General features: G+C 60.5%; 59 protein-coding genes and 3 tRNA genes (2 of these 62 running past the window's edge). 21 read left to right on the top strand and 41 right to left on the bottom strand.

What is annotated here, in order from left to right:
- A protein-coding gene (locus tag ACVIN2_RS23840; RefSeq protein ID WP_456767416.1) for a glucan biosynthesis protein G crosses the window boundary here: on the bottom strand, nt 1-913 show its 5' portion. It extends 599 nt beyond the left edge of the window; the window shows 913 of its 1512 coding nt (coding positions 1-913); its start codon is at nt 911-913; its stop codon lies beyond the left edge, outside the window.
- Nucleotides 914-1572: 659 nt separating this feature from the next.
- Nucleotides 1573-1962, bottom strand: coding sequence for a hypothetical protein (locus ACVIN2_RS23835; RefSeq protein WP_456767415.1), 390 nt, complete (start codon nt 1960-1962; stop codon nt 1573-1575).
- Nucleotides 1963-2620: 658 nt separating this feature from the next.
- On the opposite strand from ACVIN2_RS23835, the gene ACVIN2_RS23830 reads away from it, so the two are divergent.
- The 3 genes from ACVIN2_RS23830 (at nt 2621) to ACVIN2_RS23820 (ending at nt 4742) form a co-directional block, all read left to right on the top strand.
- Nucleotides 2621-3316 (top strand): hypothetical protein, encoded by a 696-nt coding sequence (locus ACVIN2_RS23830; protein WP_456767414.1) that lies wholly within the window; start codon nt 2621-2623, stop codon nt 3314-3316.
- Nucleotides 3317-3546: 230 nt separating this feature from the next.
- On the top strand, nt 3547-4419 hold the full coding sequence (locus ACVIN2_RS23825; protein ID WP_456767413.1) for a hypothetical protein: 873 nt from the start codon (nt 3547-3549) through the stop codon (nt 4417-4419).
- A gap of 5 nt (nt 4420-4424) precedes the next feature.
- Entirely contained in the window at nt 4425-4742 is a 318-nt protein-coding gene (locus ACVIN2_RS23820; RefSeq protein WP_456767412.1) for a hypothetical protein, read from the top strand.
- 683 nt (nt 4743-5425) lie between these two features.
- Here the strand turns inward: ACVIN2_RS23820 and ACVIN2_RS23815 are convergent.
- Nucleotides 5426-5662 (bottom strand): helix-turn-helix domain-containing protein, encoded by a 237-nt coding sequence (locus ACVIN2_RS23815; RefSeq protein WP_456767411.1) that lies wholly within the window; start codon nt 5660-5662, stop codon nt 5426-5428.
- 132 nt (nt 5663-5794) lie between these two features.
- On the opposite strand from ACVIN2_RS23815, the gene ACVIN2_RS23810 reads away from it, so the two are divergent.
- The 3 genes from ACVIN2_RS23810 (at nt 5795) to ACVIN2_RS23800 (ending at nt 7120) form a co-directional block, all read left to right on the top strand.
- Nucleotides 5795-5968 (top strand): hypothetical protein, encoded by a 174-nt coding sequence (locus ACVIN2_RS23810; RefSeq protein ID WP_456767410.1) that lies wholly within the window; start codon nt 5795-5797, stop codon nt 5966-5968.
- Nucleotides 5969-6007: 39 nt separating this feature from the next.
- Nucleotides 6008-6379, top strand: coding sequence for a DUF4870 family protein (locus ACVIN2_RS23805; RefSeq protein WP_456767409.1), 372 nt, complete (start codon nt 6008-6010; stop codon nt 6377-6379).
- Nucleotides 6380-6448: 69 nt separating this feature from the next.
- A complete protein-coding gene (locus ACVIN2_RS23800; protein ID WP_456767408.1) occupies nt 6449-7120 on the top strand; it encodes a metallophosphoesterase family protein in 672 nt (223 codons plus the stop codon).
- Between the two features lie 201 nt (nt 7121-7321).
- Here ACVIN2_RS23800 and ACVIN2_RS23795 read toward each other — a convergent pair whose 3' ends face one another.
- Together ACVIN2_RS23795 and ACVIN2_RS23790 are read right to left on the bottom strand one after the other, a co-directional pair.
- Complete coding sequence (locus ACVIN2_RS23795; protein ID WP_456767407.1) at nt 7322-9472, bottom strand: family 16 glycosylhydrolase; 2151 nt, start codon at nt 9470-9472, stop codon at nt 7322-7324.
- A gap of 6 nt (nt 9473-9478) precedes the next feature.
- Nucleotides 9479-10324: a glycosyltransferase family 32 protein gene (locus tag ACVIN2_RS23790; RefSeq protein ID WP_456767406.1), complete on the bottom strand. Its 846-nt coding sequence runs from the start codon at nt 10322-10324 to the stop codon at nt 9479-9481.
- A gap of 149 nt (nt 10325-10473) precedes the next feature.
- Between ACVIN2_RS23790 and ACVIN2_RS23785 the strand changes: the two genes are divergently transcribed.
- Nucleotides 10474-12114 (top strand): carbamoyltransferase C-terminal domain-containing protein, encoded by a 1641-nt coding sequence (locus ACVIN2_RS23785; protein ID WP_456767405.1) that lies wholly within the window; start codon nt 10474-10476, stop codon nt 12112-12114.
- Nucleotides 12115-12364: 250 nt separating this feature from the next.
- Here ACVIN2_RS23785 and ACVIN2_RS23780 read toward each other — a convergent pair whose 3' ends face one another.
- From ACVIN2_RS23780 to ACVIN2_RS23745, 8 genes are all read right to left on the bottom strand, one after another.
- Nucleotides 12365-12901, bottom strand: coding sequence for a hypothetical protein (locus ACVIN2_RS23780; protein ID WP_456767404.1), 537 nt, complete (start codon nt 12899-12901; stop codon nt 12365-12367).
- Nucleotides 12902-12988: 87 nt separating this feature from the next.
- Nucleotides 12989-14353 carry a hypothetical protein gene (locus ACVIN2_RS23775; RefSeq protein WP_456767403.1) on the bottom strand — a complete coding sequence of 455 codons (1365 nt, stop codon included), beginning with the start codon at nt 14351-14353 and terminating at the stop codon, nt 12989-12991.
- A gap of 12 nt (nt 14354-14365) precedes the next feature.
- Complete coding sequence (locus tag ACVIN2_RS23770; protein ID WP_456767402.1) at nt 14366-14887, bottom strand: hypothetical protein; 522 nt, start codon at nt 14885-14887, stop codon at nt 14366-14368.
- Nucleotides 14841-15326 carry a DUF7665 family protein gene (locus ACVIN2_RS23765; RefSeq protein ID WP_456767401.1) on the bottom strand — a complete coding sequence of 162 codons (486 nt, stop codon included), beginning with the start codon at nt 15324-15326 and terminating at the stop codon, nt 14841-14843. The genes ACVIN2_RS23770 and ACVIN2_RS23765 overlap by 47 nt, the downstream gene beginning before the upstream one ends.
- A gap of 2 nt (nt 15327-15328) precedes the next feature.
- The gene (locus tag ACVIN2_RS23760; protein ID WP_456767400.1) at nt 15329-15820 is read right to left on the bottom strand and encodes a hypothetical protein; all 492 of its coding nucleotides are present in this window, start codon (nt 15818-15820) and stop codon (nt 15329-15331) included.
- Between the two features lie 72 nt (nt 15821-15892).
- Entirely contained in the window at nt 15893-19222 is a 3330-nt protein-coding gene (locus tag ACVIN2_RS23755) for a UvrD-helicase domain-containing protein (protein ID WP_456767399.1), read from the bottom strand.
- 2 nt (nt 19223-19224) lie between these two features.
- The gene (locus tag ACVIN2_RS23750; RefSeq protein WP_247773163.1) at nt 19225-19830 is read right to left on the bottom strand and encodes a hypothetical protein; all 606 of its coding nucleotides are present in this window, start codon (nt 19828-19830) and stop codon (nt 19225-19227) included.
- Nucleotides 19827-20651, bottom strand: coding sequence for a hypothetical protein (locus tag ACVIN2_RS23745; RefSeq protein ID WP_456767398.1), 825 nt, complete (start codon nt 20649-20651; stop codon nt 19827-19829). The genes ACVIN2_RS23750 and ACVIN2_RS23745 overlap by 4 nt, the downstream gene beginning before the upstream one ends.
- Before the next feature lie 342 nt (nt 20652-20993).
- On the opposite strand from ACVIN2_RS23745, the gene ACVIN2_RS23740 reads away from it, so the two are divergent.
- Nucleotides 20994-22289, top strand: coding sequence for a DUF2130 domain-containing protein (locus tag ACVIN2_RS23740; RefSeq protein WP_456767397.1), 1296 nt, complete (start codon nt 20994-20996; stop codon nt 22287-22289).
- Between the two features lie 63 nt (nt 22290-22352).
- Here the strand turns inward: ACVIN2_RS23740 and ACVIN2_RS23735 are convergent, their stop codons facing one another.
- From ACVIN2_RS23735 to ACVIN2_RS23690, 10 genes are all read right to left on the bottom strand, one after another.
- On the bottom strand, nt 22353-23924 hold the full coding sequence (locus ACVIN2_RS23735; protein WP_456767396.1) for a DUF6538 domain-containing protein: 1572 nt from the start codon (nt 23922-23924) through the stop codon (nt 22353-22355).
- A gap of 85 nt (nt 23925-24009) precedes the next feature.
- A tRNA-Phe gene (locus ACVIN2_RS23730) sits at nt 24010-24085 on the bottom strand.
- A gap of 185 nt (nt 24086-24270) precedes the next feature.
- Nucleotides 24271-24450 carry a DNA gyrase inhibitor YacG gene (yacG, locus tag ACVIN2_RS23725; protein ID WP_456767395.1) on the bottom strand — a complete coding sequence of 60 codons (180 nt, stop codon included), beginning with the start codon at nt 24448-24450 and terminating at the stop codon, nt 24271-24273.
- Between the two features lie 154 nt (nt 24451-24604).
- Nucleotides 24605-25234, bottom strand: coding sequence for a Maf-like protein (locus ACVIN2_RS23720; protein ID WP_027565713.1), 630 nt, complete (start codon nt 25232-25234; stop codon nt 24605-24607).
- 156 nt (nt 25235-25390) lie between these two features.
- Nucleotides 25391-25858, bottom strand: coding sequence for an arsenate-mycothiol transferase ArsC (locus ACVIN2_RS23715; protein ID WP_219682453.1), 468 nt, complete (start codon nt 25856-25858; stop codon nt 25391-25393).
- Nucleotides 25859-25863: 5 nt separating this feature from the next.
- Nucleotides 25864-26361, bottom strand: a complete 498-nt coding sequence (locus tag ACVIN2_RS23710; RefSeq protein WP_018453111.1) for a UPF0262 family protein — start codon at nt 26359-26361, stop codon at nt 25864-25866.
- Nucleotides 26358-27653 (bottom strand): histidinol dehydrogenase, encoded by a 1296-nt coding sequence (hisD, locus tag ACVIN2_RS23705; protein WP_456767394.1) that lies wholly within the window; start codon nt 27651-27653, stop codon nt 26358-26360. Before hisD ends, ACVIN2_RS23710 begins: the two co-directional genes overlap by 4 nt.
- Nucleotides 27654-27903: 250 nt before the next feature.
- Nucleotides 27904-28341, bottom strand: coding sequence for a DUF2948 family protein (locus ACVIN2_RS23700; protein WP_456767393.1), 438 nt, complete (start codon nt 28339-28341; stop codon nt 27904-27906).
- Nucleotides 28342-28422: 81 nt separating this feature from the next.
- Nucleotides 28423-29082: an NAD(P)H-binding protein gene (locus tag ACVIN2_RS23695; protein WP_456767392.1), complete on the bottom strand. Its 660-nt coding sequence runs from the start codon at nt 29080-29082 to the stop codon at nt 28423-28425.
- A gap of 26 nt (nt 29083-29108) precedes the next feature.
- A complete protein-coding gene (locus tag ACVIN2_RS23690) occupies nt 29109-30047 on the bottom strand; it encodes an SDR family oxidoreductase (RefSeq protein WP_456767391.1) in 939 nt (312 codons plus the stop codon).
- Nucleotides 30048-30130: 83 nt separating this feature from the next.
- Here ACVIN2_RS23690 and ACVIN2_RS23685 point away from each other — a divergent pair, with 83 nt between their 5' ends.
- Complete coding sequence (locus ACVIN2_RS23685) at nt 30131-30784, top strand: TetR/AcrR family transcriptional regulator (RefSeq protein WP_456767390.1); 654 nt, start codon at nt 30131-30133, stop codon at nt 30782-30784.
- A 6-nt stretch (nt 30785-30790) separates the two neighbouring features.
- Here the strand turns inward: ACVIN2_RS23685 and ACVIN2_RS23680 are convergent, their stop codons facing one another.
- The 5 genes from ACVIN2_RS23680 to ACVIN2_RS23660 all read right to left on the bottom strand — a co-directional run bounded on the left by ACVIN2_RS23680 (nt 30791) and on the right by ACVIN2_RS23660 (nt 34898).
- Nucleotides 30791-31615 carry an alpha/beta fold hydrolase gene (locus ACVIN2_RS23680; RefSeq protein WP_456767389.1) on the bottom strand — a complete coding sequence of 275 codons (825 nt, stop codon included), beginning with the start codon at nt 31613-31615 and terminating at the stop codon, nt 30791-30793.
- A 19-nt stretch (nt 31616-31634) separates the two neighbouring features.
- Nucleotides 31635-32144: a hypothetical protein gene (locus ACVIN2_RS23675; RefSeq protein ID WP_456767388.1), complete on the bottom strand. Its 510-nt coding sequence runs from the start codon at nt 32142-32144 to the stop codon at nt 31635-31637.
- A gap of 280 nt (nt 32145-32424) precedes the next feature.
- On the bottom strand, nt 32425-32733 hold the full coding sequence (locus tag ACVIN2_RS23670) for an EthD family reductase (RefSeq protein ID WP_007597575.1): 309 nt from the start codon (nt 32731-32733) through the stop codon (nt 32425-32427).
- A gap of 216 nt (nt 32734-32949) precedes the next feature.
- Nucleotides 32950-34656 carry an FAD-dependent oxidoreductase gene (locus ACVIN2_RS23665; RefSeq protein WP_456767387.1) on the bottom strand — a complete coding sequence of 569 codons (1707 nt, stop codon included), beginning with the start codon at nt 34654-34656 and terminating at the stop codon, nt 32950-32952.
- A 41-nt stretch (nt 34657-34697) separates the two neighbouring features.
- Nucleotides 34698-34898, bottom strand: a complete 201-nt coding sequence (locus ACVIN2_RS23660) for a hypothetical protein (protein ID WP_456767386.1) — start codon at nt 34896-34898, stop codon at nt 34698-34700.
- Nucleotides 34899-35212: 314 nt separating this feature from the next.
- Between ACVIN2_RS23660 and ACVIN2_RS23655 the strand changes: the two genes are divergently transcribed.
- Both ACVIN2_RS23655 and ACVIN2_RS23650 read left to right on the top strand, forming a co-directional pair.
- A tRNA-Thr gene (locus tag ACVIN2_RS23655) sits at nt 35213-35287 on the top strand.
- 70 nt (nt 35288-35357) lie between these two features.
- Complete coding sequence (locus ACVIN2_RS23650; RefSeq protein ID WP_456767385.1) at nt 35358-36617, top strand: DUF6538 domain-containing protein; 1260 nt, start codon at nt 35358-35360, stop codon at nt 36615-36617.
- A 75-nt stretch (nt 36618-36692) separates the two neighbouring features.
- Here ACVIN2_RS23650 and ACVIN2_RS23645 read toward each other — a convergent pair whose 3' ends face one another.
- The gene (locus tag ACVIN2_RS23645; RefSeq protein WP_456767384.1) at nt 36693-37094 is read right to left on the bottom strand and encodes a hypothetical protein; all 402 of its coding nucleotides are present in this window, start codon (nt 37092-37094) and stop codon (nt 36693-36695) included.
- 343 nt (nt 37095-37437) lie between these two features.
- On the opposite strand from ACVIN2_RS23645, the gene ACVIN2_RS23640 reads away from it, so the two are divergent.
- From ACVIN2_RS23640 to ACVIN2_RS23625, 4 genes are all read left to right on the top strand, one after another.
- On the top strand, nt 37438-38076 hold the full coding sequence (locus tag ACVIN2_RS23640; protein ID WP_456767383.1) for a recombinase family protein: 639 nt from the start codon (nt 37438-37440) through the stop codon (nt 38074-38076).
- Nucleotides 38077-38219: 143 nt separating this feature from the next.
- Complete coding sequence (locus tag ACVIN2_RS23635; protein ID WP_456767382.1) at nt 38220-38972, top strand: hypothetical protein; 753 nt, start codon at nt 38220-38222, stop codon at nt 38970-38972.
- On the top strand, nt 38969-39529 hold the full coding sequence (locus tag ACVIN2_RS23630) for a hypothetical protein (protein ID WP_456767381.1): 561 nt from the start codon (nt 38969-38971) through the stop codon (nt 39527-39529). Before ACVIN2_RS23635 ends, ACVIN2_RS23630 begins: the two co-directional genes overlap by 4 nt.
- Nucleotides 39530-39967 (top strand): hypothetical protein, encoded by a 438-nt coding sequence (locus ACVIN2_RS23625; RefSeq protein WP_456767380.1) that lies wholly within the window; start codon nt 39530-39532, stop codon nt 39965-39967.
- A gap of 236 nt (nt 39968-40203) precedes the next feature.
- Here ACVIN2_RS23625 and ACVIN2_RS23620 read toward each other — a convergent pair whose 3' ends face one another.
- The gene (locus ACVIN2_RS23620) at nt 40204-40428 is read right to left on the bottom strand and encodes a hypothetical protein (protein ID WP_456767379.1); all 225 of its coding nucleotides are present in this window, start codon (nt 40426-40428) and stop codon (nt 40204-40206) included.
- Between the two features lie 632 nt (nt 40429-41060).
- Between ACVIN2_RS23620 and ACVIN2_RS23615 the strand changes: the two genes are divergently transcribed.
- Nucleotides 41061-41405, top strand: a complete 345-nt coding sequence (locus ACVIN2_RS23615) for a response regulator (protein WP_456767378.1) — start codon at nt 41061-41063, stop codon at nt 41403-41405.
- Here ACVIN2_RS23615 and ACVIN2_RS23610 read toward each other — a convergent pair.
- Entirely contained in the window at nt 41402-41809 is a 408-nt protein-coding gene (locus ACVIN2_RS23610; RefSeq protein ID WP_456767377.1) for a response regulator, read from the bottom strand. The two genes, ACVIN2_RS23615 and ACVIN2_RS23610, sit on opposite strands and share 4 nt — an antisense overlap.
- A 436-nt stretch (nt 41810-42245) precedes the next feature.
- On the opposite strand from ACVIN2_RS23610, the gene ACVIN2_RS23605 reads away from it, so the two are divergent.
- The 3 genes from ACVIN2_RS23605 (at nt 42246) to ACVIN2_RS23595 (ending at nt 45190) form a co-directional block, all read left to right on the top strand.
- Nucleotides 42246-42947 (top strand): hypothetical protein, encoded by a 702-nt coding sequence (locus ACVIN2_RS23605; RefSeq protein WP_456767376.1) that lies wholly within the window; start codon nt 42246-42248, stop codon nt 42945-42947.
- A 62-nt stretch (nt 42948-43009) separates the two neighbouring features.
- Nucleotides 43010-44515, top strand: a complete 1506-nt coding sequence (locus ACVIN2_RS23600; protein WP_456767375.1) for a hypothetical protein — start codon at nt 43010-43012, stop codon at nt 44513-44515.
- Between the two features lie 600 nt (nt 44516-45115).
- A tRNA-Thr gene (locus ACVIN2_RS23595) sits at nt 45116-45190 on the top strand.
- 1275 nt (nt 45191-46465) lie between these two features.
- Here the strand turns inward: ACVIN2_RS23595 and ACVIN2_RS23590 are convergent.
- The 4 genes from ACVIN2_RS23590 to ACVIN2_RS23575 all read right to left on the bottom strand — a co-directional run bounded on the left by ACVIN2_RS23590 (nt 46466) and on the right by ACVIN2_RS23575 (nt 48833).
- Complete coding sequence (locus ACVIN2_RS23590; RefSeq protein WP_456767374.1) at nt 46466-46945, bottom strand: Crp/Fnr family transcriptional regulator; 480 nt, start codon at nt 46943-46945, stop codon at nt 46466-46468.
- Between the two features lie 173 nt (nt 46946-47118).
- A complete protein-coding gene (locus ACVIN2_RS23585; protein WP_456767373.1) occupies nt 47119-47757 on the bottom strand; it encodes a ferric reductase-like transmembrane domain-containing protein in 639 nt (212 codons plus the stop codon).
- A gap of 11 nt (nt 47758-47768) precedes the next feature.
- Complete coding sequence (locus ACVIN2_RS23580; RefSeq protein WP_456767372.1) at nt 47769-48257, bottom strand: Twin-arginine translocation pathway signal; 489 nt, start codon at nt 48255-48257, stop codon at nt 47769-47771.
- 153 nt (nt 48258-48410) lie between these two features.
- On the bottom strand, nt 48411-48833 hold the full coding sequence (locus tag ACVIN2_RS23575; protein ID WP_456767371.1) for an MgtC/SapB family protein: 423 nt from the start codon (nt 48831-48833) through the stop codon (nt 48411-48413).
- Nucleotides 48834-49063: 230 nt separating this feature from the next.
- On the opposite strand from ACVIN2_RS23575, the gene ACVIN2_RS23570 reads away from it, so the two are divergent.
- The gene (locus tag ACVIN2_RS23570) at nt 49064-50059 is read left to right on the top strand and encodes an LLM class flavin-dependent oxidoreductase (protein ID WP_456769791.1); all 996 of its coding nucleotides are present in this window, start codon (nt 49064-49066) and stop codon (nt 50057-50059) included.
- Nucleotides 50060-50228: 169 nt separating this feature from the next.
- On the opposite strand, the gene ACVIN2_RS23565 is transcribed toward ACVIN2_RS23570, so the two are convergent.
- From ACVIN2_RS23565 to ACVIN2_RS23540, 6 genes are read right to left on the bottom strand one after another with little or no spacing between them, the layout of a single operon-like run.
- The gene (locus tag ACVIN2_RS23565; protein WP_456767370.1) at nt 50229-51104 is read right to left on the bottom strand and encodes an amidohydrolase family protein; all 876 of its coding nucleotides are present in this window, start codon (nt 51102-51104) and stop codon (nt 50229-50231) included.
- A 13-nt stretch (nt 51105-51117) separates the two neighbouring features.
- On the bottom strand, nt 51118-51510 hold the full coding sequence (locus tag ACVIN2_RS23560; RefSeq protein ID WP_456767369.1) for a RidA family protein: 393 nt from the start codon (nt 51508-51510) through the stop codon (nt 51118-51120).
- Nucleotides 51511-51535: 25 nt separating this feature from the next.
- Nucleotides 51536-52339 (bottom strand): 2-oxo-hept-4-ene-1,7-dioate hydratase, encoded by an 804-nt coding sequence (hpaH, locus tag ACVIN2_RS23555; protein ID WP_106941135.1) that lies wholly within the window; start codon nt 52337-52339, stop codon nt 51536-51538.
- Between the two features lie 3 nt (nt 52340-52342).
- Nucleotides 52343-53203 carry a fumarylacetoacetate hydrolase family protein gene (locus ACVIN2_RS23550; protein WP_456767368.1) on the bottom strand — a complete coding sequence of 287 codons (861 nt, stop codon included), beginning with the start codon at nt 53201-53203 and terminating at the stop codon, nt 52343-52345.
- Between the two features lie 43 nt (nt 53204-53246).
- A complete protein-coding gene (locus ACVIN2_RS23545) occupies nt 53247-53864 on the bottom strand; it encodes a flavin reductase family protein (protein ID WP_247463402.1) in 618 nt (205 codons plus the stop codon).
- Nucleotides 53865-53867: 3 nt separating this feature from the next.
- Nucleotides 53868-54833 (bottom strand): Bug family tripartite tricarboxylate transporter substrate binding protein, encoded by a 966-nt coding sequence (locus tag ACVIN2_RS23540; RefSeq protein ID WP_456767367.1) that lies wholly within the window; start codon nt 54831-54833, stop codon nt 53868-53870.
- A gap of 131 nt (nt 54834-54964) precedes the next feature.
- On the opposite strand from ACVIN2_RS23540, the gene ACVIN2_RS23535 reads away from it, so the two are divergent.
- Nucleotides 54965-55170, top strand: partial view of an IclR family transcriptional regulator gene (locus tag ACVIN2_RS23535; protein ID WP_456767366.1) — the start only. 595 nt of this gene lie beyond the right edge of the window; the window shows 206 of its 801 coding nt (coding positions 1-206); it begins with the start codon at nt 54965-54967; the stop codon falls past the right edge of the window.

Below are 55170 nucleotides of genomic sequence, written 5' to 3'. Positions count from 1 at the left end.
CGTGCGGATTGTTGAGTGGGCGCCAGAGCTGTTCGCCACGCCCATTGAAGATCGCAAGTCCATCCGAATCGTGAACCGCGGGGCGAAAATCGTCGAAATCCTTGCGATCGTTTGGCCCGAAGAAGAACATGCTTGTCATCGGCGCCAGGCCGCCATGCTGCACGTCGACCCGCGGATAGAGGGCCATCTCGACGTCGAAAACCGTGGTATCGCCGGGCCGGATCGTGAATCGGTAGCTTGCAGCCGCGCTCTTGCTGTCCAGCAGCGCATGCACCACGACGGAAGTGGCATTGGCCGCCGGCCTCTCCAGCCAGAACGCCTTAAAGACCGGAAATTCCTCACCTTTGCTTTCACCGGTGTCGATCGCGAGTCCACGCGCGGAAAGACCATACGTCTCTCCCTTGGCGACGGCTCGGAAATAGCTCGCACCCAGGAAGACACAAACTTCGTCGTAGTAATCCGGCTTGTTAATTGGAGCGTGGATACGAAATCCGGCAAAGCCGATATCGACATCCGGCCATTGCCCGAGCCCGTCGCCGAATGAGAAGTCATCCCGCCGGTACGGGATCGGCGTGGCATTTCCATCGACCACCTCCGATATCTCGACCCTATTCTTGTAGAAGAAGCCTCTGTGGAAGAACTGCACCTCGAAAGGCAGCTTCTCGCGACGCCACAGCGCCTTCTCCGGGATGAAGCGAATGGATCGGTATTGGTCATAGTTGAGGTTCTGCAGCAGATCAGGCAGCTTTTCGTCAGGTGGCTCGAATGGCTTGGCAGCAAGCGCGCGCGCAAGATCGCGCACGGAAGACGGGGTGAAGGGCGATGAGGAGCCCGGCTGAGCGAGCGCTACACGCGGCAGTATAGCGGTAGCCGAAACAGCAGCGGACGCGCGAAGAAGTTGCCGGCGGTTCACCCGTCCGTCTCCCCAGTTCTAAATGGACAGGGGAAACGACCTACCTTTTGCGGAGTTCCACCGCGTCGCTCGGGTGCGAGACTGACGTTTTGGGAGATGCCCACTCGGGCGGCAGGGACTGTGATCTTGGCTCCCGCTGGCTTTCGATTTGGCCCTGATGCGCCCGAGAGCCGAGGTAGTTGGCTGACAAGCAGGACTCCGGCTTGAAGCGGACTACCGGACACTAGCACGGTCTCGCCGGAGGCGCGGCTACCGGTGCTGAAATTAGTGTACACTCGTGGCAAGCCGGAGATTATGAACAGCCGCCCAAGTGAAGCTCGCAAAGGCGCGTGGGCGAGATGAGCCCGCTTATCGTGTTGCGAAACTCGCACGACGGACCGGTCGCCCAGAACGGCGTCAAGAGCGGCGCAGAGGACGCCACGAGCGACGGAACGCGCGCGACGGCACCCCAACTAGCACAACTACCACCGAGCAGAAAAAGTAATCCGATCGCCTTTGCCAAGCACGGCCCTCGGACGACCGCAGCGCGGACCCGGGGCGGGCCGGCAGCGCGCGCGGAGCGCAGGCCCGCCGCATACTCGGCGGGCGGCGCCGTCGCATCCTTGGATGCGCGCTGATCGGACAAAGCTGCCAGCCCGTGCCGATAGGCGGTCACGGCATCAACGGAGCTGTAGGGTGCCGAGATGCTCCGCTGCGGCCCGGACGCGAGTTCCGTGTTTTCGACGCCGGTCCGCGAACTCTGCGGAGTCAATGGACGAACGCGCCTTGTAGCCAGCCGCCGTCAACCGGGCGCAGACCCGCGGCACTGCGGCAGCCGTCGTGTCGTCGCCCGACGGCTGGAGCCCTGCAAGTTCATTCAGTTCGTTGATCAGACGCAACCCTTCGCTTCGGAGCAGGACCGCCGGGGCCCGGCTCGCTGGGTCGTCGATCAGCAATTCGAATATGAGCGCGAGATCCATCATGGCGCCGAGCGTAGCGGGCCAGCCAGCGCCCACCGAGGCGGACCTGAAGTAGATCAGCGAAGGATGCTCAGCATGGCTCTGCAGCACGGACGCGCACCAGTTGCGCCCGCCATTGTGAATCGGCGCCGGGGTCACGTCGCTTGAAGTACCGGGAGTATCCATCAGAACGAGATTAAGAAAGCCTCCCTGGGGGTGGGGTCACGATCGGCGCCGATCGGACCCCACCCTGAACGCAGATTTGGTCAGCTGCTACAAGGAATTCCCTCGATTAGTTCAACGGGCCGAGTTCGGCGCCGATTGACACTAGTTTCTTGCAACGTCGCCATTGCGAGGCCCGCCCCAGGATCGAGAGGCAAACCATGGGCCTGCTCTTCATCTCCCAACCGCGCCGTCAAAATGGCTGCCGCTCCCGCAACATCGACAACGCCGAGCTGAAACTCATTCGATGCTTCGTGCGAACCTTCCCAGGGCAGCGACGAGGGGTACCGACACGTGAGGGACTAGGAAGCGTGATTCGGAACCTAGGGACTCGCAAGGTGCGAAGCTCAAAGAGCCCCGAAAGGGGCTCTTTCCTTTCGGAGACCTCCCCTCAGTAACGTTTAGGCGACGCTTCATCCGCTCGCGCCGTAAACATCAATTCCTCCTCAAACGAACCCTCCGGCAGGTCCGCATTCGCAACATCGCGGTGCATACGCGGCTACGGCCGGGCCGATCAACGTCCCCCACAAGCGGAGTAACTCAACCGATGGCCGATACCGAAATCAATCGTCCCCGTTCGTGGAGTGGCCAGAGTCTAATCGGCGACTGGCTCGTCAGCCTCAAGATCGATGGCGTCCGCGCCATTTGGCGCGGCGACGACCATGGCTGGCAGAGCCGGGCGAAGAGGCCGCTCTACAACATCCCGCCTCCTCCACCCGGCGGGCCACGCGACTGCGAGGTCTTCGTCGGCAGCTTCCAAGACACAATCCGCGCGACCCGCACGAGGTCCCCTAAAGCCGACACGCCAATCGTCCTCCCAGAACACATCTATGGTCTTGAAGCGCTCGATCCAAGACTCCATCGGGGCTCCCTGACCAACCCCACCTCCTCCGACATCCTCGCAAGGCTGCGGCAAGCCAATGACCTCGGTCACGAGGGCCTCGTCCTTCGTCGTGGCAATACCTGGCTCAAGGTCAAGCCTGAGGAAACACACGACGTCACAATCACAGGGTACTGCCAGGGGCGGGGAAGGCATCTGGGTCGATTGGGTTACGTCACCACGATCAAGGGCGCCGTCGGCGCTGGCTTCACGGACGCCGAGCGCGAATTGCTATGGGCCGAGGCCAAGGCCGGAAGACTGGTCGGACAAATCATCGAGGTTAGCTGCATGCAATTTTCCCCGAGGGGCAAGTTCCGCCATCCCTCGTTCATCCGGATGCGCCCCGATCGAGGGAGCGCGTGAGACCACCGAGGGCTCGAGCCCAATGCTCGACGCATTTCATCGCGGACATGGTTGCGTGTACTCACTCAACACGCGCCGGTCCATCGCGCCACGTCGTCTGGAGTTCTCCGCTCCCGAGAAGCAGCCGCCGTTGTCTCGGCCCCAGGATTCTCCGGGTCAAGAACTAGGAGGCGGTTGGCTTTACTTCCAAGATCAACACGCTAAGCTCGTGTCCGGCAGGGAGTACTACCATGCGCTGGGGAGCCGCGTTTACGTCGGCCGTGTTCGTTTGTCTGAGCGGTTGCACCGCGTTACCGTCGCTTCCAGAAGACTACCAATTCCCCATCGATGAAATCCTGCGCTACACGACGTGCCAACTCCGATCGGGTTATCGGGAGCTCGCGACTATTAAACACCCGCGCTACAGTGCCGCAGACTACACCGTGGCGGTCGCCCTTCAGCCCAAGGTCGACGGGGAAATCACCGCGAAGGCCGGTTTTACGGGAAAGAACGGCGCGACGGGTAATTACATCAGTTCATGGGGCCTAGGCGCCGCCATCGCCGGCGGAGCGCCTGGCGCCGGGGTAGACGCGCGCTCGCATCAAGACGGAAAAGTCAGCTATAATCTCAGATCCGAGGACCTGATTAACCAAAAGCTTCCCGTTGATTGTGAACATTGGTCCTCAGCCTCGCACACCCTCGTGACGAATCTGCAGGTTCGTAAATGGCTCGTCGCCAGCACGACGGCCGCGCTAAACGGCCACAACAATTTGGCGGTCGTCGACAATCAAGGCTACACGGCCGAGATATATATAAAGTACGATATCGGTGGCGCGTTCACCTACACATTTCCATTGGGGACGGATTTCGCCTCGGCATCCGGTCAGTATTGGACCGATCAGTTTTTGACCATCACCATAACGCACAACGCCGCCCGCGCTGAGGTCATCTACACGAACACGCTTCCATCGGATGATTTTGAGAAAAAAGGAGTCTGGAAGCCAACGAAATCCGCCGTCGCGCGGGAGGTGCCGGGCGGCATATCGCCAGAGACAAAGACGAGACTCGACCTTCTTCAATTGCAGCAAAGCATTCAGAATCTTCCAACTGCCAACCCGCGTTGACGCCCATGAACTTTATCCTCTTCATCATGTTTTTCATCACTCCACCCAACAAGATTCCGGACAAGGTGAAGAACACCGCCGACGATCACCGTGTATGGACGTTGCAATCAACATCCGTTATGGACTTCAACACGATGCCGCAATGTAAGAACGCCAAGGACAACATTGCCAAGCGCATCGAGCAGACCAATACGTTGAAGGTACGCGCTTGGTGCATTGGGAAAGGCACTCCCGGTGCCGCGATCGCGTCAGATCCGAACGCGCATGGCGTCGCGCACCCTCCTGAAATAGACGACATCCTGCCGCTCGGTGACACGAAATAGTTCGATCGTTGCGAGCGGATCCGCGCGCCGATTACCGCAAGATAGCGCCAATGATTTCGACGATATCCCGGATCGGATCGCAAGACTGGAGAAGCGGATCAACGACGCCTATCGAGTACAAATTCAGTTCGAGGCATTGAACGATCGTTAATTTAAGCCATTTATATAGTGTCGAGGCGAAGTGACGCGAATACTCCGCCTAGGATCACCCTCAATCACTCACGGGAAGGAGGTGAATCCCATGAGCAAGGCTGATGTCGCCGACGAGATTAATCGCCAACTGGCGGCAAAGCGCTTTCCATCCGCGCTGATCGCCTATTGGTACATTCTGGACAAGCGCGAGCGAGAGCACGGTTTCTAGCGAAGGCCGAAACGACAAGAATCGGTATCGTAGGATTTATATTAGCTACCCGGTCCATCGTAGTATTTTTCACTGGCTGCGAGATTAACCGTCTCGCAGCCTTTTCTTTTTATATTTCCTCATACATTGCGACCGCTTTTGTAACCAACTCCAACATTCTTCATGTCGGACTCCATGCAATTCAATTAGCTTTCCAAACAGACTCTAGGTTTGGCGTGGAAGCCTTAAGCTTCGCCCAAACGGCATGGCGCCTTGCCAGGATGCATCTAGTGCCGAAAAATGGCCGATATCGCATTACGAGATCGATATCGGTCGGAATCAATCAGCGTTTATTCAGCCTTCGTACCACCTCGGCCGGATCAAATCCAATGGCTCGCCCCAGCTCAATGAGCTCCACCACATCGATTCGGCGCTGACCGGACTCCATGTGCGTCACCCACGACTGATAGACTCCAAGCTTCTCGGCTAGATCCACTTGGCGCAGACCAGCATCCTTCCTGAGCTCGACCAGCATGGCGGCGAGCTTCTTCTGAATCGGTGACGCGACCGTCTTTGGCATCCAGCCTCCCGGAAGGGGGCTAGAGAAATAAACCGACTTTTCAGATACCTAAAAAATCGGTATTAACGACCGTAATTGACCAAAGCGTTGACAGAATCCCAGCCAGTCCGAACTTACATCCCGAGGAAGCAAATGAACAATCTGACGAGACAATGGTGGCCCTGGTGCCTACTCGCCGGAGGCGCCGTAGTGCTCTGGGCCCTTGGTTACGACATGCGTGACCGGACGGCGATCACCTTCATGGCCCTGCTCATCGCGGCGGCGGGTGGCTACCTCGTCTTGGCCGAGCGGCAGAAGCACAAATAGAGCCAACGATCGCCGACACTACAAATAAGGGCTACTAAAATGAATACTTCCCCGGAAACGTCTACCCAAACACCGCCACCAGCCAACGACCGAGGCTACGCTTTTGCCGTATACGCTCTCTACGCGCTGGGCTTCTTTACGGTCATCACGACGATCATCGGCCTAATCATCGCGTACGTTAAGGCAACTACGGCCGGCGACGTGTGGCGCAGCCACTTCCAGTTCCAAATCCGCACCTTCTGGATCGGACTGTTGTACTTCGTTGCCGGCTTCGCCCTCCTCTATTTCTTTGTCGGCGCCCCCATCATACTATGGTGGACTATCTGGACCCTGGTCCGCATCATCAAAGGCGCGATTCTGCTCCACGATCAACGCCCGATTCCCGCGCCAACGTCCTGGCTATTTGGGTAGTGCAATAACGATGTCCCAGCAACGGAGGCATCGCCTGAAGTATCGAAGCTCTGTCTTGTTGGGTTCGGTTTGAGCAAGACCTACGCCATCGGCGATGTTCATGGATGCCTGGATCAACTCCAGCGCCTTGTCGAGCTCTGCGAGCGTGATGCGGGCGAAGGACGCTCTAAGCTCATCTTTCTGGGAGACTATATTGATCGAGGACCCGATAGCCGTGGGGTCGTCGAATTCCTCATGGATCTTCAGAAATGGTCGCCGGATGAGATCATATGTCTGCGCGGCAATCACGAGGATCTGCTACTCGCCGCGCTCGAAGGCAAGGACGCAGAACTCCAATGGCGTCACAACGGAGCTCAATCCACTTTAAAGAGCTATAAAGCGAGGGCCCCAGGAGACATTCCTCTGAAGCACATCGACTGGATTCGTTCGCTACCCCTCTTCCATGATGACGGGATGAGATTCTTCGTCCACGCGGGTGTACACCCCGACAAGCCGTTACATCAGCAACGCCAGCGCGACCTTCTCTGGATCAAGGAGCCATTTCTATCAAGCAACGCCGATTTCGGGCGACTGATCGTGCACGGCCACACGCCGATCCCCGGCGGTAATCCAGATCAGCGTATCAACAGACTAAATATCGATACTGGTGCCGTGTACGGCCGCGCTCTTACTTCTGCAATTTTTGATACTCACAAGACGACTCCAATCGGGTTTCTCTCCACAAGCCACAACGGCAACTGATAAGCTTTGCGACCAAACCTTATCAGTTGCGCCGCGCAAGGCTTGGCGCTGTTCGGCAGCAACGCGCTCAAGGTGGCACACGCAAGATCTTCGTTTCAATCAGCTCTTCAACGAGACCGAGCTGCGCAAGCGCCTGAAGGGCACGAAAGAACCAGCATCCTGTTCGCATCCGATCCCAATATAGAGCGCACCAAAGGTGAGCTAAATATCGACCTTATTTGCATCAACGGTTATGTCTCGAATGCTCGCGGAGCCAGGTAGTCTGCCAACTGCTAGGTGACCCGCAAACTCTTGCGAGCGACTTGGCCATGTATTTGCGTGAAGCGTCATGGGGAGGTGTGGAATAGGCGTTGGATTCCATATGCCGCGCCGATGAACCAAGTTGCCATCAACTAGCCATCGGATCTCGCAAGGATCCCATTCGATCGCGTAACGATGCAGTGCTTTGGACGCATCAAATCCTAATGAAATAGCTACCGGCGTTCCGCGATAGCCATAGTCAAACTTTGCCCCCTCTGAGCCGGGGTTATAAAAGACATTGACAACCAGACACGTCGGACGGTTGCCCGCTATTTCAATATCGATCTCCTGACGAGGCGACGCGCGGTAGAGAAAGAAGCCTGTCACCAGACCCGACACGTTTGTCGCTTGTAGTGTCGCTTCGAACCTTCCGTACAGAAAGCTTTCCCGGCTAGAGATCGCCGCGGCACTGAACTCGCGAACACCGAGCGATTCTCGGCGAACGGCGAATGACGCACCGCCCTCCGACCGCGCGGACACGTTAGCAGGTCGAAACAGTCCGAGATTTCCGGGAAATGTATCACTCCTCAGTAGCCACCGTGCTGATCGGATATCGCTTAGATCGTCATCGAAGACTACCCTCGAACGGAAGGCCAACCGCTCGGTAGTGATCGCGTTTATTCCATCCCACCCTGCTCCAGACTCTACAATCCATGGCATCCGATCGTAGCGAAGAGGCCTTGCTCGCACTCTCAAAGTCGACTTTGCCGTCTCCCGATACTTACGTTGTCCGATCTCCGGGATAACTGGGTAGGTCGCCACAGGTGGGGATAATCTCAGGTGTTCGCAAAGCACCCGCCAGGTGCGAGCATCTTCTCGCTCTAATATAGCGACATCGACTCTCTTCAAGGCTTCCAACAAGTCCTTGATATATGTATCGCCACCATCGTCACTTCCTGTGACGATGAACTTTCCGTGCGGGTAGCGCAAAACGAGCTTGTGCAATTCGGGCACTAGCTGACCCACGTTAACGTAGGCATCGAACGTAGCTCGCGATCCAGCGAGCAGCCTATGAAATTCTACTTCCGAAATCCGATCTACATCACTACAGCACCTGTAGCCGAGCATAGAGAGCGCCATTGCAAGGGATGATAGCCCGGTCCCCGGTTTGCCAAACGCAAACACCGGAAAATGGTGCGGCCGTTGATGAAATAGTGCAGCGCTGCCATGATCGATAACGCCGATTTTTGCCAGAGAGGGAAGGATCGAATAAGAGTTCGTCGATAAGAGATCAGCACGCTGATGGATCACTGGACGACGTAAGGCGCGCACATCGATCTCTTGGAATTTTTGATTGATCCAGAGGTCAATCGGACCACGGCACGGGAGCAGGTTAAGGAGTGCCTGCGCCCCGTTCTTCGAGAGAACATAGCCGGACAAGAACCAAAGCCCGCGTTCCGGACGAAACAAGTTTCTGGAAATCAGTTCTTTTGGGGCGCCGTGACGCGCCTCCGCATAAGATAAGTACAGCATGTCAAATGCTGGTTCTGCCTGGTCAGAAGACTTCATTTCTTGCCAAGCCTGATCGACAACGCGAGCGAAACTCAATTTCAACCAGACGTCGTCCTCAACTACAAGGGCATAGGGAGCAGCGGACTGCGCAATATCCCGCCAAACACTAATATGCGAGCAAGCGATTGCGATTTCTGCCTTACTCATGCGAATCGGACGAGCTAGGTCAAACTCGTCGGGCAGCGCGAGAGGTTGCGGCTCAACATAGAGCTGATCAGCAAGAGTATAAAACGGATCAATGTCCTTTGATTCTACTGTGTGATCTGAAGCGCTCTGAGCGTCGATCGCAGAATATCGTCTGGTTCGCTCAGTCAGCGAAATTCCGTCGGAATCCAGCACACAACCGAGCTCGCTTAGCACGTCAATCCAACGCTCGGGCTGCCGATCTAGATTTATAACATATATCTGAGAGACGCCCGACCGCACGGAGTCGCCAGACACGAACACATTCGATTGCCTGCGTGGCAAGCGCCTTCGTAGCTTCAAAAGCAGGTAATGTAGAATTCTGGAAGACGCGCGAAGTGGCTTGGTCAGATTCATTGCAAATTACTTTTGATCGCGCTCAAGCCGCTTCTGGTTGGAAAGACGCCAGTTTCTGGCGTCATCGCGATAGCTCAAGGGCCACCTAGAAATTGCGAATGAATCCCAGTCTCGTAGCACTACGAGGTCGCGCTCTAGCGCTTCGGAAGCAGCACCGAGCTCAAAAATCGACCTAGACAGATTCCCTGGCCCAGTCGTTTCTTGTATCTCTGGCAATTCGCCATCAGCTGTACTCTCAAGGCGCTCTGTGGCTCGCTGTAACGCAAGCTTGATGATCGGGTGCCGCTTGCTAGTAACGAGTGGATTATTGTTGACGTAAAAGATCCAATGAGGTCGGTGAGCGCCATCGGCAAGGAAGTTGCCTGTATTCACCATGCTTGCTGCAGCAATATCGTAACAAAGTGGGTGAATTTTCAATCGGCCATCATCGAAGAGCCAGTGAATTTGGGAGCCAATGCAAACGTCATCGGCGTCGACATAGAAACCACCTTCCACCAACAGATAGCACAAGCGAAAGTAGTCGGCTTGCATGGCTGGGTGGTAACACCGATCGAAGGAATACTCGTGGCGGCGACCTAAAGAGCCGCGAATGAACGCCCTCGCACTTCGCTCGTCGAACAAGAGATGCTTGAATCCGCTATCGGTCCAACGCCTCCACGAGGCGATGCACTCTTCTATGTCCGTCGGCAATTCCTGCAGATCGTGCCAAAACTGTACGATGGTCTTAGGCGGACCTTGCACGTAACGATCGCGAGCCATGATCTCCGCGGCAGGGCGCTGAACGAGTCCTCGGATAAACTCCGATCTCTGTCGATGGTGGTCCGGCCCATCCGTCATATCGCTTTTGATCATGATCTATCGTATTAGTTTCAATGCTTGCCATCTGCACGCAAATGTAATGTATAGTTTGAACTACTTCTAGAGAGAAGAACGTATTGGCCTCTCAACGGCGGCTGGTTTGGCGAGCATTGACTGCGCAATCGATTGGAGACAACGGCAGTATGAATATTCTTTCGTTTAACCCAGGGCATGATGGAGCTATCGCCTACCTCAAGGACGCCCGATTAGTAATGTCCATTGAAGCAGAGAAAGACTCGAATTACCGATTCTCACCCATATCAAGTGGCGATGTATTCAACACTCTGAGCGAACTCACTGAAATCCCAGATATCCTTTGCACAGGCGGCTGGTGGCCCCGAGACCAATTTGAATATGTTCGCGGGGCAACCACGCATGCTAGCTACCGCGGCGTATCCAAGAGCGAAGTTATCGTGAGGCAGCGCCATCTCTTGGGGAAGCCGATACACTATTTTTCATCCTCCCATGAGCGCTCTCACATACTTGGCGCGTTCGGGATGTCACCGTTGCCAAAGGGCACTCCTTGCTACGCCTTAGTCTGGGAGGGAGCCATTGGCGCGTTCTATGAAATCGATTCGGATCTGAACATCACGTCGATTGGCGAGGTGCTTGATAAGCCAGGGAATAGATATTCGATGCTTTATGGCTTGGCGGATCCAACTTTTCCAAAAAACACGCCGTACTTTCGAATCTCTGATGCTGGAAAGCTTATGGCCTTGGCCTCATTTTCCAAGCGCAGCGTGCCTTCGCCCGAAGAAAGGATACTACTCGATTTTCTATTAGAGGGGCCGAACCGGCAGCTATGCGAATACGATGATCTCGAACAACTGCCCTACCGTGATGTTGGGGTGGAAGATTTCGAGTTTCGGAATTTCGCTGGCATTTTCAGCGACAAGATTTTCGACATTTTCCATCAGTTCGCTAGAGTCAACTTGAAAAGACGAATGCCGCTTCTCATTGCGGGCGGATGCGGTCTGAACTGCGACTGGAACACGAAGTGGAAGGACACAGGGCTTTTCACTGAAGTCTTCGTACCTCCTGTTGCGAATGATTCGGGCTCAGCGGTCGGAACGGCGATAGACGCCCAGTTTCACTTCACTGGCAATCCAAAAATCGAATGGAATGTATACGCGGGCTTGCCTTTCAACAAAGTCGGCACATTTGATCGGGCGCAGTACGACATCTTCGAGACGAACTACAAGACGATTGCAGAAATGCTTGCGGGCAATCTCGTTCTCGGGTGGGTGAACGGCAAATATGAGATTGGGCCCCGCGCATTGGGTAACCGATCGATTCTCGCGGCACCTTTCAAGGATAGTACGAGAGTACGCTTAAACAACATCAAGCAGCGCGAACAATTTCGCCCAATTGCGCCTGTTTGCCTAGAGGAAGACGCCGCAGCTTGGTTTGGCTGTGACTGGGCGAGTCCTCACATGCTTTTCACACAACGAGCTAAGACGAATGCCTTGGCGGCCGTCACCCACGTTAACGGAACCGCTCGCATTCAGACGGTAACAGCCGGGACTAACAAGCAACTCTATGAGTTGCTTAGCGCATTCAAGATCCTCACGGGGTATGGTGTTCTATGCAATACGTCCCTGAATTTCAGCGGCAGAGGTTTCATAAATAAAATAGACGACCTTTCGACTTATGCCGTGGATCACAGTCTGGATGGCTTCGTGGTAGAGGGTACCGCGTATCTCTTAAAGTCATCCACGTATTATCAGGCCTATCTGAAAAGCGGCGGTATAGTGAATCCAACGCGCATGAAGAGCCACGCTTAGCGTGTTCATCGAGACACAGCCGCAGTTTCCCTTCTCGGCGCCGATCATTGCCAAGGCTGGACTGATAAGCTTTTGTTAGAAACCTTATCAGTTGAAGAACTGACTCCAGTTGCGACCAAAGCTATCAGTTGGCAGACCTACTCCATTTGCCAACGACCTTATCGGTTAGCGGACCGACTCCATTTGCGTAAGTTCTGGGTGAAAACTCTGGGCACCGCAGAAGGCCGCGTCGATTGAGCCGTGTGGGTTTTTAGTGGTCGGGGAGCTCGCCCTTGCAGTGTTCACCTCGCCAGACAGTCTGATTGATCGAAGGCCTTTTTACGTTGATCTTAGCGAGATCAGCGTCCGACAGCGACTGGAAAAGCACGAACGCGGCCATGCGGTGCGCCCCGTCGATCAGACTCATGCCGTCGGCCCGCTGCATGGTGACGGGTGCGCGTGGAAAGGTCCCGTTGTCGCGAATGTAAATCCAAGGCTGCGCCACCCTTTTCTTGGTACTCGCGTCAGCTTGGCCGGCGTTGAATTTGGTCACAATGTCCGAGACATCAGCCTTGGCCTTCGATGCCAGATCGTCAAGACCACAGCGAGTCGTCACCTTCTTCCATGTCACCTGCTTCCACCACGACAGCGGCTTTCCACCGAGAAGCCCGGCCCAACGATGGGCACCAAGCGGCTCCGGCGGCGGCCAACCGCAATCGGGTTCATTAGCGAAGTAAAGCAGCCATTGCTCGATGACATCGTCCGGCCATTCCGGAAGATCCTTCTTGATATCCGCCAGCGAAACCATGCGCCCTCCCCAGGGTCAAAAATCACCCGTTGTCAGCTCACCCGCCGAACCGCCTGCACCACCTTATATAGTGCAAGGCGCCCATGATCATCTCTCGATTGCGGCCTCGACGTGCCCGAAGGCGTAAGGCGGCGCCGGTTGGGCCACACCTTCAACGGACTCAAGCGCCAGCACCGACCCGGCCAACACCTCGAAAGCCGCGCCACCGTGGAGCCGGCGAAGCAGCTCGGAGACGACCATCACGCCTGCGGTCAAGCCAACAAACGGAGCGCCGACTGTCCGGGATGCGAGTTGCGTCAGCCCGCACGCGTCCGCGCCGGCTTCTCGCAGCGCCTCATAGGCCGGCAAGTTTTCGACGCTGTGCGTGGCCGGAGGCGTGTCGCCGCCCCAGATGTTCTCCGCGCGCTCGGAGCCCGGAAAGGTGTGGAGTGACAAACTGCGGAACGCTTCCGGCCCAGCCCCGAGACCGGCCTCGACCACGAGGCCAAAGCCCGGGCGTTCAAGCGCGGCCCGCGCGTTGGGATTATCGACACCGCACAACGCGACGGCAGGGTCATCCGGCGTGCGCGTGGTCCACGGGCCGAACCGGTTTTCAACCACGGCCGTATCGAAGTCGCGCTCGTCAAGCCAGGCGGCGATCCTGCGCGCCTTGCGTTGCCCGACATCTTTGAGGAACGACAGCAGCGAGGTGCTGTCGTTGGAGGTAGTGAGGCGATCATCGTCTTGAAGGACAAGCTTGACGTCCTTGGTATCCGTGTACGGTAACGCCGCCAACGCCCAAGCATAGGCCTGCCCAAGATTGCCGAGCCCAATCAGCCAGAGCCGCGAAGGCAGCCAGCTCAAGGCTGGTTCGGACGGGTCTTGGGCCAGCCAGTCCGCACCCGGATTCCAAAGAGACATGCCAAGCGTGCGGTGCCCGGCCATTGCGTGATCCTTGGCATGGTAGGCGAAGGCTTCGGCCGCGCAGCACGCCGCCGCAAGCATCGGCGTCAGCGGTACCGCGGCCTCGACGATTGCCGCATCACCGGCGCGTGCCGGCACGACGCCACCACGCCACCCCGACCAGGCCAATCGCCACGCCGCCCGCTTCGAGACCGGAGCCGGCACCTTACCGATGACGGCAATCGGCCAGCCCCGCCTGGGGCGTCGGGCCACACGCCCGCCCAGTTCCTTGAGCGCCCGCGTGAGGCTTCCCGGCCGCGTCAGCCGCGTCACCGACTTGGCGTCCTTCGGCACGCCGACGACCGTCACGCCGGCGAGAAAGCTCCGGCGCGCCGCATTGACCAATGTCAACAACGCCACCTGCTCATCGCGCGAGGTCGCAATGTCCGGGCCCACCAGAATGGTGAGGCCGAAGCTCTGCAAGATCGCCATCGCCTCGCCGTGCGTCGCCGCGCGCCCAGAATCCATGAAATATTTTGCGCCGCGATGGAGTGTGGAAGAATCAAGCATGGGAGAGCCTCCTTAAGCCCAGAAGCCGCGATAGAAATACCCACGTGCGTGCCGACCGCCGCGGTTGTGCCAGACGTGATCGCCGACATATTCGTAGACGCCGAGCGCGGCGCGGCCGATCGGCCAGCGCGCGAACTCCGGCACGATGATCGCGATGTGGCCTTCGCGGGCCACCATCGGATTTTGCCGGTCGGAATCACTCTGAAATGCCGAACCCGGGTGGGTATGTGCGTCGGCGACAACCGTCAGGTTCTTTTCGCGGCAGATCGACCACAGCTTCGAGAAGGCGTCGCCGTGCAGCACACACACGCCGCTCGCATAGGCGAGCGGATCGAGTTCGTCGTAAAAGACGGCTTCACGAACAACCTTGCGATCGCCATCATTGACGCCAAGGAGGAAGGCGCCGGCTTCGTGCCGTCTGCCACCGCGCCGTTCGAGCTCAGCAACGATTTTGCGCCAGAGCTTCGGCGCGCACCGCAGCCGGTGGCTAGGCGCTACGAACGCCCGAATAGTCGCTGTCAAAGAAAAGGCCATGAAGCTGCTCCAGGTAACAGATGATTCCGCGATCCGGCTGCCACAGGCGGCTCGGATGTTCGTTGCGCCAGTTGGGGTGCCCTTCGATCGACATGCGATCACAGGGCAGATAGAGGCACTGGCCGTTCTTCCACTCCGGCCGAAAGACCGACGAGACGATCTTTGGCCCGGTCGGCCACCGCGCTCCCGGCAAGGGCCGGTTCGCCGCGTGATCCCACGGCTGCGCCGACGCCGGCGTTGCGCGATAGCCCAAACAGTTGAAGCGAAACTCGAACTGCTCCGGCGCGCCGGGCAGCGGCGGCGCCGCGACCGCGAACATCGCGTACGGCCACTGGGTCGCGAGGTGGCGCCACCGGCCTTCGAGCTCGCCGCACCGAAACGCCGGTGCGGCGAGATCAAATTCAAACAGGACCCGATCGGGAGGCAGGGGCGCGTTCATCGTTAGCCCTCGACCCGCTTTTCCGGCACGAAGTCGAAGCAGAGCGTGCACGGGTGGCCGTGAACCAGCTCGTGCAGCGGCGTGTCTGCCGCCGGCCGCTCCGTCGACCTGCAGATCTGCAGCACGTGCTCGGCGGCGTCCTTCGGGCTCACCTTGAAGGTGTGCGCCGCCCAGGCCTTGACGGCGCGGACCCGTGCGCCGGGCGCGAACTCGTGCTCCGCCGTGCGCTCCAGATAGTGCACCGTCGTCTTGATCCGCTTGCAGCGGCTGACGTGCACACGCGAACCATGGCGAAGACCGTGAACCACATGGCCGTGATCGCCGTGCAGCGGCTCTTCCGCCTCGTCGAGGAAGATGTGCATCTCGGCTTCGAGAACCACACCAGCCGCTTCGATCGCCTTACGGACGTCGCCGAGCGTCGCGGCCTCGATCACCTGCGCCTCGATAACGCCGGGACGCTCGTGAACCTGAATGAAGATGATGTTCTGTGTCATTGCTTTCCTTTCCGGGGTCCAATTGCCCCTCTCAAGGAAAGCGTCGCGGCGGCCAAAAAAGTGGAAGTGCCGTCAAGCCCCGGTGCAGATGAAGTAACTCGGGCAGTTCGGGCAGCGGCGCGCCTCGGGCACCGCGTGAAACGCGCCGCGCTCGATCCCCGTGATCGCCTCGGCGTATTCCGCGATGAGTTTGTCGTCGCTCTTGGGCAGAACCAGCATCACTTCGCCGGTGGCGAGGTAGAAGGCCTCGACCGTAATGCGCCGGCCGGGATACTGCTGCTGCGCGCCCTTCCGCAGAAGCGCGTAGATCCGTTTGCCGGACTCCGACTTGGTCTTCTTACCGGTGCGAATACGCTGAATCCGGACCGAGCCGTCCGCGCCGATCAAGACACGGTCCGGCGTGATGAGCACCTGGCGCCGGCCAACCGGTATCGACCAGTCACGCCGGTCATAGGTGGCCGTCTCCAGCGCGATCGCCTCGGCCATCCTGCGAACCATGCCGTCAGCATTATTGCGATGAAACTTCTCGAAGGCGTGGCCGACCGGGCCGTCTTCCGCCCACACTGCCGCGAGCTGCGCCAGCCCCTCGACGATCGTCTTTGTCCTGCCCGCGGCGCGCTCCGCCTCCAGCCACCCCACGGTCTTATAGACGCAACGATGGAAACGCAGATAGGCAGACTCATCCCGCCCGCCACGCAAGCCATCTATATACTCGTTGCGGTAACGCGCGGGGCATTGCGTGTAGATTTCGAGTTCGCGCTCGGTATAGGCATCTTTTCCGGCGAACGGCGTCAATTCACGTGCTGGCGTATACGTCCGGCCCGAGCCGGCAAATGTTGATGGCGCCACCAAGCCGTTCAAGAACCCCAGAAACTTCGAGGGGTTTGTGTTTCGCTTCTCGGTATATTTTTGCGCATGGCTGATGGACAGCACGTCGCGGGCGCGCGACATGGCGACGAAGAATAGGCACTCCTCTTCGGCGTCGCGCGCGTCCGGCTGCATGACAAGACGGATCAGGGCCGGCGGCGGCTCGATGCGGCCACCGCCGCGCGTGCTCGGCATATATCCCGTTGCGATCACCGGTAGATGGACGCCCCGAAACTCAAGGCCCTTGCTGCCGTGAATGGTCATGACTCGCACCGCGTCAAGATCGGAGGCTTCCGACGAGATGGCGCGGTACGCGGTGTCCTCGTTAAGCGCCTCGATCCGTCTTATCCGATCAAGGAAGCGCTTCCGATTGGTCTGACCCATCGCACCATATTCACCGCAGACTTTCAGGAGCTGGTAAATCGCAATCAACTTCTGCTGCGCGATGGTGCTGTTGCCGGTTGCCAACTTTCGAAGATAGTCGCTTCGCTCAAACAACCATGTGCTCAGAAGCACCCAGGGCGACGCCCGCTGAAGGCCATCGAGCTCCGCGCCAAGACGCTTCAGTCCCGCCCGGCCCGTGGGCGTGAGCGCTTCGATTTCATCGGCACGCTTCAGCGCTTCGAAGTACGACTCTTTCTGCTCGCGCGACCATGCGATCAACGCCAGGATGTCGGGTTTCGGAACCGCGTAGTCGGGGAGTGCCGCAACGCGCAGAAGACCAAGCCCTCCCAGTTCCGCATCGACGCTCAAGAGCGAAAGCAGATCGCGCACTTCCGGCCGCTCGAAAAGATCGCCAAGATAAAGCAGTGGCACGCCCAGTTGTTCGAGAATGCCGGTGATGCGGCCGAGCGTCAGGTGCGAGCGGGCAAGTATAGCCTGCTCGCCATACGGAATACCCGCCGTGCGCAATTGCTCGATCCGGCGCTGAATGGCCTCGCCCTCCGCCGAAAGCGACGGCGTGGCCGTGACCGTGACCGGGTTTCCTACCCCGCGCGTCGGCGTCCAGGTGCCTCCCATCCGGCCACCGCTCATCGACGCGCTAAAGCGCGCGAATGCCTTCACAATCGGCGCGTGGGAACGATAATTGTTGGCCAGCGCGTGGCGCTTCCCGCCAAATGTCTTTTCGAAGGTCGCGACATTGGACGGCTCAGCGCCGCGGAAACGATAGATCGATTGGCGCGGGTCGGCCACGACCCAGACATCGACGCCAGCCTTGGTGAGCGCCCGAAGGAGTTCGGCGCTGGCAAAGTTCACGTCCTGAAACTCATCAACGAGAATGTGCTTGAAACCGGCGACGTAGGCCTGCACCTCCGGGTGGTGCTGGATGAGATCGCAGGCCATCACGACAAGATCGCCAAAATCAACCGCATCAGCGCGCTTCAGCTCTTCCTCGTAGATGCGGTAGATCGCGGCCACTTCCAGCGCACGGTCTGCGTCTTCTTGCTCTTCCTCCGTCCGGGCGGCCTTCTTGAAGGCAATCGCCTCGGCTTCGTAATCCTCGACAGAGATTCTTTCATCCTTGCAGCGCGAGATAACCTTCAGAACCGGCACGAGCTCGTAGGCGGGCTCGTACAGGTTCTGAAAATGCTTCAGCGGCAGTTTCTCAAGGTTAGCTTCGAGGAGCTCGAGCTGTCCCGTCTGGTCAAGCGTGCGCACGTTGACCGTGCGGCCAAAGCGCAGCGGCCATTTGGTCACGAGCTCCAGCCCGAATTGGTGAAACGTACCGACCCACATCTCAATCGAGGCGTCGGGATTCATGGTCGCGATACGCTCGCGCATTTCTTCCGACGCCTTGCGAGAGAAGGTGAGCGCCAGAAAAGACGCAGGTGTTGCGTGCTCGTCCAGTTGCCGTTGAATGCGGCGGACCAAGGTTCGCGTCTTGCCGGTACCCGGCCCGGCTTCCACGAGCAGCGGCCCACCATCCCACATCACCGCAGCTTGCTGACTGTCGTCGAGATCATGCACGATCGACGGTGCGATTTCAGGCGCGGGCCCGATAGGCGGCAAGAGTACGGCGCGAACCATCTGGTTCATCACAAGCGAAACCGGAAGCCCCAGTTCCTTGGCGATGCTCTCGGGCCGCCGGTTTCCGTCTATAAATTGCTCACGAAGCCAATCGCCCGGGCAGAGAAACTCGCCGGCAAAGATGTCGGCTTGCACCTCCTTCCGCTCAGTGGGCGAGTACCCTTCAACCTTGCCCGCGCCGCTATCGACGGGGTCGCCACCCAAGGTGTCGGGGCGCACCGTCACTTCGTTATGCGGATCATGATGCAGGTGGAAGTGCCCGATCTCATGCGCGATAACCACCCGCTCCAGTTCGGGCTCCAGATCTTTCTGAATCCTCACCAATCGAAAGGCGCGGTTCAACGCCCCCAGGGTGCCGGGCGCGAAGTCATGGGGTTCGACTTCGAGGTTATCCGCCGCGAGCGCGGCAGCAAGAACTTTCTCGGCGTGGCGATCGCCCTTTGTTTCCACCAGCGCTTTCGCGTGGCAGGCACGAGCCTTCCTCCGAATATCGACCCAGGCATCCACGCTTAATCTCCCTCAAGCCAATAGCGCACGCGATCAGGCGACATGCGGCTGTTCGCAATAATCTCGTCGCAGGTCCGCCGTTTCAGCGTTGGAGCACCAGTTGACTTGGCATGACCCAAACGTGGGTTCGCCAAAGCAAGATCGAGCGCCCGATCGAAAGCACCAGCCGTGATAGCAAGCGCCTGGCAAACAGCATCCATGAGCCGTTTCCGGATCGGACGCAGCATCGCGCCGTCAAACAGATCGGCTAAAACGCCACGCGCGATATCCATCGCGCGCGCCATTTCAATTACGTCAACGTTGCGCGCCGCCGCGATATCGTGAAACGACGCCGCAACATCCGGCTGTGCGTCTTTCTGCTGTGCGGCGTAGATCGCATTGAGGGCGTTGCTATACGCGGTATTGAGAACGGACTCACTGATGTCCTCCGCTTCCTCAACACGCACAGCCGCTAGGTCGCGCGCGACGGCTGCGTGCGCCCGGATATCGTCGGCATATTTTGGGAAGCGCTCCGTCCATTCCAGAATTTGATCAACGCTCGGCTTTTCGCATGCCTCATGAAAAGCCATCAGCACCCGATCTCTCTCCTTATCTCGAACGTCTTTCATGAGCTCACCTTTTTATTTGTCAGTTCCTTGAACTCGGCGGTGTCCTGCAGGAGCTCGATCATCTCCGCGATCCACACCTCAGCCCATTTCGGCGAGATGCCTACCGCCTGCGCAATCGACAGTGTCCGTTTCGATCCATTCGGCACGTCTTCCATGAAGAGCCGGAAGGCAAGCCGCTTGCGATCGTCCGTGATATGCGACAGCACGCGCTCCACATCCAGATGCTCATCCAGCTGCCGCATCGCATCGAGCAAGGCCGGGGCCGGGTTAGACCTCGGCCCGGCCGAGATCGCATCGTCGCCGTGAAACCCGTCTTCCGCCGGCGGGTCGTGTGTGACCACGAGGTGCGAAACCTCGCGGGCCTTGTCCCGGGCCATCGGCACGGCATCCGGGTCTTCGTTCTTCTTTACCTCGCGGAGCTTGGGCTCCAGCGGAATGCGGCTGTGCTTGTTAGCCAGGGCGATTGCATCGAGGCAGCGAAACTTCACGATACCGCCAAGGCCGCTGCGCATCGTTCTCCCGTCCTCGGAATCCTTGTCCAATAACGAGGTCCAGATACCGCCATGCACCAGAAGGATGATGTCCTCGCCCTTGTTGGGCTTGTTGGTGCCGATGTATCCGCGGGCCATCTTCATGATGACGTCTGACAGATGCTTCGCGATCGAGTTTAATACCCTGGGGTCGGCATCTGGGCCCAGGTCCTGCACTGCGCAAAGCAGGACTTCCGGTCGGTACGTACCTAGTTTTCCTCGCGCCACGGCCGAGCGCCAGCCCTCAAGGTCCCAGGAGGCCGGGGGGGCGTCCTCGCTTTCGTCTGCCATTGGCGGTAGCCTCGCTGTTGAACGCTGTCTCTCAAGGAAAGCGCCGCAGACCCCGAAAAAGTGGAAGTGCGAATATCACAACCTTGGAGCGATCCATTCGATTCCGCAACTCATAAGAAAACATAAGCAATTTCAATTTTTATTTTGCGCCTCGCCCCGCTCGAATCGAGCGTCGCGGCAATCCACACCCGCCTAGAGATTGGAGCGAGCGAAGAAAATCGAACTAGAGCACTTCACTGGGTTATTTTCCCTCTTGGGGCTTTCTTGGGGATCAATCCAACTCAGAGTTGACCGAAAGGTCGGACTCAGCCATAATGAACAAAACAGGAACAATTATTTCTGATGGCTGAACACGTCCACGAACCGCACGTCCCCTGCCCCAAGTGCGGGCACCAAATTCCGCTTACGGAGTCGATTGCGGCACCTTTGTTGGAAGCCGAGCGACGCGGCTTCCAAGCCAAACTTGCCGCGAAAGAAACGGAATTCTCTCGCAAAGCTGACGAATTGCGACAACAGCAAGATGAACTAGCCAAAGCAAGGGCTAACGTCGAAGAGCAGATCAAGCAACGGCTGGAGACCGAACGCAGGCAAGTCGTAGCTGCCGAAGCTAAAAAGGCACGGGACGCTGTGGCTTCAGATCTTCAGGCGCGGGCGAACGAAGTTGCGGAGCTGCAACGGACACTTGAGAGCAATAACATCAAGCTGGCGGAAGCTCAGCAGGCACAGGCCGAGCTAATGCGGAAGCAACGGGCACTTGATGACGAGAAGCGCGAGCTAGATCTGACGATTGAAAAGCGTGTGCAAGCATCTGTCGAGACTGTCCAGACCAAAGCTCGCCAAGAGGCTGACGAGGCGGCTCGGTTGCGAGTCGCCGAGAAGGATCAAACCATTGAGTCAATGGCACGCACTATCGAAGAGCTAAAGCGCAAGGCGGAGCAAGGGTCGCAGCAATCACAAGGCGAGGTCCTAGAACTTGAGCTCGAGGAGCTTTTGCGCGGGCGCTTTCCGACAGACTCAATCGATCCAATCGGCAAAGGCGAGCTTGGTGCAGACGTCATGCAGCAAGTGAACGGAGCTATCGGCCAGCCTGCCGGCATCATTCTTTGGGAAACTAAGCGCACGAAAGCCTGGAGTGACGGGTGGCTTGCCAAATTGCGGGATGATCAGCGCCGATCCGGTGCCGATGTAGCCCTAATTGTCTCTAAAGCCTTACCCAAGTATGTCGAGCAATTCGACTTGGTCGATGGCGTTTGGGTCGCTCATCCTCGTTGTGCTCTTCCAGTCGCAGTAGCCCTCCGCCAAGGTCTAATTGACGTGAGCAGCTCACGATTGCTCCAGCAGGGTCAGCAAACGAAGATGGAGCAGGTGTATCACTATCTGACCGGCACCAAGTTTCGGCAACGCGTGGACGCCGTCGTTGAAAAATTCAACGATATGCGGGACGACCTCGACAAGGAACGCAAATTCATGGGGCGTCAGTGGGCCAAGCGAGAAACACAAATACTGTCCGTGCTCGACTCCACAGTAGGGATGGTCGGTGACCTCCAGGCAATCGCTGGCAAGGCAATGCCGGAGATCCCGAGCCTGGATATGCCACTGCTTGAAGACTTTGGTGAACCAGACCGCAAAGCCGGATAGGCTTTGGAAGGGGCACCATCATCGGTCATTGTCACTACTGATAAGCTTTCTCTCAAAAGCTTATCAGTTCTTGTTGAGGCCAGCCTTCCTGAGTTCGAGCACCGGGATCTTGCAAAGCTCTCTATAGAGCGCCTCCACGGGAAATTCGCCGTACGAGTCGGCGACCGACTTCGATCCATGGCCTGTGATCGCATTTAGAATGTCTTGCGCCAGCCCATGCTTTCGTCCGAGCGTTTTGATCCGGTGACGCCAAGAATGGCTTGGGGACAGTCGAGGGTCCTTCAACCCAAGCCGACGCACAAACCTTCCGATCATCTTGGTCCCATTGCCACCGCGCTTGCCGAACTTGTCTGGAGAAAGCTCGGCGAACAGAGGACCGGGCTTGACCCGAGCAACGAAGCTGAGAAAACCACTCTCAATCAGCGCCGGGTGAACGGGGACTACTCGCTCCGATCCAGAAGTCTTGAGCGAGCCTGCTTCCGGCACGAACTTCATGCACCAGACGTCTTCAATCTGTAGAACGTCTTCTCGTCGCAGCTGACAGATCTCGGAAAGTCGCGCCCCAGTGTATGCGCCGATCCAAGGGACCCACCTCTTGACCGGATCGTTCTCCGAGCGCGCGGCCTGGAGGATGGTCTTTGCCTCCTCATCATTGAAGCTTCGCTTGCGCTCTCCTTGCTTGGCTCTGACTTCAAGAGAAATGCCTTCGGCAGCATTTGAGCTGAGAAGCTTATTCTGGACGCCCCATTGCAGGATCGCGCGCGCCGGCGAAAGCTTTGCACTCTGAATAGTCTTCGCCCGCAGTCCCGAGGCCACCAACGCTCGTTTCCAGTCGACGAGATTCTCCGCCGTTAGGTGACGGGCATCTGTATGCCCAAGATATTTCTCTAGTTCCCGGATGACGCGCGACCATTCGTAAACAGTCTTGGCGACCGGCCGCCGCTCGGCTTTCCATCCATCCAGAAGATCCTGGAATGTGACGGCTCGTCCTGGCGAGCGAGCGACGGGCGCGCCCGGCGATACCGACAAAGTCGGGAAGGGAAACTCTGCGACAGTTTCCCCTCTTGCCAGCTTGGCTAGCACCAGACTTGCGCGCTGTATGGCAGCGCCAATGGCGCGCGCCATTGTCCGTCGATTCTGCCAATCCACAGAAAACCCGTGAGCGCTCAGGTAGCCGTCCGCGGCTTCCAAACAGGCCTGCTCCATTCGAGCAATCTGGTGCAATTCCGGCTCGGGCGAGAAGAAATCGACCGACTGCGCACGAGCCGTGTCTTTTTCCTCCCTGGTCGGGGGTGGGCCAAAGAGCCGATCGCCAACTCCAATGTCCCAGTTGGTCTGTTGGCTCGGATTATCCCTGTATTGCTCCAACCAGCGATCATACGAGACGATAGCCAGTTGGTGCGCTTCACGCTCAGACAGAGGTTTCGGCCCCGCACGCAGATTGGCCCACCGAGCCTCGAGCTCGGCGAGCGCCTTGGCATGACGCACCTTGGCTTCCGCCGGGTCGCGGGTCTGAAGGCTGACCTTCTCCTCGCGCTTGCCGACAATTTGGCGGAGCTCCTCCGGTACGACTTTTCGGAGCTGATAGATCCCGGTTTTCGGGTGCTTCCAGGGACGTGACATTGCAAGCGGCATTGTACCACCGTTTTGTACCAAAACCGTAGCGCTAAGCCGTTGAATTTGCTGAAATGCTTTGGATATCAGGCTCTTAAAAGAGCCGTGGTGCCCAGGGGCGGAATCGAACCACCGACACTGCGATTTTCAGTCGCATGCTCTACCAACTGAGCTACCTGGGCGTGCTCCAAAGAGGGGCCAAAGCCCATCGAGCGGGCGGTTTATAGTGGGCTGAAGGCTGCCTGTCCACCCGGCTTCGCCAAGTGGCTTCGCCGGGCGCGGCCCGGCTGTGCACAAGGCGGGACGTGGCTTGGAGGAAACGGCGCGCCGCGGCGCATTGAGAATTTAAATAGTTGATAGAACAGGGCTATTCTTCGCCATCTGCCTCGTCATCCCGGCCGGGAATGACATAGGAGCCTTTCAGCCAACGGTTCAGATCGACGTCGCGGCAGCGCGAGGAGCAGAACGGGCGGGTGGCCTCGGACTGCGGCTTGCCGCAGATCGGGCAGGTTTTGGGGCTTGCGGGCTTTTTCACCTGGTCGTCCATGAAGTGCTCAGCTGACACATGTGAGCCAGTTCAAGAGCCTGTCGCCAAAGGGGTTCCTCCGGCGAAGGCGCAGGCGTCCCGGCCAGGTCGCGCGGGGCAATTCTACTGTGCATGGGGTTGTTTTCGAGATTTTTTGCAGGAGCGGCTTGTCGGCTCAGATGGCGGTGGCGTTGAGCCAGCCGAAGCGGATCGGGAAACCTTCGCCGCCAAGCAGCGTGGTGGTCTCGTAGAGCGGCAGGCCAACCACGTTGGTGTAGGACCCCACCATCTTGACCACGAACGACCCGGCGATGCCCTGCACGGCGTAGCCGCCGGCTTTGCCGCGCCATTCGCCGGAGCCGATATAGGCCTGGATGTCGTCCTCCGAGAGGCGCTTGAAGCGGACGCGGGTCTCGACCAGGCGCTGGCGGAACGCCTCGCGCGGCGTCACCAGGGTGATCGCGGTGTAGACGCGGTGGTTACGGCCCGACAGCAGCCGCAGGCACTGCGCGGCCTCGTCGACGAGGTTGGCCTTGGGCAGGATGCGGCGGCCGACCGCCACCACCGTGTCGGCGGAGAGGATGAAGGCGCCGCGCAGCTCGTCGTCGAGTTGCACCGATTTGAGCGCCGCATCGGCCTTGGCCCGCGCGAGCCGGTTGGCGCAGGCGCGCGGCAGCTCGCCCCGCTTCGGCGTCTCGTCGACGTCGGCGGGCCGGAGCGCGTCCGGCTCGATGCCGGCCTGGTTGAGCAGCGACAGGCGCCGCGGCGAACCGGAGGCGAGAACGAATTTGGGGCGGCCGAGCATCAGGTGATTTGGGGAATGAAGCAGGGGGTGAATTGCGCGCGGAACCTATCGGACGGGGGCTGATTTCACAACCCGGGAACCCGGACTTTACTGATTCGACGGGTACAGGATGCGTGTGCCCGCAGTCTGTGACGCGGGTGTTACGGGCGCCAAATGCTAGCCGTTTGCCGCGCCCACCTTCGAAAATCGCCGGCGGATGCGCAGCAGGAGCTGGTCGCAGACGTCGCGATAGGCAGCCAACTTCTGGTCGCGGCTGCCTTCCATGGTGGTCGGATCAAGCGTCGGCCAATACTCGACGTCGGCGGCAAGCGTGCGGGTCAGCTCCAGCGCCTTGTGATGCGCCTCCGGCGACAGCGTGATGATCAGGTCGAAATTGAGCCCCTCCCAATCCTCCAATTCCTCGAAGGTCTGCGGCTTGTGGGTGGAGATGTCCTGGCCGAGCTCGGCCATCACGGACACCGCGAACGGATCGAGCTCGCCGCGCCTGGCGCCGGCCGACTTCACGTAGAGGCCCTGCGGAAACATGTGCCGCAGCAGGCTCTCCGCCATCGGCGAGCGCACGCTGTTCATGGCGCAGGCGAACAGCACCGATTGCGGATCGCGTGCGCGTGGCGGACCCGCCATCGCGCTTAACCCTTCCAGTGCAGGACAGTAATGAGCGTGAACAGCCGGCGCGAGGTCTCGAAATCGACCCGCACCTTGCCCTTCAAGCGCTCCTGCAGCGTACGTGAGCCCTCGTCATGGATGCCGCGGCGGCCCATGTCGATGGCCTCGATCTTGTCCGGCGTCGCCGTGCGGATCGCCTGGTAGTAGCTGTCGCAGATCATGAAATAATCCTTCACGATCCGCCGGAACGGCGTCAGCGACAACAGATGCGCAACCACGGGCGTGCCGTCCTCGCGGCGAATGTCGAACATCAGCCGGCTGCCGGTGATGCCGATATGCAGCGTGAACGGCCCCTTTCCGTCGGCGCCCTCCGGCGCGAACAAATTCTGCTCGATCAAATCGTAGATCGCGATCGCGCGCTCATGCTCGATGTCGGGCCCGGAACGGCCGATCGAGTCCTCGTCGAGCGTGACGCCGACGATGCGATTGGTCGAGTCGTCCTGTTCGGGCGGCTGGGTCATGACAAATTGAGGCGCAATCCAATCGAGCGCGAATGAGCATCTAGCCCCTCCGCCTTACCGAGAATCATCGCGGCCGGACCCAGCGCACGCAGCTGATCCGGGCCGCATTTCAGGATCGAGGTGCGCTTGAGGAAATCGTGCACCGAAAGACCCGACGAGAATCGTGCCGAGCGCGCCGTCGGCAGCACGTGGTTGGAGCCGCCGACATAGTCGCCGATCGCCTCCGGTGTATGCGGCCCGAGGAACACGGCGCCGGCGTTGCGGATCCTTGCGGCGAGCGCGTCGGGATCTTGCGTCATGATCTCGAGATGCTCGGCGGCAATCGCATCCGCAAGCGGAATGGCGTCGTTGAGGTTCTTCACCATGATGATGGCGCCGAAATCGGCCCACGAGGCGCTGGCGATCGCGGCGCGCGGCAGCGTCTTCAACTGCGCCTCGACGGCCTTTTCGACATCGGCGGCAAGGCGCGCGGAATCGGTAATCAGGATCGACTGCGCGCTGGCATCGTGCTCGGCCTGCGCCAGCAGGTCGGCGGCAATCCAGTCGGCATTGCCGGTGTCATCGGCGATGACGAGCACCTCCGAGGGACCGGCGATCATGTCGATGCCGACTTTGCCGAACACGAGCCGCTTTGCCGCGGCGACATAGGCGTTGCCGGGCCCGACGATTTTGGCGACAGGCGCGATCGTCGCGGTACCATGTGCGAGCGCGGCAATCGCCTGCGCGCCGCCGACGCGATAGATCTCGGTGACGCCGCCAAGCTTTGCTGCCGCCAGCACCAGCGGGTTGAGCTTGCCGTCGGGCGAGGGCACCACCATGACGAGACGCGTCACGCCGGCGACCTTTGCCGGCACCGCATTCATCAGCACCGAGGACGGATAGGCCGCGGTGCCGCCGGGCACGTAGAGGCCGGCGGATTCGATCGCGGTGTAGCGCCAGCCGAGCTCGACGCCGAGCTGATCGGTGAAGCGCTCGTCCTTCGGCAGTTGGCGGCTGTGATAGCTCTCGATGCGATCGCGCGCGAACTTGAGCGCATCCAGCGTCGCTGCATCGCAGGCTTTCACCGCGGTCTCGATCTCGGCGGCGGTGACGCGCAGGCCGGATGCATCCAGCGTCAACCGGTCGAACTTTGCCGTGGCCTCGAGCAGGGCGGCATCGCCCCGCTTCGCCACGTCGTCGACGATGGCACGCGCGGCCGCCTCGACATCGGCCGAGGCCTCTCGCTTGGCGGCGAGGAAGGCCCCGAATCGCTGGTCAAAATCGGCGCTGCTGCGGTCGAGACGAACGGGCATTTTGCGATGATCTTTTGGTTGGGCTTTAGGGGCAGATTGGCTCACCCGCCCCCTGCTCAATGGCGCGACGGCCCCCCGCCGTCAACCCTTGAGAGGTGTCGTCCCGGCGAAGGCCGGGACCCATAACCACCAACGGGAATTATCGAGCGATACGGAGCCACGTCTTGTTTCAACAACCAAACCCTGGGGTTATGGGTCTCCCGACCTTCGCCGGGACGACACTGAATATGTGGCATGTAGTATCCATCCCTCACCCCTCCCCTTCAGCCTCCAACCCCGTGCCCAGCTGATCCGCCCCCAGATCCGTCAGCTCGCATTCAAGGCATTCGACGTCGAGGCGGATGGCGCCGCCTTGGGCAAACAGCAGCAGCGCGCTCCCGCCGGGGGCATCCTGGCCGTGGAATTCGATGCCGACGAGGTCCAGGACAGTGTCCAGCGCGTCGAGGTCGATGTTGCGCGACTTGCAGGCGAGCACGCGGTCGAAACGGAGGGCGGCCACCAGCCTGCGCGGCTCGGCCTCGCCGTCCAGCGTCTGCTCCCAGTCCAACCGGCTCATGCCGACGACCAGCCGCTTTTCGCTCTGCCGCCAGATGATGTCGGAGGGCTGCACGCGGGCGTCCTGGACGTGGGCCGAGATCACGGAGAGGTCGTCGGCGTCGAGTGCGATCAGTTTGAGCTGGGGAGACATCGACGGCGCTTTCTCCTTCGGGCGGACGGGGCTCAACGCGCGCAGGCGGCGAAATTTCCCTAGAACTAACGCCCCACTGGACTAGAGGCCATTGATATCCTCCATCTCCAGCACCTTTCGCGGATACCCCTCCCGCGCAACCCGGATCATGGCGCGGCCGATCTGCTCGGTCGAGGTGACGAGTCGCGGCGAGAGCCGGCGTAGCACCGACCACAGCGGCCAGGTTGCCGCATACACGGCCTGCACCCACGCGGTCTTGGAGCGAGCACCGTGGAGGGGTTGGATCGCTCCGGGCCGGAACATGTAGGCCGCCTTGAACGGAAGCTTGAGCAGATCGTTCTCGGTCTTGCCCTTGATCCGCGCCCACATCCGCGAACCCTGCTCCGTTGAATCAGTGCCGGCGCCCGTGACATAGACAAACGTCATCTGCGGATTGAGTCGGGTCAGCACGGTCGCCGCTGTGAGCGTGAGGTCATAGGTGAGATGACGGTAGCGCTCCTCGCTCATGCCGATCGAGGAGACGCCGAGGCAGAAGAAGCAGGCATCGAAGCCGGTGAGCTGCGCTTCGATCGCCGAGTAGTCCGTGAAATCGCCGTGCGTGATCTCCGTGAGCTTGGCGTTGCGCACGCCGGTCGGGCTGCGGCCGATCGCGACCACGCGGTCGATGCCGGCATCGACCAGGCATTCGCGCAAGACGCCCTGCCCGACCATGCCGGTCGCGCCGAAGATGATGATCTGCATCGGGACCTCCCCGACAGGCTCGCGGCTCATGCGGCGGCCGCGATCTCGTCGAAGGATACACCGGTCAAAGTCGCCGAGACATCCCACAGCATGGCTGCCGAGGCGAAATCCTTTGCCTGCGGCATGATCTTCGCCGGCCGTGGTGGCCCCTTCAATTCGAAGAGCCAGTTCGGACCGTAATAACCGCCGGGCTCAGCTGCGGGCGAGGTCGCCGCCAACAATGTTGGCAGCGCGCCTTCCGCGGCAGATTGGCTGATGAAGGGCTGCAGCCAACGGCTCACGCGCGACTGGAACGTGTTCGCACCCGGCCCGTTCGAAATCAGATCGGTCCGCGCGTAGCCGGGATGTGCGGCAAGGCTGGTCAGCCCCCAGCCTGAGGCGAGGCTGCGGCGCTGCAACTCCAGCGAAAACATCAGCATCGCCAGCTTGGACTGGCAATAAGCCCGCCACGGACGATAGGAATGCCTAGCCTGCAGATCGTCGAAATTGATCGAACCGGAGCGGTGCGCAAGGCTCGAGAGATTGACGACCCGAGCCGCCTTCGCCCGGCGAAGCTGCGGCAACAGCTGCGCCGTCAGCGCGTAATGACCGAGATAATTGGTGCCGAGCTGCATCTCGAAACCATCCGCCGTCTGCTGCCGCTTCGGCAGCGCCATCACGCCGGCATTGTTGACGAGCAGGTCGAGTTGCTCGTTGCCGGCCGCGAAGCGCCTGGCGAAATCGGCAACGGAGGTTAGATTGGCAAGGTCGAGATGCTCGTAGGCGATCAGCGCATTGGGAAAGCGGTCGCAAATGCCCTCGATCGCGCGCAGGCCCTTTGCGTCGTTGCGCCCCGTGAGTATGACAATGGCACCGGCGCCCGCCAGCGCCATCGCCGTCTCGTAACCGAGGCCGCCCGTCGCTCCGGTCACGACGGCAGTCTTGCCGCTGAGGGAGGGGATGTCTGCCGTGGTCCAGTCGGTCATGCCATAGCTCCGTCAGGGCTGGGAAAGGGCCCGCGACGGGTCTAAATGTGCACTGGGTGCAACTTTGCAAGTGGTGAAATGATTTGAAGCTTTCGAAGGTCGCCGGGAAATCAGTCAACAGGCGCACCAAGCCATTGCCGGCAGGAGCAAAATCCGCCGATGGCACCGGCCTGCGCCAGCGTAAATTGCAAGAGACCCGCGAGCGGTTGACCCGCGCCGCGATGGCGCTATTCCTGGAGCGCGGCTTCGAGTCCACGACCATCGACGATATTGCGGCCGCGGCGGACGTGTCGCGACGCAGCTTCTTCCATTATTTCGCCTCGAAGGAGGACGTGGTCGCGGCCTGGCAGGAAGGCGCCGCCGCCGCGCTGGTCGCAGAGGTCGTGGCGCGACCGGCGGGCGAAACCATGCTGACCGCGGCGGAGAACGCGATCGCGGCGGCGCTCAAGCGGATCGATCCGGCCGAGGCCGCGGCCATGTCGCGGCTCAAGCGCGACAATCCCGCGCTTCGGGCGCGCGACCAACTCAAATACGAGAAGCTCGAGCGCGCGCTGGCCGAGGGACTTGCCCAGCGCGCCAGAACGAAATCGGACCAGTTGAAGGCGCGGCTCGTCGCCATGATCGCCACCGGCGCGATGCGCGTCGGCGGCGAGAGCTGGATCGGCGGAGGGGCGCGGGAGAAGCCGGAAGCTTTCGTCAAGCGCACCTTCGACGCGATCAGGGCGATATTGGAATGAGGCCGCTCACTCCCTGAAGAACGCCAGCAGGTCCGCGTTGATGGTCTCGGCGTGCGTTGTCGGCATGCCGTGCGGGAAACCCTTGTAGGTCTTCAGCGTGCCGTTCTTCAAGAGCTTGGCCGACAGCGGCGCGGAATCGGCGTAAGGCACGATCTGGTCGTCGTCGCCGTGCATCACCAGCACCGGCACATTGATCTTCTTCAGATCCTCAGTGAAGTCGGTTTGCGAAAACGCGACGATGCCGTCGTAATGGGCTTTCGCGCCGCCCATCATGCCCTGGCGCCACCAGTTCTGGATCACCGCTTCCGACGGCTTCGCGCCGGGGCGATTGTAGCCATAGAAGGGGCCGGCCGCGATGTCGCGGTAGAAGCTGGCGCGGCCGGCAGCGAGCTGCACCTGGAAATCGTCGAACACGCTCTTCGGCAGGCCGCCGGGATTGGCGTCCGTCTTTAGCATCAGCGGCGGCACCGCGGACAGGATCGCGGCCTTCGCTACCCGGCTCTCGCCATGGCGCGCGATGTAATGCACCACTTCGCCGCCGCCGGTGGAGTGGCCGACATGGATCGCTTTCTTCAGGTCGAGATGCGCCGTCACGGCCGCGAGATCATCGGCATAATGATCCATGTCGTGGCCGTCGGCGACCTGCGACGAACGGCCATGGCCGCGACGGTCATGGGCGATGACGCGATAGCCGCGCGTGACGAAGAACATCATCTGCGCGTCCCAGTCGTCTGATGACAGCGGCCAGCCATGGCTGAACACGATCGGCTGGCCCGAGCCCCAGTCCTTGTAGAAGATCTCGACGCCATCCTTGGTGGTGATGGTAGGCATTGTCAGGCTCCTTAAATGATCAGGCGAATGCCATCGGCCGGAAGCGGCGCCAGGCGCCGATGGTGAGCACCACGAAGAACACCAGCACGAGGCCCTGCACCACGGCGAACACGGGACCTCCCGGTGGATTCGGTGCCACGGCGGGCGCGAGCGCGGCGAGCGCCGGCACCTTCAGGAACGACTGGATCACCAGCACGAAGACGTTGAAATACAGCGAGATCATCGCGGTCACGATGTAGACCGGTCGCCAGACGCCCGCGAGCTTCATGCCGTAGAGCGCGAGGCAGGCGATCGCGAGCAGGACCAGCGAGATGATGCCGATGATATGCGACGGCAGCAGCTCCTTGAACGGAAACAGGAAGCCGGTGGCGCTAGTGAGGATCGTGAACAACAGGAAAATCGCGGTGAGGCCCGGCATCGGCTTCGAGCCGAGCAGGCCAAACATCACGACGAGGCCGGCGGCGATGCCGATCAGGCTGATGACGACATGGACCAACGTGAAGGCGGGCAAGCTCAACCCAAGAACCATGACATCTCTCCTATTCTCTGCATCGAGTTCGGGAGATTGATATTACGGTCCTCATCGGATTGCCACCTGCGCGGTGTCACACATGCGTGCGCAGCCATGCGTCATCGTGCGAATCGAAAACGCATGGCTGAATGTTTTGCACCGCTGTCACAAACGACGGCAGTTTGTGGTGCGTAGCCCGGATGGAGCGATAGCGTAATCCGGGATTTTCGCATGCAAATGCAGCGGCCCCGGATTGCGCTTTGCTCCATCCGGGCTACGAGCCGACGGAAGTCGCGGCTCACACTTCCTTGGTGTCGAAGATCAACAGGTCGGCGCCGCCAGTGGCGAATTTCGGCACGTCGCCCGCGGCCGCCTTGCCTGCTTCGCTGCCGAAGGCCGACTGGATGGCGGCGACGTTGTCGAAGGTGAGAATGGCGACGAGGTGAATTCCGGAAGGTCCGGCGGGGGAGCCGACCGTGCCCGTGCTCACGGCGTACTTCTTCAAGCCGGGAAGTTTCTTGGCGAGCGGAATGTGGGTCTCGGCATAATGCTTGTCGAAAGCGGCAGCATCCTTGGGCGTCTTGTAGAGCACGACGAGTTCGGCCATTTAGTCCTCCCGTTGAAATTTGTTCTATTAGATCCTCATGGTGAGGAGCGTGCGAAGCACGCGTCTCGAACCATGCAGGCCTGGCTTTGGCAGCTGGGCCTTCATCCTTCGAGACGCGGCCTTCGGCCGCTCCTCAGGATGAGGGGAGATAGTCCCGCATCACACCGCAAGATGGCAAGCCTCAATCGACTTGCCATTTACTTGCCTTGTCCTTGACTAAAGCGCCGGTTTTGCGGCGTCGCCAAGGAAGCCATGCAGGGAGGCCACGACCTGCGCGCCTTCGCCGATGGCGCCGCCGACGCGCTTGACCGAGCCGGAGCGGACGTCGCCAACGGCGTAGACGCCGGGCACCGAGGTCTCCAGCGGCGCGACCAGCCGGCCCTGGTTCTGCTCCGACTGCGCGCCTGTCACGACGAAGCCGCCGCGATCGAGCGTCACGCCGCAGCCGTCGAGCCAGTTGGTGGCGGGATCGGCGCCGACGAACAGGAAGAGATTGCGGATGTCGGCGAAATCCTCGTCGGCCGACAGCCGGCTTTTCCAACGGATGCGCCGCAGCAGCGAGGCCTCGTCGCCTTCGAGCGCCGTGATCTCGGTGTTGAACATCAATTCGATGTTCGGCGTGGCTTCGATGCGCTCGATGAGATAGCGCGACATGCTGGCGCCAAGGCCGCCACCGCGGATGATCATCAGCACTTTCTTGGCGTGGCCCGAGAGGAACACGGCGGCCTGTCCCGCGGAGTTGCCGGCACCGACCAGCGCCACCTCCTCGCCGGCGCACAGCTTCGCCTCGACCGGCGAGGCCCAATACCAGACGCCGCGGCCTTCGAATTTATCGAGGTTCTCGATGTCGGGCCGGCGATAGCGCGCGCCGCTGGCGACCACCACCGCGCGCGAATGCAGCGGGTCGCAGCCGTCAAGCGCCACCGAAAACGCGCCATCCTTGCGCGTGCAGTCGAGCGACTTCACCGTGACCGGGATCATGATCTCCGCGCCGAACTTTTGCGCCTGGTTGAAGGCGCGCGCGGTCAGGGCCTGGCCGGAAATGCCGGTCGGAAAGCCCAGATAGTTTTCGATCCGCGCGCTGGCGCCGGCCTGGCCGCCGAAGGCGCGGGTGTCGAGCACGGCGACCGAGAGGCCTTCGGACGCGGCATAGACGGCAGTGGCGAGCCCGGCCGGCCCGGAGCCGACGATCGCGACGTCGTAGATGCGGTCGTTGCGCGGACCGCCGATCATGCCGATCGCGCGCGCAAGCTCTGTTTCGCCGGGGTTGCGCAGCACCGCACCATCGGGAGTGACGACCAGCGGCCAGTCGTCCGGCTTCGGCGAATAACGCGCGATGACGTCGGCGGCGTCGCGATCGCGCGCGGGATCGAGCAGGTGATGTGGCTGGCCGTTGCGGGTGAGGAAGCCCTGCAACCGCACCACGCCTGCCGAATGCGACGGACCGATCAGCACCACGCCGCCGACGCCGCCCTGGAGCAGATTGACCCGGCGCAGGATCAGCGCGCGCATGATGCGCTCGCCGAGCTCGGCCTCTGCGACCAGCAGCGCGCGCAGCCGCTCCGGCGGCAACAGCAGCGTCTCGACATCGCCTTCGGCGCGGCCGTCGACCAGCGCCGGCCGTCCGGAGAGCTGGCTCAGCTCGGCCAAAAATTGCCCCGGCCCCTGGTCGATCAACGGCGTGACATGACCAAGGCCATCGCGCTGGGTGATGGCGACGTGGCCCTTCAGCACGACGAACATGCCGGGTCCCGGCTTGCCGGTCTCGAACAGGAATTCCCCATCGGCATAGTTGCGGACCTCGCCGAAATGCCGGACACGCTCGATCTCGGCTGATGTCAGCGCCGGAAAGGTCTGCTCAGGGCGGGTGAACCGCGACATCTGCGCGTCACTCTCGGGTCGTTGCGATTCGTCCTGCCCCATTGCCACGTCCATGCACTCCAAAAAATTCCAGCCGTCGGATTCTAGCCGCCGGTCTTGTCGGCGGTCCCCTCATCTAGGGAACCATCTTCATTCTGCGAGGGGTCGCCACTTGCGGCGCGTTCGCGCGCCTGCATCTTTCGCCGCTTCAAATTTTCGCGCAGCGCCGATTTCAGCCGGTCGTCGCGGGACGTCCTCGCCTGTCGGGAGTCCTGCTTCGCGCTCTTGTCGTTCTCGTCTGCCATCGGGGTCCATTACAGCTATCGTCGATAACATGCCCGAGGAATAAGGCAGCTCAAGAGGCCCGCGCGATCCGATCGTGCGAAAATCGAAATGGATCGAATCCGGCGTATCGGGCAACTGGCCAGTTGGGTGGGGATATCGGAACCGATCCGCGGAAAGTCGGCCGTTTCGAGCCAAAACAGGCATTTTGGCCCAGATATCGACCCGATTTTATCGCTTTGGCGGAGCCTGCAAGCTTGCACAGGAGGGGGGCTTGTGGCAGATATCGGCCCGCTTGGTAGGCCCCTCGTGGCGGCCGATTCTTACCCCAGCACATGCTGCCGTAGCTCAGTGGTAGAGCACTCCATTGGTAATGGAGAGGTCGACAGTTCAATCCTGTCTGGCAGCACCATCATTTTCACCGAAATCACAAGGCCATAGAGGCTTCTCGCGTCGCTCCTGATACATAGGGGTGATGCATCGTGGTGCTGAAAACGGTTTCTCTGACCAAGCGTATTGGCTCTGACAACTGGTATTACCGTCGCGCAATACCTGCCGACGTTCAGCACGTTCTGCATGACCGGCCGCAAGACAGCCGACCAGAGGGTTGGTATCGAACCCACATCAGCATCTCGCTCCGAACCTCTGATCGCAACGTCGCAAGAGCGAGAGGCGCTGTAGTGGCCTCGCATACAGAACGCCTGATTGCTGAGCTGCGGGGTGACGCCCACGTCCTTGCCGAACCGACCAAGTCGCGTTCAGTCACTGGCGTTGCCGCCCCACGGGCAATGCGGATCACTGCGCTGGCCGGCGCTTGGCATGATGCCGGGCTGAACCGTGGCGTTCGTGAACGCGATGCAAAGCGATGGAAGGCAGTCGCGCATCGGTTCCAGATGTGGTTGGGCAGCGATGATCTGGATCATGTCACGCCTGAGAAAGTGCAGGCATGGGCCGACGAACGCAACGCGGCGGGCATCGCTGCAAAGACGATCAATGACACTGACATCGCCGCCTTGCGAGCGATCTTTGCGTGGGGCAGGCGGCGAGGCTGGCTGTTCTCCAATCCAGCGGAGAACGTACGCATCGAGGGTCGCGGAAAGAAGCGCACACGCGAAAAATGGTTCTTGGAACATGAGATAGCCGCGATCCTCAATGCCGCGCTGGCCGTTCAAGGCACCAAGCGCGAGAACCCGAAGACGACTGCTGCCAAGCGATGGGTGCCGTGGCTCTGCGCCTACTCAGGGGCGCGGGTTGTTGAGATGATCCAGTTGCGTAAAGAGGACGTGAGGCAGGAGGGCAACGCGTGGGTTATCCGTATCAACCCCGAAGCCGGAGACGTTAAGACCGACGACTATCGGGATGTCCCGGTTCATGAGCATCTGATCGCAACCGGCTTCATAGAGTTCTGGCAACAGTCAAAGCCCGGCCACTTGTTCTGTGATGTCGGCAAGGACGGCACCACAGCGGGAACGGCTGATGGCGTCTACAAGCGGGTGTACACGATGGTGCGGGGCGTCTTACCCGACAGCCGAGTCCAGCCCAACCACGCATGGCGTTACACCTTCAAGACCCATGGGCATGATGCTGGATTGAATGACCTGACCGTGGATGCGATCTGCGGACATGCCGCCCGAACGCAGGGCGAGGCGTACAGGGGCATTACGGTCAAGAAGCGGCTGGACGTCATGGCCGCATTCCCCCGCTACAAGCTCACCGACGTAGAGCGAGCAGAGGCAGCGTAGGCAGTCTGAAAATCGCGAAAAAATGTGAGACGGCAATCGGAAGTCTGGACGCCCGCATGTCCCCCATGGGGTGGGTCAGAAGAGCCGAGTTGCCGGACGACACGTAAGCACCCACGCCTCGTTGCTTTCTTCGTTCGCATACCACCAATAAATGGTGGCACTTCCGGTTACGCGGTCGATCGAGCCGGTAACTTGAGCGGGGGCCAAGATCTGCCCATTAATGATCGGGTTCAACAGCATCCCGAACGAAATCAACGTATCGCTGCTGGACTTTATGGGAATTGTCCTGTCGGAGACAGAAACCTTCTTCTCAGCTAGGTCTACGATGACGCCCATCGCCTTGATCGGCTTGGTGTGAGCGGCGGACGACCCCAACAGCTTGACGACACCATCGCACGACAGCGTGAGCGCGGAAGCCTGTTGCGCCATGGCTGGCAACGCCAGAACCAGGAACAGAACTGCACAAGCGAGCCTCATGGACGCCCCATTTTTCTTAGCGACCTATGACAGCGGTCTCGTCGGCTCACAAGGTCGCCTGAACACGCAGCGTTGGAACCAATACCCCCTCCTGCAATCACAAAACGCCACGTCGATTGGGTGCGGACACTGCAAGTGCAATTACCACGCGGATACTGCATCACGGAACGCCGTGCGTCGGAATACCCACCACATCTGCAATCGCTGAACGCCGAGATGCTCACTAGAGTATGCCTCAGTGAGTCCTGTGATCGGGTCATGAAGTGGCGCTCACAAGAGTTGACATTCGATCTGTGAGCACATTATCTATGATCATCACCTTTGTGATCACAGGCAAGGTAGCATGACCACGATCTTCTACGCTCGCGTATCGACCACCGATCAGACCATCGAGCATCAGGCTCAACAGGCCAGAGCCGAAGGGTTCGCGATCGATGAGGTTCTTGCCGACGAAGGCGTGAGCGGTGTCAGCACAAAGCTCGAAGAGCGCCCTCAAGGCAGACGGCTGTTCGACATGCTGAGGAACGGTGACACGCTCGTGGTACGTTGGGTGGACCGGCTAGGCCGCAACTACATCGATGTGGTGGACACTATCAGGGAGTTCATGCGCCGGGGTGTGGTCATCAGGACGGTCATCAACAGGATGACCTTCGATGGTGCCACGACCGATCCAATGCAGATGGCCGTGCGGGATGCGCTGATCGCGTTCATGGCCGCGACTGCTCAGGCACAGGCAGAAGCGACGAAGGATGCGCAGAAGGCTGGCATTGCCCACGCGAAGGCAAGTGACCAGACCGCGTATCGAGGACGTAAGCCATCGTTCACCCGCAAGGAGTTCACGGAGGTATTGGCTCTCGCGAACCAAGGCACCATGAACACCAGCCAGATCGCGAAGGCAGTTGGTTTACAGAGGATGGCCGTTACTCGGATCATTCTGAACCCTGCCAATGCGGAGCAGCAGCTTGCCAACTGGCATCTGTGACCGCCCGTTGGGACAACCCTGCGTCGCCTCGCGAGTTGGCTTTGCGAGCTTGCCGTCACCGCTAGATCGTTCTATTTCTGTTCTTGCAGTAACGGTTGAGCAAGCGCTCCGTTGTATAGATGCCTGAATTCAAGAGGACGGGCATGGCTATCGAGTATCGCCTTCGGATCGAGAGCGACATGACACCGGCAACGTTCCCAATGGAGCGCTTGGCCGAGTACTTATCTGCGCTCGCACGGCTACTCGGTCAGACGCAGAACGTACACTTCGAACGGCTCCAATCCGGATCGTCTGTTGTAGTGGCGCGAGTTGATGATCAGGCAGTGGAAGGCGTTAGGGACCGCGTTCGACAAGTTCACACCGGGGTTGGACCAAGGGAAGCCTTGAAGGCTTACGGCAGTATCGATGCCCTTCTCCGTCAAGATCGCGCAAGTGGAAGTCTGAGTAGCGATGTGTTGGGCGTGGTAATCCCATTTCCTGGCATTGAGCGTCCTGAACCGCTCATGTTCGGTCCTTATTGGCAGGACGGTTCGCTTGACGGCGAGGTTATCCGTGTCGGCGGAAGCGGTAAGGATGACACAACCGTTCCTGTCCACCTTCGTGAGGCTGGCATCGTTCATACCCACCTCAACACCACCTATGAGCTATCGAAGCAGATTGCCAAGTTCTATGGCGGGCCAACCATTCGGGTTCACGGCAGAGGGCAGTGGTTTAGAGGTGGCGACGGTGTTTGGGAGTTGAGAGAGTTCAAGATCGCGAGCTTCGAGGTTCTGCGGGACACGTCGTTGTCCGAAGTCGTTCGCAACATTCGCTCGGCGGGAGGAAGCGAATGGGGCGGCGTTCCCGATCCTGTGCGCTATCTGTTGGAGCAGCGGGCCGATGAGGATGAACAGTGATCGTTGCATTCGACGCCTCAATCTTGACGTTCGTCATCGACGAGAATGCAGCCGCTCCAATTGATCCTACGACGGGAGTCGCTGTCACCTTCTGCAAAGAGCGAGTTCAACATCTTCTGGATACCCTCCAACAGAACAACTCGAAGATCATCATCCCAACACCCTCTCTAGGCGAGGTGCTGGTGAAGGCCGGAGCGGCAGCGCCGAAGATTGTCGCTGAGTTTGCAACCTCGAAGCACTTCAAAGTCGCGGACTTCGACATTAGGGCAGCAGTCGAGTTCGCCACTCGGCAGAACGCTCGCGAGAAAGGCATCGAGAAGCGCACGAAGGCGAAATTCGATGATCAGATACTCGCTATCGCGATTGTGGAGAACGCGTCCGTCATTTTTTCCGACGATAAGAAGCTCGCGAACGCCGCACCCTTCAATGTCACAGTGACCGGCATTGCCGAACTTGAGCTTCCACCACAGAAGGCTCAAGGTAATCTGTTCGATCAGGCAGATGATACTGGTGAAGGCGGCTACTCTTCTAATCCCCTTTATGGATCGTGGGGATAGATGTTCGGGCTGTTACGCAAGATCAAGGAGATGCGCGAGTCGTTCACGGCTGGCGCAACGAACACCGGCAATGTCACCGCCACGATTGGTGACAAGCTGGTTCTCAACTGGCACGGCACGCCCTCTCAGAAGGATGGGGTTCTCGACATGCTCCCGAAGATGCGGGACAGGATGATGCCGGACGCAGAGTTGGGCAGTTTCGCTGATGGCGTTATTGCCAGCGTCCATGATGACGGCATGTCCTCTAACAGCACAGGGAACAACATTCAAACCATTGCCATGCTCTGGCGGGTGTTCACAACGAGGGTCGATGACGGCACCTACGGCGATCTGATCGGCCACGCGAACTTTCACTGCGCCTTCCAACTGCATGAGCAGCCAGGAGATCAGTTCAAGATCACTTGGAAGATCAGCGTAATGCGCGGGCGAGCGGTCTAGAGTTATCGCACCCCGTTCAAGGACTTCTGGAGAAACTGAGGGCAGGCACACGGCCTTGACGCCACGGCAATGGCGAGCAGCTTGGGTGTTCACGCGGTGCGATCTACAAGGCCATGGCTAGTCAGTAGAGCAACTGACGCGGCTTACGTCAGACATCTCCGTTCACGGTCGGAGAACTACGGGTTTCGGGGTTTCGTTCTCCGGGCGGAGAACTACGGGTCGCCAACAAGGCGGACTCACTTTTGAATGCCGAACTCGACTGCGGCGATCTTGGCGATTTCGGCGGGATCGTGAGTGCCAAGCGCGTCAATCTCGATGATCTTGCGGGCGACCATCTCGCAAAGCGGGTCGTCTCGATCAACCAGACTTAGGCTGCGCAGCGTGAATGTAAACGCCTTGTTAAGCCGTTCAGCCTGTCGCGCCTCGAACTTGCCGCCCCTGATCAGCCGGTTGATCGTCATAACGCGCCAGGGGATTTTATTTCGAAGTCGGGTGCATTGGGAAACTCATTTGTTTAGTCTTGGCTAGATCCAGCAAGAAAATCCGAGTGTCTGCGACCTTCGCCGTCCGTTCGGGAAATCGGCACACGCTCGGTTCCGGTATAGGAACACCGCGTTACTACGGATTTCCTCCTGCCCCTCGAAGAAGTCAGGATGCTCAAGCCGGGGCTGTTATTTCATTCCGAACTCATATTTTTTCCGGCAGGGGGGTCGCGCCAATGCGACCCCTTTTTCTATGATTGCAGGACAAGTCGCCTTTCAGTAGTTCGCGCCGTGCCTGCCATCTCGACGATCCCGACCACCTGAGCCTCAAAACCCCGAACACGCTTCACCCCAAGAAGAACCCGGCCAGCAGTGCTGACCGGGCTAGTCAAGGTGGGAGGAAGACAACGCGTCGTCCATGCCCGGCAACGAGGCGTATCCTGAGCCGTTCCCCACTCGACTGCGGATTGCTACTGGTCCGTGAAAACTCGCTGATCCAGGTTAAGCCCCCGTCGCTCGATAGTGCTGCGTGGTTGGCCCATCCGCGCGGAGTCACTCACAGCCGGAACCTCAGCCATTCACATAGGTTAACTCGTGAAGGTGGTCGCGTCATGAGTCACACAGTATTGGTAGTCGATGACGATCCCAACGTACTCGACGTGATTGCGTTCATGCTCGAAGACCTTGGCTGCAAAGTCGTTTGTGCGCACAGCGGCCCGGAAGCTCTCGATACATTGACGAAGAACGAAGACGTTTCGATCCTCATCACCGACATCAACATGCCGGGTATGGATGGTCATGAACTGGCTGAACTTGCCATGCGGGTTCGCCCAACGCTGAAAGTGTTGCAGCTATCAGGTCGCGAGCGAAGGCGTGATGGCTTCCCATTGCTCAGGAAACCGTTCTCTGAGGAAGACCTTGCTCGCGTCATGGAGCAGACGACCGGCCTTTGTTAGCGCAACAGAGTCGCTAGACAGCGCTCTAGCTCGTCCATTGGGAACGGTTTTTGAAGGATGGGATGATCCTTGAAGCCTGTGGGTACGCCATCAGCGCCGTAGCCGCTCGCGAAGGCGAATGGAATGCCTCTACTTCGCAGCGCTTCCGCTATCGGTTCAGAGCTATGTGTTCCAAGCTGTATATCGAGAATGGCGGCATCCACGCCGGGTGCAGAAGCGAGCACAAGCCCGCTTTGCAAATCGTTGGCTTCGCCCGCCACGCTATGGCCTAGCTCGACCAGCATGTCCGCAACCATCATTCGGATGAGTGCTTCATCCTCGACCAGAAGCACAGATGCCATATGCCTTACCCCGAAGCACATCATACCCGACCACTTCATCCCAAGATAGACGAACCGCAACAAGAACACGGCTCCAGACTTGGGCAAAGCTGGAGCCGCGCTGATGATGCTTCTGCCTACGGGGGTTGGACAGAAGCGGGAACTGAACGTTCCTTGTGCGGATATGTTCCAAAAGCGGTTCCGATTGGTCCAGACGAGACCTATCCACCAATGGATAGATTCATGAGTCTTCCCAATGGCTTAGCCGTATTAAGGCCATGATGGGGCAGTACTGCTTCTAGGAAAGCCTTCTGCCTGTCCGTGTGTCAGAGAAGGTCCAACACACACCATAATACCTTCTCAGATGCGTCAAGTTACGACCGACAGTCGCCTCCCTACGGGCCAGCGGAACGCCCTCGTCGTTGCGGCTGGTCTGCCTTGTCAGGCGGTCGGGTGCCAACACAAGGCCACGCGCTGGTCAAACCTCTGCGGCCTCTGCGAACGCCAGTTCCTTGAGGACATGAAGCCCGTCTTTGGCAAGCCAACCAAAGAACAGCTTGCCGTTGCTGAGGCCGTGGTCAGGGAGCATTTCTCCGACAAGATCGCCAACGGCATCTTTGACGACTGGTCATCGCAGATCGGCAAGATGCTCTCCCGCCCGCTGGCGCTGCTCCCTGCGCCAATGGCTTTGAAGCGCCGTCGATACCCAAAGCAACGGTATGACGCCCTGCTGGCCTTGCGAACACGGGATCGGGGAGTGCTGACCCGGCGAGGAGTGGTCAACCTGCTCGCATTCGCGCTCGCCGTTGATGCCCTGATCACGCCGACCATCCCTCAACCTGTTCGCAACGACTACATGATCGCGCTGTTGGGCCAGCGGTTCATGCGGCGGGAAGTTTATAGCCGAACGATCATGCGTTACCGCAGTCGCCGCGAAAAGACCGGCGTCATCCGATACGGCCCCAACGGGCCTGCGGAATTGACGCGGGTCGTAGAGGAGGAAGTCCCCACCAAGGAATACTGCCGCATCCGCCGCGCTGATTTGCGATACGTCGGGAGGCGGCTGTGGAAGATCATGGAGAAGATGCTGCTGTCGGGAGGCAGGAACGGTGCTGACTGGTCCGACATGAAGGAGAAGGTCGCCACGGCTGGACATGCCCTAGACAGGCCAGAGAAGCCCGCACAGCGCGGCAGCGTCTCACCAGCACCCCACCAGCGCTAGACTCGTTCGCGCACCAGTGACTCCCACAGAGTCGTATGTAGCCAAGTCAATAAGCAAAGCCGATGGTTGATGACGATGCGCAAGACGCGGCCCGACGCGAGGCAGACGCGCTGGACTTCTCCCGCCCACTCGACGTGCATCGGTCGTCGGACTTTCCTGAGGCCGATGCTTTCGTCGATGACGTATACGCCCGGTGTCAGAACCGCATGGACACCAAAATCGAGCGGAAGCACTTCAAGGTGGTCCTGCTCGATCTGTATGTCGCATGGCTGATGCACCCGGATTTGAAGATCGCCGTGGCGATGGGAGCCACCGCCTACAAACCCAAGAGCCGGTACAACGCCCTGCGCATCTCGAAGAAAGTGACGGATGTTGTCCGGCTGCTCGATGACGCCGGTCTCATCCACGTCAAGCGCGGCTTCTATGCCAGAAGCGAGGAAGTGGGCAGTGGGCGGCTCACCCGTATCTGGCCTTCGTCGGAATTGATTGCCCTGTTCAAGGGCTGCAATCTCGACAGCTATAAGGTCGGGAAGGCCGCAAATGAAGAAGTCATCATCCTCAAGAACACGAAGCGCCAGATCGTTGAGTATGACGACACACCGGAAACCTGCCAGATGCGACAGGTGGTCCGCGACTACAACGATTTGCTCGCTCGCCACTTCATTGACATCAGGCAGCTTAACGAGCCGTGGATACCCCTGAGCAACGGATCACGCTTGGTCATCGGCCCTGCGAGGCAGCGGGTACACCGGGTGTTCAACCGTTCCAGCTTCTCCGATGGTGGCAGGTTCTATGGGGCTTGGTGGCAGAAATGCCCGAAATCATGGCGACGGGAAATCTTCATCAATGACGCCCCGACGATTGAGCAAGACTATTCCTCGCTGCACATCGCTCTCCTCTATGCCCGGAAGGGAATCAACTACTACACCGACCATGAGGGCGATGCCTATCAACTGGACACACCCTCGTTCCTGACCACACCACAGGAGACAAGGAAATATGCCAAGGCCCTGACGTTGATCGCCATCAACGCCAAGAACCCTAGAGCAACCTTCAACGCATTTCGGAGCCAGCGGAGGAAGAAGGGCGACCAGCAGGGCGGCAGCTTGAAGGACAAGGAACTATTGGTGTTACTGGATGGGATCAGACGCAAGCACCCTGCCATTGCTGATGACCTTGCATCGGATGCGGGCATTCGGATGATGAACGACGACAGCAGGATCACGGAGCATGTGATCAGGAGGTTCACCGAGCGGGGGCTGCCTGTCCTGACCATTCACGATAGCTACATCGTCTATTGGCAGTCTCATGACCTGTTAGAGCAAGTACTGAACGAAGCGTTCTCGATGGTCACAGGCATGACAGGGATCAGGTCTGAGCGAACCGGAGTGGCTGGTGATCTATCATCATGGGAGACGGACAAGCTTCCTCAGGAAGCAATGACGATGAGCATGGGATACATGGATCGATTGCTCAACTGGATGATCAACGGCAATCACGGGAACATGGGTCAGAGGCTCATAGGAGAGAGCCTGATGCCTCTCCTGAGAGAAATGGCAGACGAGTAGGCTGGCTCACCATTCTTACAGGTTCCATCATGATCATGATCCATTGATGTAGGCGGAAGTTAACCCGGTAGACCAAGTAGACTGGCTCTCACAGACTCTCTCTTCCTCCTCCATTACTAGAACCTTTTTGCTTGCGACCAGTCCGCCCCGTGGATGTCACGGTTCCAATTTCAGGATCGTCGGTATCTTGCAGCAGCTCGGATTGCAGGTCAGAGGGGCATAGAGCACCGACTTGCCATAGCGTCAGAGGGCCAGCGGAGGCCGTGGAGTCGTTTGCGTCAACCTGCGAGCCGGGTGCGGCGACAGGCAAAAACTCACCAATGGACTCCGTAGGACTCTGAGGGGGCAAGCTCGCAGGTCTCGATCAGACCATCATTCCTTACCCCATGAGCGCACCGCCACTTGCTTCTCCCATGCCCGAATAGCGCGAGGACATAGGTCAGCCTCCACCGAGCACGATGACTGCCTCTTTCTCCCTGCTCTCAGAACTGATACATAGTGGGCGAAAGAGCGAAGCGGTTTCGGTGAACCGTTACGGCTCAGTGCGGGAAAAAAGCTCCTTTCGTGGTCATCAGACCCGTTAGCGCCGTTCCAGCACATGCTGCCGTAGCTCAGTGGTAGAGCACTCCATTGGTAATGGAGAGGTCGACAGTTCAATCCTGTCTGGCAGCACCATTCCCTGGCTCAAATCGCACATGAAGCAGCTTTCTCGCGGCATGAGATGCCCGAGTTTTGCTTTTACCTTGGCCCTCCTCTGTGAAGAGGGCGCAGGGAAGACCGGGTGCCGGCTGGCACCCGCGGTCCGCTGCGCAAAGATGTAGCGCAAAGAGACCGCACAGCAGCATACAGGTGACGCCGAACACTCGGCCTTCCCTGCGCAGTGGGTTGACGGCTTATGCCGCGCTCTCCCCGGCGACGAGTTCCTTTTTGTCACCGTCGCCTTGCGAATTAACAATGCATTGAGACCCGGTTGAGCCCCGATCCATCTCCGCAAGGCTTGACCGTAGCAACGACGGCCAGGACCACACGATTTTGCCGTACGCAGCGATCCGGCTTCGCCCAGAGGCTTCGCCGGACACAGGCGCCGTTCGTCCGCACGCTAGACAAGACCTCACGAGGTTCATCTCGCCCTGGTCCCGCCTTCGCATGCCCGACGCAGCCGCGTCCACCGCACCCCGATCCACGTTCGTTACGACGGACGATCGCCCCTCTCCCTGGACCGGGATGGCGGATTGATACTGCGATTCCGAATTTCGGTAAAGTGGAATATTTTTGTGAGGGAGGGTTGACGGGGTTTTGCGCGAGGCGGGTGTTTTGCCCGACGGGTCGTCGCCCTTGGCTGCGCGTACTCCTTTCGCCATTATCGGTGGATCCAAGATGCAATCCTGGGACAGGAATTCCTCAGCGCATTGCGAGCAACAAGAATTCGACAATCTGGAATAGTCGAAATGGCGTGGGAAAAGATCGTCAAGCGAATTGGGGTGGGTTGTTGCCCAGAATGTCAAAGCCCTGGCTTTGACTATCAAGAAGGCGCAGATCCTCACGACGACGAAAGAGCCGCGGTTCGATGTCCGAACTGTGGATGGAAAGGGATGCTTGGCCAAATGCGAATCATTCCGGAGCCGGGCCCAAAATGGGGCATCGCAAAAAATGAGTGACGTGAAACGAACGTCATTGATCGCCCTGCTCGCGCGATTGGTGGGCTTCGCGCCTGGCGGAGCCGTTCTCGGATTCGCGGCTATGCTGATCGGGACCTCGGTTCTGAGTCGCGTAAAGGGAGGCATTCACAGCGATTGGACGCTCGTTGTGCTCATTGGTATCCTCGTTTGCTTTGCTCTGGGTGGAGTTGCAGGGGCCAAAGGAGCCACCCGCCTCGTCAAGTCCTGGCGCAGCTAAGGAATTGTTCGATGGCCAAGCATGCATAACGGGTTTCGCAAGTGCTCTGCCATCCTACGCACTGTCCTCACCCAATTTCTGTCCGGTGAAGCGATCGTCGGAACGGCGCAGCCGCCGGCAGAGTTCGCGATTGATGTTCTGCAGGACAATCACATAGGCGTGGATATCGGCCTTATAGCAGGCGTAGAGTTTCTGGGCGGTCAACTCATAGAGCACCGTCGGACTCTCCGCGACCACCGTGGCAGAACGATTCTGCATTTCGATCAGCGTCATCTCGCCGAAGAAATCGCCGGGCTCCAGAACGGAGATCGGGATAACGGTGCCCGCATTCGCCCGTTTGCTCACCGCCAGCCGACCGGATTTGACGATGAACAACGAGCGTCCGGGCTCGCCCTCCGTCACGACGGTTGCTCCGGGATCAAATCGGCACTCGACCAGCATCGACATCAGGAGATCGAGACTTTGATCCGGGATACCGCCGAAGAACGGTGTGGCGAGCAGGAATGCTTTCAGGTCGGGGGCGCTGACAGCCATCGCGGAAGGTTACGCCCGGTCGCTGACTGCGGCAAGCGGAGTAGCCTGCTCCGTCATTGCGAGCGTAGCGAAAGCAATCCAGAATCTTTCCGCGGAGGGACTCTGGATTGCTTCGTCGCAAGTGCTCCTCGCAATGACGAGTTGAGAGAGCTTCGCCTCTTGAGCCCAGTCAGCTACTGCCGCGCGACACTTTCCCCCCGCAGCGCCCTTCGCTTTCGCCACACTTGCAGGTCAATCATGACCTTCACGGTTGCCACGAGGATCAACACGCACAGCGCCGCCTTCGAGATCGTCTCCATCGTCCCCTCGATCAGCAGGCAATGGGCCACGCTGCCTGCGACGATGACGATCGCGAGCGGAATATGGACGATGCGCCAGGTGCGCAGCCGCAATCCCAAGCGCCGGCGTAGCAGCGCGAGAAGCGCGACGGTGAAGATGGCCCACATCGCGGTCACGCCGAAGGGGGAGAACGGCGTCGGTGATGTATAGGTCAGGGCGTCGATCATATCGGGCGGGCTGGTGATCCAGAGGCCGGCGACATGGATCACGACCGCCAGAGCGAGCGCGCCGCCGATCCAGTGATGGGCGCGCCGGCCGCGATAGGCCGATAGTCCCGGCAGATATCCGCCGATCAGCAGGGGCTGAACGAGCACGAGACCGAGCGCGATGATCCCGGCGAAGCCGGCGAGGATGTAGACCGGGCCGCGCCATGCGAGCTGCTCGCTTCCCGCAGCGAGCGCGATCGGCACGCCAATGGCCAGGGCGAGGGCGACCCAGAGCAGGGTCGCCCGGGCCGATCTCCGCCCGTTCATCTCCAATGCGATCAGGCCGGCTGCAGAACGAAGTGCGCCTCGAGGCTGGTTTCCTTTGCGCTCCGCATGATCGGCCGCAGAAAGACCGTCTTGAACTCACCGCTGTCATAGGCGAGGTGGCCATGCGGCTGGCCGAAGATGGGAATGATCTGCGGCATCTCGAGCCGGAACTTGCCGTCCTTGTCGGTGAGCGTGGCGCCATGGCTCTGCGGCTCGTGCTCCTGCCCTTCGGTGGTGTGCGCCCAGATCTGGATGCGTTGGCCTGCGAGCGGCGCCCCGTCGCCGGCGCGGCGCACGGTGCCGCTCATCCAAAAACCGCCCTTGCCGATCCGCTCCACGATCGCCGCGCCCTTGCGATAGTTGTTCGCCCCGCCCGACATCGTCTCGGTCGGCGCGAGGCCGTCCGCGCGGGCAGGCAACAGCAGGCCGGAGGTTCCGGCTGCCAGGATGGAACCGCCGGCGACGAGGAGGTTGCGGCGACTGAGTACGACCGAGGTCATGTCATTCCTCCTTGCGACGGCGCGATTGGCGACCAGACGATTTTCTGCACTGAGGTTACAACAACCAGCGCGAGGTGCCCAGTGGAGGCGAGGCGCATGATCGGTCGCAATGACGGTGTTGTGAACGGGGGTGCAGGCCGCTCGCACACGCCATCAATGATCGTCTTCTTCCTTCACCAGCGTCAACAAGCGAAGCGTCAGGAACGTGAATACGGCGACCGTCACCGCGACATCGTAAGCGCCGAGCCCGACGGAGACGCCGATGGCGCCGGTCGCCCAGAGGCTCGCGGCAGTCGCGGTGCCCTGCACCGAAGTCCCCTGCTTGAGAATAGCGCCACCGCCGATGAAGCCGATGCCGGTGATGAGGCCCTCGATCACTTTTGCCATGCCGTCAGGCGAATGCACGAGCAGGCTTTCGCTGGCCTGCACGAAGCCGCAGCTTGCCATTGCGACCAGCGGAAAGGTGCGCAAGCCCGCGCTTCGCGCCCGCTTCTCGCGGTCCCAACCAATGGGAACGGCGAGCGCGAAGGCCGCAGCCAGCGCAACGACATGAACGCCGATGTTGAATCTGTCCAAAGAAAGGCCCCGAAACGAAAATCGTCGCCATCGATCAAACCGGCCGGCAACGCCGCAATGCGGCCCGCGGTTTCAGTGCAGGCGCATTTGCCGCATGCGTCAGCAGCAAGGACTTCGCCTCCGCGTAAGGGAGGCGGCGCAGCATCATGATCGTTTCGGCTGGTATTCCTGCGGCCGGCCCCTACATGTCGAGTTCACTTTCCCATCGCACGCTCCATCCGGACCCGCCCATGATCCCCTTCTCCGTGCTCGACCTCGCGCCCATCCGCCAAGGCGGCGATGCGTCGCAGGCGTTTCGCAATTCGCTCGATCTCGCCCAGCATGCCGAAGGCTGGGGCTACAAGCGGTTCTGGCTGGCCGAGCATCACAACATGACGGGCATCGCGAGCGCGGCGACGTCGGTGGTGATCGGGCATGTCGCGGGCGGCACCAAAACCATCCGGGTCGGGTCCGGCGGGATCATGCTGCCGAACCATTCGCCGCTTGTTATCGCCGAGCAGTTCGGCACGCTGGCCTCGCTCTTTCCCGGGCGGATCGATCTTGGGCTCGGCAGGGCGCCGGGCACCGACCAGTTCACCGCGCGGGCGCTGCGGCGCGACCTCGCCACCAGTTCCGAGAATTTTCCGCAGGACGTGCTGGAGTTGCAGGCGCTGCTCGGCGACGTGCAGCCGAACCAGACGATCCGCGCCGTGCCGGGCATGGGGACGAAGGTGCCGCTGTGGATCCTGGGCTCCAGCACCTTTGGCGCGCAACTCGCAGGCATGCTCGGTTTGCCGTTCGCGTTCGCCTCACACTTCGCGCCGCAAATGATGATGCCGGCGCTGCGGGAGTACCGCGCGCGGTTCGAACCCTCGGCACAGCTGGACAAGCCCTATGCGATGGTTGGGGTCAACGTGTTCGCCGCCGATAGCGAGGCGGACGCGCAGCGCATGTTCTCATCGCTGCAGCAGCAGTTCATCAATCTGCGCCGCGGCACGCCCGGCCCGCTGCCGCCGCCCGTCGACGACATGGACGCGCTGTGGTCGCCGGCGGAAAAGGCGATGGTCGGCCAGTCGCTATCCTGCTCGGCGGTCGGCTCGCCTGCCGTGGTGGAAGAGAGGCTGAAGGCACTGATCGCCGACACCGGCGCGGACGAACTGATGACGACGGGGCAGATCTACGACCACGCCGCGCGGCTGCGCTCTTTCGAGATCGCGGCTGGGGTGCGGGATCGGCTGGCGGGGTGATCAGGCCCTGATTGTTGCGGCGAGACAGTGCGCTCCCTCCCCCGCTTGCGGGGGAGGGAGCGGGTGTATCCGCCATGGGACAATCCCCTAGAGGAGAGAGCCCTCACCCCGACCCTCTCCCGCACGCGGGAGAGGGAGCGCACTGAACTCGTGGCGAGCCTCGAGCGCCCTAATCCGGAAAGCCGAACAGCTTGGCCGGATTGTGCACCAAAATCTTCTCCAGCTCCGTCTGATCGGCTGCGTAGCGGTACATCAACTCCAGCAGATCGGCGTCGTTGGGCGGTTGCTTCACCGAAACCGGGTGCGGCCAGTCGCTGGCCCAGACGCAGCGGTCGACGGCTGCCTCGATATAGGCGCGCGCGATCGGGATGACGTCGTCGTAAGGAGCACCGAGCTTCGAGGTCTTCTCTCCGAGCGACAGCATCACCCAGAAATTGCCCTTGGCGAGCAGCTCGAGCATCTTGCGCAGGTTCGGATCGTTTTTGCCGGCTTCCGGATCGGGCCGCGCCATGTGGTCGATCAGCACGGGCACGTCGAGATTCTCGTACTTGGCGACGCTCGACATGATGCCGTCCTTCTCCGGCTGGATCTTGACGTACCAGCCGAGCTCGCGGATGCGCGCAATGGCGCGGGCGAAATCGGCATCCGACAGCACGGCGCCGAGCTCCTGGCGGAAGCTGAAGCGCGCGCCGCGCACGCCGGCGTCGTGCAGTTTTGCGAGATAGGAATCGTTCGCCTCGGCGAACACCAGCGCGTTGGCGCAGCCGCGATAGTTCGGGCCCATCGCGGCGAGACCGTCGAGCACGACGGCATGATCGGCGCCGTAGGTGGTGGTCTGCACGATGATGCCGCGCTCGATGCCGAGCGTCTTGTGCACGCGCAGCGCTGCTTCCCAGGTCGCGGTCGGCATCCGATAGGCAGCACCGGGACGCTCCGGATATTTGTCGATGGGGCCGAGCACGTGAAACTGGCTGTCGACGGTCTTGGGCGGCGGCGCCTTGACCGGGCGGCGCGGGTTCGGGTCGAACGGCAGATAGGTCGGCATGCGGCAGGCTCCCTCAGTCGATCATTGCGGTGAAGTCGCACTGCACCAGTGCGCCGCCATCCATGTTGTCCATCGGCAGCGCGTGGCGCGCCGGGCGCGAATGCTCGTCCGGAAACATCTTGAGCCACTCGACATTCACGGGCCCGCGATTGCCGCGGTCCTTCAGCCACACCGTCATCTTGATGATGTCGTCGGTGGTGCCGCCGGCGGCCTCGACCGTCGCCTTCATATGCGCGAACATGTTGGCGCATTGCGCGTCGAGACTCTCGGGCATCGCGCCAGCCGCATCGCGGCCGAGGATGACGCCCGACATCACGAGATTGCCGATGCGGCAGGCGTTCGGAATCGGGTTGGCGTGCTTGAAGCCGCCGATATGGATGCTCTTGCGCCGCGTGTGACCGGTCATGATGCGCTCCCTCTTGCTTATTGGTTCAGACGAACTGGCACGACACCGAGCCGAACGCGCCGTAGTCGGCATGAAACGTGTCGCCGCGGCGGATGTCGACCGGCCGCGTGAACGATCCCGCCAGCACCACCTCGCCGGCGGCGAGATGCTCGTCATGCGGCGCAAGGCGGTTGGCGAGCCAGGCAATGCCGTTGGCGGGATGATTGAGGACGCCGGCGGCGAGCCCGGTTTCCTCGACCTCGCCGTTGCGGAACAGCAGCGCGCCGATCCAGCGCATGTCCGCGTCCATCGGGCGGAACGGCCGGCCGCCGAGCACCAGCGCGGCGTTCGCCGCGTTGTCCGAGATCGTGTCCATGACCTTTCGTGCCTTGCCCGTCTGGGGGTCGACGCGGTGCATGCGCGTCTCAAGAATCTCCAGCGCCGGGGTGACGTAGTCGGTGGCGTTGAGCACGTCGAAGATGGTGCAATCGGGCCCGCGCAGCGGCGCCTTCAGCACGAAGGCGAGCTCGACCTCGATCCGCGGCGCGTGAAAGCGGTCGAACGGAATCGGAGTGGCATCGGCATAGAACATGTCGGCGAACAGCACGCCGTAATCGGGCTCGGAAATGCCGACCGCGTTCTGCATCGCCTTCGAGGTCAGGCCGATCTTGTGGCCCTTGATGACCCGGCCGCGGCCGAGCTGAAGTTTGGTCCAGGCGCGCTGAACGGCATAGGCATCCTCGATGCTGAAATCGGGATAGTCTTTGGTGAACATCGTGATCAGCGTCTTGGTGCGCTCGGCCTCGTCGAGGCGCGCGGCAAGGCGTTCGATCGTGGCGGCATCCAGCATGGCTCAGCTCTCCGCCGCGACGGTGTTGTGCAGCACGCCGATGCGGCTGGATTCGACCTCGACGACATCGCCGACCTTGAGCCAGCGCGGCGGGTCGAAGCGGGCGCCCGCCCCGGTCGGCGTGCCCGTCACGATCATGTCGCCGGGCTTGAGGGTCGCGAAGGTGGAGAGATAGGAGATCAGAAAGTCGAACGGGAACATCAGCCGCTCGGTGGTGTCCTGCTGCCGCACCTCGCCGTTGACGCGCGTGGTGATGTCATGGGGCCCGCGCGGGTCGAGTTCGTCCGATGTGACGATCCACGGGCCGATGCTGCCGGAGCGGTCGAAATTCTTGCCTTGCGTGACGTTGAACTTGCCGTGGCGCAGCCAGTCGCGGATCGTGCCCTCGTTGCACAGGGTCATGCCGAAGATGTGCGACCAGGCCTTCTCGCGCGGGATGTGGCGGCCGCCCTGGCCGATCACGATGACGAGTTCGCCTTCGTAATCGAGCTGCTCGGACACATGAGGCTTCTCCAGCGGCTGACCGGAGCCCGTCATCGAGGACATGCTGCGCACGAACAGGCTGGGATATTTGGGCAGGTCGGAACTGTCTTTATACTCCGCATTGCGCTCGGCGTAATTGACGCCGATGCACCAGAGCTTTTCCGGCGCCAGCACCGGCGGAAGCAGCACGAGCTCGTCGAGCGTATGATCCGGCTTTTGTCCGGCGACGGCTTCTTGCGCGTCGGCCAGCGCATTGGCCGCGATCAGCGCCCTCACATCGGAGAAGTCGCGGCCGATCCGCCGGGTCAGATCGACGACACCGCCTTCGATGGCGGCACCGTAGCGCGGCTCTCCGTCCACGAGATAACTTAGGAGTCGCATGGTCGTTCTCCAATGGTCTTGAGCCGCGCGCGGGGCAGCGCGTTCAGTCTTTCGATTTGGGAGTCTGGAACACGCCGCGCAGCGTCACGATCTCGCCGAGCCGGGCATAGCGCGGCCCGCCGATGCGCGCGATCGGATCGAGCGCCGCAGTCTCGACCTTGCCGTCGTTCACGAGGCCGTCGCGGAGGTGGAACATCACGACCTCTCCCACGATGAGACGGCTGCGGGCGTCGCCGAATTCGAGGCACTGCCGGAAGCGGCACTCCATCGCGACGGGTGCAATGCCAAGACGCGGCACCTTGATGCGCTCGCTCGGGATCGTCTCGAGGCCAAGCTCCGCGACCTCGCTGATCTCAGGCGGATGCTCGACCGACGAGTCGTGCACGGCCTGCATCAGCGGGGTATCGGCGATGTGGATGACGTATTCCTCGGTGTCGAGGATGTTGTGCGCGGTGTCCTTGTAGTCCGCGCCCTTGCGGCCGACGCTGATGGCCAGCATCGGCGGCTTCTGCGAAACGAAGGTGAAGGCGCTGAACGGCGCGAGGTTGAGCACGCCCGCGCGCGACAGGCTCGTCACCCAGGCGATCGGGCGCGGCACCACGATGCCGGTCATCAGCCGGTAGATGCGCTCGGCGCCGAGCTCGGTGGGGTCGATCCGCATCGATCAATCCGCCTTGATGTTGGCCTTGCGCACGATCGGAATCCATTTGGCGTCCTCGCGCGCGAGATAGGCCTTGAATTCGTCGGGCGTCATCGCGACGGCTTCACCGCCGAGCTTCTCGAACTTGTCGACCACGGCGGGATCCTTCAGGATCGCGGTCAGCGCCTCGTGCAGCTTGTCGATCACGGGCGCCGGCGTGCCTGCCGGTGCGAACAGGCCGGTGAAGGTCTGGCCGTCAAAATCCTTGTAGCCGAGTTCGGCGAAGGTCGGCACATCGGGCAGCGACTTCAGGCGGTGCGGGCTGGTGACGGCCAACGCCCGGAACAGGCCGGCCTTGATATGCTGCAGGCTGACCGTGAGCTGGTCGAACGCGAACTGCACCTGCCCGCCCAAGAGATCGTTGACCGCGGGCGCATTGCCGCGATAGTGCGCGGTCACCCATTGCAGGTCGAGGCTGGACTGCATCAATTCGCTGAGCAAATGGTTGGTGGTGCCGGGACCGGGCGAGGCCATCGTCAGCTTGCCGGGCTCGCGCTTGGCAAGTTCGATGAATTCCTTGAAATTCGTCGCCTGCACGGAAGGATGAACCTCGAGCACCAGCGGCGTCATCGAGATCGTCGTGATCGGCAGAAAATCCTTCTTCCAGCTATAGACGTCGCGCTTGTTGATTTCGGTCGCGAACAGCACCGGACCGTTGGCGCCGACGAACAGCGTGTAGCCATCGGGCGCCGATTTCGCGAAGGCCTCGCCCGCGATCATGCCGCCGGCACCGGCCTTGTTCTCGATGATGAAGGGCTGGCCGAGCTTTTCCTGGAGCTTGTCGGCGATGATGCGCGCGGCGCTGTCGACATTGCCGCCGGCCGGATAGGGCACGATCAGCTTGACGTTGCGCGCCGGCCATTGCTGGCCCGACGCCGGTCCCGTCAACATCGCCGCTGCGGCAGCTATGGCAATCCAGATTAATCTCATGTTAACCTCCCGGCGGCGCTTCCAATTTTACGTCGATTTGCCCGACGTCGTACACGGCATCTCGATTCGGAGCGCAATCTCCAGATGCGCGCTTTACCTGTCGAGGAAATTGTGGCGTTCTTGTCCATATTATGGACAAGACCACTTCGACGAAATCCGCTCGCCGCATGACCGAACCGCGACAGGGCGCGCAGGCGATCCGCCGCGCGCTCGCGGTACTGCGCATTCTCGCCGCGGGCCGGGAAGACGGCGTGCCGCTGGCCGAGGTGGTGCGCGCGACCGGCCTCACCCGCCCGACCGTGCACCGCATCGTCCACGTGCTGATCGAGGAAGGCAT

It is taken from the genome of Bradyrhizobium sp. USDA 3650 (assembly GCF_054057395.1).
The sequence above is the reverse complement of the archived record's forward strand: the minus strand, read 5'-3'. Positions and strand labels throughout refer to the sequence as shown.

Coding starts and splice junctions, on each gene's coding strand:
- ACVIN2_RS23700 (WP_456767393.1), bottom strand. CDS start 28,341: ATGTCTCCCCAGCTCAAACTGATCGCACTCGACGCCGACGACCTCTCC.
- ACVIN2_RS23620 (WP_456767379.1), bottom strand. CDS start 40,428: ATGACGATCAACCGGCTGATCAGGGGCGGCAAGTTCGAGGCGCGACAG.
- ACVIN2_RS23795 (WP_456767407.1), bottom strand. CDS start 9,472: ATGAATCTGACCAAGCCACTTCGCGCGTCTTCCAGAATTCTACATTAC.
- ACVIN2_RS23710 (WP_018453111.1), bottom strand. CDS start 26,361: ATGACCCAGCCGCCCGAACAGGACGACTCGACCAATCGCATCGTCGGC.
- hpaH (WP_106941135.1), bottom strand. CDS start 52,339: ATGCTGGATGCCGCCACGATCGAACGCCTTGCCGCGCGCCTCGACGAG.
- ACVIN2_RS23825 (WP_456767413.1), top strand. CDS start 3,547: ATGCGCTGGGGAGCCGCGTTTACGTCGGCCGTGTTCGTTTGTCTGAGC.
- ACVIN2_RS23645 (WP_456767384.1), bottom strand. CDS start 37,094: ATGAGGCTCGCTTGTGCAGTTCTGTTCCTGGTTCTGGCGTTGCCAGCC.
- ACVIN2_RS23750 (WP_247773163.1), bottom strand. CDS start 19,830: ATGAAAGACGTTCGAGATAAGGAGAGAGATCGGGTGCTGATGGCTTTT.
- ACVIN2_RS23760 (WP_456767400.1), bottom strand. CDS start 15,820: ATGACACAGAACATCATCTTCATTCAGGTTCACGAGCGTCCCGGCGTT.
- ACVIN2_RS23780 (WP_456767404.1), bottom strand. CDS start 12,901: ATGGTTTCGCTGGCGGATATCAAGAAGGATCTTCCGGAATGGCCGGAC.
- ACVIN2_RS23665 (WP_456767387.1), bottom strand. CDS start 34,656: ATGGGGCAGGACGAATCGCAACGACCCGAGAGTGACGCGCAGATGTCG.
- ACVIN2_RS23765 (WP_456767401.1), bottom strand. CDS start 15,326: ATGAACGCGCCCCTGCCTCCCGATCGGGTCCTGTTTGAATTTGATCTC.
- ACVIN2_RS23770 (WP_456767402.1), bottom strand. CDS start 14,887: ATGGCCTTTTCTTTGACAGCGACTATTCGGGCGTTCGTAGCGCCTAGC.
- ACVIN2_RS23625 (WP_456767380.1), top strand. CDS start 39,530: ATGTTCGGGCTGTTACGCAAGATCAAGGAGATGCGCGAGTCGTTCACG.
- ACVIN2_RS23660 (WP_456767386.1), bottom strand. CDS start 34,898: ATGGCAGACGAGAACGACAAGAGCGCGAAGCAGGACTCCCGACAGGCG.
- ACVIN2_RS23815 (WP_456767411.1), bottom strand. CDS start 5,662: ATGCCAAAGACGGTCGCGTCACCGATTCAGAAGAAGCTCGCCGCCATG.
- ACVIN2_RS23810 (WP_456767410.1), top strand. CDS start 5,795: ATGAACAATCTGACGAGACAATGGTGGCCCTGGTGCCTACTCGCCGGA.
- ACVIN2_RS23820 (WP_456767412.1), top strand. CDS start 4,425: ATGAACTTTATCCTCTTCATCATGTTTTTCATCACTCCACCCAACAAG.
- ACVIN2_RS23560 (WP_456767369.1), bottom strand. CDS start 51,510: ATGACCGGTCACACGCGGCGCAAGAGCATCCATATCGGCGGCTTCAAG.
- hisD (WP_456767394.1), bottom strand. CDS start 27,653: ATGCCCGTTCGTCTCGACCGCAGCAGCGCCGATTTTGACCAGCGATTC.
- yacG (WP_456767395.1), bottom strand. CDS start 24,450: ATGGACGACCAGGTGAAAAAGCCCGCAAGCCCCAAAACCTGCCCGATC.
- ACVIN2_RS23775 (WP_456767403.1), bottom strand. CDS start 14,353: ATGCTTGATTCTTCCACACTCCATCGCGGCGCAAAATATTTCATGGAT.
- ACVIN2_RS23615 (WP_456767378.1), top strand. CDS start 41,061: ATGAGTCACACAGTATTGGTAGTCGATGACGATCCCAACGTACTCGAC.
- ACVIN2_RS23565 (WP_456767370.1), bottom strand. CDS start 51,104: ATGCCGACCTATCTGCCGTTCGACCCGAACCCGCGCCGCCCGGTCAAG.
- ACVIN2_RS23790 (WP_456767406.1), bottom strand. CDS start 10,324: ATGATCAAAAGCGATATGACGGATGGGCCGGACCACCATCGACAGAGA.
- ACVIN2_RS23670 (WP_007597575.1), bottom strand. CDS start 32,733: ATGGCCGAACTCGTCGTGCTCTACAAGACGCCCAAGGATGCTGCCGCT.
- ACVIN2_RS23740 (WP_456767397.1), top strand. CDS start 20,994: ATGGCTGAACACGTCCACGAACCGCACGTCCCCTGCCCCAAGTGCGGG.
- ACVIN2_RS23545 (WP_247463402.1), bottom strand. CDS start 53,864: ATGCGGATCGACCCCACCGAGCTCGGCGCCGAGCGCATCTACCGGCTG.
- ACVIN2_RS23540 (WP_456767367.1), bottom strand. CDS start 54,833: ATGAGATTAATCTGGATTGCCATAGCTGCCGCAGCGGCGATGTTGACG.
- ACVIN2_RS23640 (WP_456767383.1), top strand. CDS start 37,438: ATGACCACGATCTTCTACGCTCGCGTATCGACCACCGATCAGACCATC.
- ACVIN2_RS23585 (WP_456767373.1), bottom strand. CDS start 47,757: ATGAACGGGCGGAGATCGGCCCGGGCGACCCTGCTCTGGGTCGCCCTC.
- ACVIN2_RS23720 (WP_027565713.1), bottom strand. CDS start 25,234: ATGCTCGGCCGCCCCAAATTCGTTCTCGCCTCCGGTTCGCCGCGGCGC.
- ACVIN2_RS23785 (WP_456767405.1), top strand. CDS start 10,474: ATGAATATTCTTTCGTTTAACCCAGGGCATGATGGAGCTATCGCCTAC.
- ACVIN2_RS23805 (WP_456767409.1), top strand. CDS start 6,008: ATGAATACTTCCCCGGAAACGTCTACCCAAACACCGCCACCAGCCAAC.
- ACVIN2_RS23635 (WP_456767382.1), top strand. CDS start 38,220: ATGGCTATCGAGTATCGCCTTCGGATCGAGAGCGACATGACACCGGCA.
- ACVIN2_RS23580 (WP_456767372.1), bottom strand. CDS start 48,257: ATGACCTCGGTCGTACTCAGTCGCCGCAACCTCCTCGTCGCCGGCGGT.
- ACVIN2_RS23600 (WP_456767375.1), top strand. CDS start 43,010: ATGGTTGATGACGATGCGCAAGACGCGGCCCGACGCGAGGCAGACGCG.
- ACVIN2_RS23830 (WP_456767414.1), top strand. CDS start 2,621: ATGGCCGATACCGAAATCAATCGTCCCCGTTCGTGGAGTGGCCAGAGT.
- ACVIN2_RS23675 (WP_456767388.1), bottom strand. CDS start 32,144: ATGGTTCTTGGGTTGAGCTTGCCCGCCTTCACGTTGGTCCATGTCGTC.
- ACVIN2_RS23695 (WP_456767392.1), bottom strand. CDS start 29,082: ATGCAGATCATCATCTTCGGCGCGACCGGCATGGTCGGGCAGGGCGTC.
- ACVIN2_RS23550 (WP_456767368.1), bottom strand. CDS start 53,203: ATGCGACTCCTAAGTTATCTCGTGGACGGAGAGCCGCGCTACGGTGCC.
- ACVIN2_RS23735 (WP_456767396.1), bottom strand. CDS start 23,924: ATGCCGCTTGCAATGTCACGTCCCTGGAAGCACCCGAAAACCGGGATC.
- ACVIN2_RS23605 (WP_456767376.1), top strand. CDS start 42,246: ATGAAGCCCGTCTTTGGCAAGCCAACCAAAGAACAGCTTGCCGTTGCT.
- ACVIN2_RS23690 (WP_456767391.1), bottom strand. CDS start 30,047: ATGACCGACTGGACCACGGCAGACATCCCCTCCCTCAGCGGCAAGACT.
- ACVIN2_RS23570 (WP_456769791.1), top strand. CDS start 49,064: ATGATCCCCTTCTCCGTGCTCGACCTCGCGCCCATCCGCCAAGGCGGC.
- ACVIN2_RS23715 (WP_219682453.1), bottom strand. CDS start 25,858: ATGGCGGGTCCGCCACGCGCACGCGATCCGCAATCGGTGCTGTTCGCC.
- ACVIN2_RS23745 (WP_456767398.1), bottom strand. CDS start 20,651: ATGGCAGACGAAAGCGAGGACGCCCCCCCGGCCTCCTGGGACCTTGAG.
- ACVIN2_RS23680 (WP_456767389.1), bottom strand. CDS start 31,615: ATGCCTACCATCACCACCAAGGATGGCGTCGAGATCTTCTACAAGGAC.
- ACVIN2_RS23590 (WP_456767374.1), bottom strand. CDS start 46,945: ATGGCTGTCAGCGCCCCCGACCTGAAAGCATTCCTGCTCGCCACACCG.